We start from the raw sequence: 57,671 nt of genomic DNA, 5'->3' as shown, positions 1-57,671 counted from the left end.
GCGGCCGCCATCACGTCGATGTTGTCGAAGGTCGATTTGACTTCCAGTTCGACACCGCGCGAGCGCACTTCACCCGACTGCGCCTGGTATTGCGGGTACTCGGTGTCGCCGGTCAGCACGTTCTTCTGTTTGATCTGGAACACCGAAGCGGTGATCAGGGTCTGGTCGAACGGCTGGTATTTCACACCGATTTCGTATTGCTCGCCTTCGGTCGGTTCAAAACCTTTGCCACCGCGCTCAGGCGCTGCAGTGCCGAGGGTCGGCAGGAACGATTCCGAGTAGCTGACGTACGGCGCGAGGCCGAAGTCGGTGACGTAGGTCAGGCCCACGCGGCTGGTGAATTTGTGGTCACGCTTTTCTTCGACGGTGCGTGCCAGCAGATCCTTGTTTTCCACTTCGGCCCAGTCCTGGCGGCCACCGATGGTGAGGATCCACTTGTCCAGTTTGATCTGGTCTTGCAGGTACACACCGGTCTGGCGAATGGTGTTGTCCCACTTGGTGTCCAGTTGCGGCGTGACGCTGCTGGTGTCGTAGTTGTTGTTCGCGCCGTAAAGGTTGATCGGCAACACGTTGTAGGCGTTGTAGCCGTCGTACTTACGGTTGAAGTGGCGATAATCCACGCCCATCAGCGTGGTGTGTTCCAGCGCACCGGTGTTGAATTTGTATTCCAGGTTGTTATCGACGGTGTACGCGGTGTTGTGCTGTTTCCAGTTCAGCTTGACCCGGTTGGCCTGGGTGTAGTCGGTCACGCCGGCGTCATCGGTGACGAAGCTGCGCAGGTAGAAACCTTTGTAGTCATCGCGCACGTCGGTGTAACGCGCGGTGGAGCGGTATTTCAAATCTTCGGTGAGGTTGTGCGTGAAGTCGTAGCCGAAGACGTACTGATCGCGTTTGTAGTCGTTGTATTTCGAGTCGCCGGAGAAGAATTCGCGGTCGATGCGCTCGCCGTTCGGGCCGCGCTTGAGCGAGCCGATCATCGGCAGCGCCTGATAGTCTTCCAAGCCGTCGTCACGCTGGATCTGCGCGAGCAGGGTCAGCGAGGTGTCGTCGTTTGGCGTCCAGGTCAGGCTCGGCGCCAGCAACATACGCTCGCTGTGGGTGTGGTCGACCTGTTGGCCGCCTTTTTTGCCAACGCCAACGACGCGGTAGGTGAACTCTTTCTGATCGTCGATCGGGCCGCTGGTGTCGAATGCGCCGTTGACCCGATCGTAGCTGCCGGCACCCAGTTTGACCTGGCTGCGCTGCTCGGTGGTCGGACGCTTGGACACCATGTTGATGATGCCGCCCGGCTGGTTCTGGCCGTACAGCACCGAGGATGGGCCTTTGAGCACTTCGATGCGCTCAAGGGTGTACGGATCGATCTGCGGTGCGCCGCCGAGGCTGCCGGCATACGGCAGGTAGGCGCCGTCGAGGTACAGCGGCGTCGGTGCAAAACCACGGCTGGTGATTTCGTCGGCGATGGCGTTGCGGTCGGTGAAACCACCGACGTTAAGGCCCGGCGTGTAGCGCAGGGCCTGGGTCAGGTTGCGTGCGCCCTGGGTCTGCACTTGCTCGGCAGTGATGACGTTGATGGTCTGCGGGATTTCCAGGATCGGCGTGTCGGTCTTGGTACCGGTGGCGCTGCGAGTCGCGACATAGCCGTCGACCGGGCCATAGGCGGATTCAACCGCTCGGCCATTGATGTTGGTGGCGCCCAGCTCCAGCGAGTTACCGCTCGATCTGCCGCGCACGGTGACGGTGTTGTCCTGCACGGTGAACATGACGCCGGTCCCCACCAGCATCTTCGACAGCGCTTGCGACGGCGACAACCGGCCGCTGACCGGTTGGCTGCGCAGGCCCTGTACGTCATCAGCGCTGTACAGCACTTGCATGTTCGATTGCGTGCCCAATGCCTGCAGTGCGCTTGCCAGCGATTGCGCAGGGATATTGAAATTCACTTCTTCAGCCTGAACGTGGGCGCTGAACGGCAAGGCGAGGGCCATGCTGAAGGCGGTAGCGCTGAAGCCAGGTTGCAACATGCGACGCATGATCAGCGCCTTGGTAAAACGTGGAATCCCCGGAATTGCTGGCATTGTGTTTCACTCTTGCAGGTTTTAATTGGGTTGTAGTTGTTATCGATTCTTAATTAGACGCACGAGCCGCAGAAAACCAGAATGAGAATCGTGGCTATTTACGCCGTTTGCAGTTCCGTGATGACTTTTCCCGCTTCCATTCGCACCAATTGGTCGGCGATGTCGAAATAACGGTCATCGTGGGAAATGACGATGATGGTTTTGCCCAGACGCTTCAGGTCGGGCAGCAGCTCGGTGTAGAAAATGCGCCGGAAGGTCGGATCCTGATCCGCCGCCCACTCGTCGAACACCAGCACCGGACGCTCTTCCAGCCAGGCATTGACCAATGCCAGACGCTTGCGCTGGCCGGTCGACAGGTCGGTAGTGGTGAACGAGCCGTCACGCACGCTGACCTTGTGCGCGATCTCCAGGCGTTGCAGGTATTGGTTGGCGTCTTCGGGGATGTGCGTGTCGCCCTGCACCACGTCGTCGAACAGGTAGTAGTCGGCGAAAATCGTCGTGAACAGTTGGCGGTAGTCGTCGCGGGTGAGGGCGGTGACCACTTGCTCGTTGAGGCGGATTTCACCCTGCTGCGGCGCGTAAAGTCCCAGCAGCAACTTGATCAGGGTGGTCTTGCCGCAACCGTTTTCACCGACAATGAAAACGATGTCGCCCTGTTCGATCTTCAAGTTGACCGGGCCGAGTTTGAACGGCGTGGCGCCTTCGACCGCCGGGAAGCTGTAGGCGACGTCGGTGAGTTCGAGGCTGTGCACCGGGGTTTTGCGATTGCCCTGATCGCTGAGCAACAGGTGCGGCTCTGGCGAGGAGAACTGTTCCGACAACTCGGCGATGCGGCGGAAGGCGATCTGCGCGCGGCTGACAATCGGCAGCGTGCCAATCAAATGCTCCAGCGGCCCTTTCATGTACAGCAGCACCAGCACGAAGCCGCTCATCACCGCTTTGTCCGTGCTCGGCCAAAGTGATTGCAGGGCCAGCGCCAAACCGATCACGACAAAGAACAGCATCGAACCGAAGGTTTTTGCGACCACGAAAATATTTACCGAGCGAATCTGCGTGTCGCAGATTTTGTCGGCGGTGTGCTCGATACCCGAGACGAACATGCGATGACGACGTGGGCGATGAATGCGCAGTTCCTTGGCGCCTTCAGCGATGGCGTTGTAGTGCTTTTGCAATTCGTCTTCGGAATCGCGAGCCTCCATGAAGCCTTTGATGCCGTGGCCGCGAGCGATGTACTGAACGATGGTGCCGATGATGATCGCCACCACCATCATCAGAAACATCGGCCACGACAGCATCGCCAGGTAGCCCATGCAGCCGAGTGTCACGGTGAGGGAAATGGCCAGCGGCGCGAAGGCAAAGGCGAAATCGCTGATGGTATCGACGTCGTGGGTCAGCACCGGAATCAGCCGATGGCTGCGATAGCGCTCGATCTGTTCGATCGGTGCTGAGAGCACCTTTTCACCCAACTCTTTGCGCAGTTTGGCGATGATTTTCTGGCCGACGTAATTGGTGCCGATGTCGGAGAAAATCGAACTGACCAGTGCCAGCAGACACAACCCGGCGAACGCGGCGACCACGGTGTTGGTCAGGCCGCCCTTGGCATGCAGCACATTATTGATTGTCGCCAGCAGCACCGTGACGCTCAGGCCGCCGACCATGCCCAGCAGGATCGAGCCGGCAACAATCAGACGAAAGGGTTTGAGCAGGGTGAACAATTCATTGATCACCCCGCGTGTTGGTTTGCTCATGGAGGTTCCCTGCTTGAAAGAACGGCGAAGGCCGGCATCGGTCGCGGGCTTCGCCTGGGTGCGTAGAGGGCGGGGGCGCGTCGCAATGGATCGCGCCCACCTGTAAAACGACTGGAGGGGTGGTTAATTTAAGGGGCGCTGCGGTTACAGATCGCGAGCGACCCGGAAGCCGATCCAGTCGCCGCGATCACCCGGCACCAGCGCGTTGCGGTTGCCGGAGCGGGAGAACACCGGCGCCTCGCCCCAGTCGTTGCCGCGAATGCGCTTGAATTCGCACTTGCCGGTCTGCCAGGCACTGCCGTCGCTCGGTGCGCCGACGTAGTTTTCGTTGTAGCAATCGGCCGTCCATTCGTAGACGTTGCCGTGCATGTCGTACACACCAAACGCGTTCGGCGCGAAGCTGCCGGCCGGGGCGGTGAAGTTGTAGCCGTCGGCGGCGCCATAGGTGTTGGCGTGCTTGGCGATGCTGTATTCCTTGCCTTCATCGAACGGGAAGGGGAACGGCCCGCTGCTGCCGCCACGGGCGGCGTATTCGCGCAGGGATTCGCTGACCAACCGGTATTGTTTGCCGGTCTTTTTCGACAGCCACGCGACGTAGGCATTGGCCTCGGCGAAGTCCATGCACACCGCCGGGTGGCGGTCGGTGTATTGCTTGCGCGGGTCGCTGCCCTGATAGTCCGGAATCCCCGCTTTGCACGCGCGGCCCGGGCGATCGTCGCCGTCCGGCATCTGGTAACCGGTGTCTTTGAGGTAGGCGAACCATTCACCCTTGAGCACCTGAAAACGGCTGATGGCCAGGGGGTTGGCGAACGTCACCGGGTGCATCGGGCTTTCATCGGGCTCGCGGCCGACTTCGTCATCCGGGGTGCCCATGGTGAAGGTGCCGGTGGGCAGCACGACCATTTCCGGGCAGTCCTTGCAGTCCTTGAACACTTTGCCCGGCGCGGGTGGCGTGGCGGCCTGAGCGGCGCTCGGCATGAGGCCGGCGGCGAGGGCGGCGAGCACCAGAGCGGGCAGGGCTTTCAGGGAAAAACGAGGTAACTCAGTGTTCATTTCGCGTCTCGCTAAAAAGGAAAAAGAGGGCAGGCTCACAGGGCCTGGTCGAGGATGCTCAGCAAGCGGTCGATCTGCGCTTCGTTGTTGAGCAGCCCCGGTGCGGTGCGGATCACCGGGCCGACGTCACGCTCGACGGCATCGGCAACCACACGGTTGGCCATCAGGTGCGCGGCGATCTTGTCGCTGTCCTTGCCCTTGACCCGGAAGAAGGTGAAACCGGCAGAAAACTCCGGACTCAACGGCGTCACCAGTTCGATCTGTGGGCGTTGCAGCAGACGTTTTTTCAGGTAGCTGTTGAGCTCATGGATGCGCGCCTGCACCTCGGCTTTGCCCAATTGCAGATGCAACTTGAACGCCTCGGTCAGCGCCCAGCGGTGTTCGAAGGCGTGATAACCGCCCGGCGTCATCGTCGTGGAAAAGTGCTCGGCCTCGGAGAAGGTCGGGATGATCGGCGTGACGTATTTCACTTCCGGCGTGCGGCTGCAAACGATGCCGGTGCCGCGTGGGCCGAACATCCATTTGTGTGTGCCAGCGATGAAGAAGTCGCAATTCATCGCCGGGAAACTCAGGTCTTCAACGCCAAAACCGTGCACACCGTCGACCACGTAAATGATCCGGTCAGCATCGCTACGCCCTTGGTTGTGTTTCTCGACCAGCGCGCCGATCGCGCCGAGCGGCAGCTTCACGCCGCTGCCCGAATGCACCCAGCACATGCCCAGCACGCGGGTCTCGGGGCGGATGCTGCGGTCGATGTTGGCCAGCAGTTGTTTCTCGCTGATCGTTTGCGGATCGTCGAACAGACGAATCTTGCGCACCTTGGTGCCTTCACGTTCGCTGCGCAGTTCCAGAATCGTATGGGTGGCGTAGTGCTCGTGTTCGGTGGTGAGGATTTCCTGATCGGTGCGCACGTGCACGCCGCCATATATCATCGTCAGGCCTTCGGTGGTGCTGCCGGTCAGGGCGATCTGCTTGGCATCGGCTTGCAGGTATTGGCCGGCCCAGACGCGCACATCGTGTTCGCGTTTTTCGATCACGCCGACATCCCAGTCCATCGCCACGCCCGGGTTTTTGTCGAGCGCGGCGCGGTGCATTTCAATGGCGTCGCGCACCGGTTTCGGGTGGCTGGTGATGAGGAAATTGGAGAAGTGCAGGTACTCGGGATCTTGATTGAACAGCTGCTGCAACTGCGCCCATTTATCGCGCGGCAACGGTGCGATCGGCTTGGCGGCAGCAACGCTCGGCAGGCTTGCGCCGAGTGGCAGCGCCGCCGCGAGGATTCCGGCCTGCTTCAAAAAGTCACGACGATTGCTCATGGCTTGACGGTGTCCTGAGCAGCGGCCACTGCCGGTTTGGCGGATTTCTCGACCTGATCCCAGACGCGCAGGAAATTGCCGCCCCAGAGCTTGGCGATGTCGGCTTCGGAGTAGCCGCGCGAGAGTAATTCGGCGGTGACGTTGCGGATCTCGCCAACGTTCTCCCAGCCTTTGACGCCGCCGCCTTCGTTGAAGTCCGAGCTGATGCCGACGTGATCGATGCCGATCTTGCGCACGGTGTAATCGATGGCGTCGCCCAAGTCTTTGAGGCTGGCTTTCGGTTCCTCTTCGAGAATCGCGTAGAGCTGACCGGCGTACTCGCCAAACTTCTGCTCCGACCACGCGGCGATGATCGGATCGCCCGGCATCAGCGCCATGGCCAGGTTTGGCAGCGGCGGCAGATCGTAGCGTTTGCGCAGTTCGTTGAGCTTGTCCTGAGTGCTTTGGGTCAGCGGGCGCAGGTATTGCGAGAAGCCGACGATCTGCACCACGCCGCCACTGTTTTTGATCAGCTGCATTTCCTTGTCGCTGAGGTTGCGCGGAATATCCACCATCGCCCTTGGTGCGGAGTGCGACGCCACCAACGGTGTGCGGCTCAGTTGCGCGACTTGTTCAAGGGCCTTGGTCGACATCTGCGAGACGTCGATGATCACGCCCAGATCGTTGAGGCGTTTGACCGCTTGCTTGCCCAGATCCGAGAGGCCATCGAGGGCGTCCGGCGAATCGTTGAAGAACGGCAACGGCCGCGACGAATCAGCCCAGTCGTTGTTGCCGATGTAGCTGAAACCGAACATGCGCATGCCGCGCGCCGTCCATAGATCCAGCAGGTTGAGGTCGTGGCCGAGCGGGTAGGCGTTGAGCATGCTGATGAAAATCGCAAACTTGCCTTCGCCATGCAGGCGACGGAAATCGGCGGGGGTGTAGGCGATGCCGACCTGATTGGGGAAGTCGCGCACCATGCCGGAAATGATCTTGTAGCGGATCTCTTGTTGATTGCGCGCCTCGTCGACGAAACCGGCGGTGGGTTTGTGCGGGGCGTTGGCGCCGTTCCAGATTTCCGGCCAGCCGAAAATCGTCAGCGCCGCCCCGGACAGGCGACCACGGTTGGCTTTGACCAGGTCGAACTGACCGCTGCCGTCCTTGTCGACCTCGTTGCCGGTGGTGCCGAAATCCTGGGTGACGGTGATATGGCTGTCGAACGAGAGCATGTGTTCGTGCAGCGCTTCGGCCTGCTGCATGACTTTGTGCGGGTAGCCGGGATTGTCCTTGAACCAAATGTCCCACACCGCAAAAGCAGCGCCGGCGCTGACCGCCAGAGCCAGCGGCAGGCCGATGAAAAGAGCCTTTTTCGAACGTGGTTTTGTCATTGCCATCTCAGTCAGGTTCGCCGTCGAGGTGCAGGCGCAGAGGCCTTTGCTATCTGGGAAGAACGAGTGGATGGCGGGGAAATTTAGCGGGAGGCGGGCAATCAATAACTAAGTGTGAGGTTCATTGTGGCGAGGGGATTTATCCCCGTTGGGCTGCGCAGCAGCCCCAAAACCCACACATGCGGTATGTCAGGCATTCTGCGTTGTGAGGTTTTGCGAGCGCTTCGCACTCGAACGGGGATAAATCCCCTCGCCACAAGGGTGTCCATTCCGGGAAGTCGGTGCAGGGCTTAAATTTGCCGATCCAGCAAACGTTCTAGCTTGGATAAAGCCTGCTTCAGGGCTGACACAGGTAGGGCAATGAGGATTTCTCGACGATGGTTCATGGCAGGCCTGGCGTTGACCGGCGCTGCCGTACCGGCGGCTTATTTCGGGCACCGTGAATGGACGAAGCCGGATCCGACGATCACCCCCGGTGAGGCGTCGTTCGATGTCGCCGACGTGGCCGGGCAGCGCCTGTCCAATGCCTTGCGCGGCGTCTGGAAGATTCGTTTTACCGGCAACGATGCTGGCCTCGATGGCTTGCCGGCTGAAGGGCTGGAAGTGTTTCTCGACATCGGTCAGAAGGGCCGGGGCGTCAATGGCTTCCTCGACACTGCCGAGCGTTTGCGCAGTGACGAAACACCTCGTTACCGAATTCTTGGCGATCTGGCCGGGGCAGAGGCCTCGAAACTCAGTTGGCGGTTGCTCGGCACGGACGGTCGCGTCGACTACGAATTGAACATGATTCTCGATGAAGTCTGGGCTGACTTCGGCAATGCCGGCAGCGGCACCCTCAGTGGCACGGTGCAGCGCCTCGATCGCCCGTTGGCCTTACCCGCGCAGGACAATCGCTTCATCGCGGTCAAATGCCTGTTCCCCGAAGCCCGCCAACGCACGCCACTTAACGAGCCGTTACTGGCGTGGTTAGTTTCGCCGGAACATCGCCTGTTCCATCAAGTCTGGCACGCCACCCGCGACAAATGGCACACGCTGCCCGAGGACAAACGCAATGCCCTGCGCGGCCTCGGCTGGCAGCCCGGGCCGCGTGACCAGGAGCGGGATGCGCGTGGTACGCACAAGGATCGCAACGGCTCCGGCATCGATTTCTTTTTCATGCACCGGCACATGCTCGGCACGGCGCGCTCGATGATGGATTTGCCGTCGTGGCAGTTCTTCCCATTGCCGCAACCGGAGCTGATCCGTGATCGCCAGGGCTTCGCGCGCTACTTCGACAACCACGACGGCACGGCCCTACCGCCGACCTGGCTGGCGGCCGAAGATGACGAATACACCCAGTGGGTCAGCGATCTGAAAACCGCCGAGACCTATCAGAGCAATTTTGAAGTCTGGGAATCGCAGTACCGTGATCCGCAATATTTGTCGAAGCTCACTTTGGGCCAGTTTGGTTCAGAAGTAGAGCTGGGCCTGCACGACTGGCTGCACATGCGTTGGGCGTCGGTGCCGCGTGACCCTTCCAACGGTCAGCCGGTGCCGCTGGCGCGTGATCTGGATGACTTCGCCGCCCGCTGGTTCGCCGCGGAAAACGATTTTCTCGGCGACCCGTTTTCATCCCATGTGAACCCGGTGTTCTGGCATTTTCATGGCTGGATCGATGATCGCATCGAGGACTGGTATCGCGCGCACGAGCGCTTCCATCCGGGGCAGGTCACGCGCCTTGAGGTCAACGGCGTGAAGTGGTTTGCGCCAGGCCGCTGGGTGGAAATCGCTGATCCATGGCTGGGGCCGGACACTCACGGTTGCAGCACTACGCCGGGCTTGCAGATGGGCCGATCAGTGGAGATGGATCCGGAAACCATGAAACTGGCCCTGCGCATCACCTTCGGCGAAGACGAAAACAAACTCGCCAACCTGTTCCGCCGCGTGCCGCAACGGCCGTGGTATGCGCGCAATCTCAAGCCGAAACAAACTTCGGCTTGAGACCGCGTCATCGTTCTTCGCGAGCAGGCTCGCTCCCACATTGGATCTCATTCCTACTGAAGGAACTCGGTCAAATGTGGGAGCGAGCCTGCTCGCGAATGCGCTCTGCCAGTCAAAGCAATTACAACGCCTGCCACCCACCCCCAAGCGCCTTGTACAGCGCGATACTCGCCTGCACCCGCGACAGCCGCAGTTGCACGTTCAGATCTTGCGCTGCATACAGCGTGCGCTGAGTTTCCAGTACGGTCAGCAAGTCCTCGGCCCCGGCCTGATAACGGCTTTGGGCGATGTTGAAAGCGGTCTGCGCCTGACTCAGTTCTTCACTCTGCCACTGGCGTTGTTCGTCCAGCCCGCGAATGCTGTTGAGGGCTTTTTCGACGTCGGCGAAGCCGTTGATGATCGCGCCGCGGTAGGTTTGCAGCAGCTCATCCTGACGCGCCGTGGCCTTGTCGCGCTCAGCGCTGAGGCGGCCGTTATTGAAGATCGGCGCGACCAGCCCCGCAGTGAGGTTGTAGAAAGGACTGCGGATCAAGTCATCAAACTTGTCAGCGCCCGAGCCGAGCTGCGCCGTCAATGTGACAGTGGGCAACATCGCGGCGCGAGCGACTTTGACATCAGCCTCGGCGGCCGCCAATTGTGCTTCGGCGCGAGCAATGTCCGGACGATGGGTAAGCAAATCGCTCGGCACACCGCTGGCAATCCCCGGCCATTGCAGGCGATCGAATGATTCCTGATTGGCCGCGAGTTGCTGCACCGGTTGCCCGAGCAGGGCGGCGAGGCTGATCAACGCATCCTGCGCCTGTTGTTGCACCAGCGGCAGTTGCCGTTGCTGGGCGGCGACCAGGCTTTTCTGCTGCGCCAGTTCTAGCGCTGTCGCCGAGCCGGAATCAAACCTCGTCTGCACCAGTTTCAGCACGCTTTGCGCGTTGGCCAGATTCAGTTCGGCAATGCGACTCTGCTCACGCAACGACAGGGTTTGCGCATAAGTATTGGCAACGCCGCTGAGCAACGTCAGCTCAACGGTCGCGCGATCAAATTCGCTGGCCTGCAACGCAAATTGCGCACTGTCGCGAGACGCCTGTTTACCGCCCCAGAAATCGATCTCGTACGTCGCGCTCAAATTGGCATCGAAATAGTCCACGGCTTTATTGCTGCTGTCGGCATCCAACTGGCTGTAACCCTTGCCGCGCAACAGTTTCTGCCGATTGGCATTCAGCCCGGCCTTGACCTCCGGCAGCAACGAGCCGCCAGCAATCACTGTGCTGGCCTGCGCCTGCTGAACTCGCGCCACCGCAGCGGCAAGGTCAAAACTGCCGACGCGGGCCTGTTCGATCAGACGATCCAGCTCCGGGCTGCCAAACTGTGTCCACCACTGCGGGTTGTTGCGGGCGACGCTGGCGCTGTGCGGTGATTGCCACATAGCGGGGGCTTGCACGCCGCTGTCCGGGCGCTGAACGGGACTGCCGCAGGCGCTGAGGAGCAGGCACACGGTCAACAAACTGAGGCGCGGTTTCATAGATCGATCATTCACTGGTAAGGGCCGTGACCGGGTCGAGCCGGGCAGCTTTGCGGGCCGGCATGAAGCCGAAGACAACACCGGTCACAAGGGCGCAACCGAAGGCGCCGAGCACCGCGAGCAACGAGAACGCCACGGCGATATCGCTGAGGATCAACACGCCGCCAACGATCAGCGCGAGGGCGATCCCGGCGATGCCGCCGACCACCGAAAGCATCACCGCTTCGGTGAGGAACTGGCGGAGGATGTCGCGTTGGCGCGCGCCGGTGGCCATGCGAATACCAATCTCGCGGGTACGTTCGCGGACGGTCATCAGCATGATGTTCATCACACCGATACCGCCGACCAGCAGCGAGATCGCGGCAATCGAGCCAAGCATCAGCGACAGGGTGTTTTGCGTGCGCGCCTCGGCCTGAATCATTGCGGCGTTGTTGGTCAGTTCGAAATCCTTTTTGCCGTTGTGCAGACGCAGCATCAGCTGTTCGATGGCGTGTTCGGCCTCTTTGACCTTGCGCGCATCGGTGGCGGCGATGGCCACGTATTCCGGATCGTGGGTGCCGAACAGGCGCACGCTGGCCGCCGAATAGGGTACGGCGATGCGGTCGTCACTGTCGGAATCACCGGAGCTGGCGCCTTTTTCCGCGAGCACGCCGACCACCTGAAACGGCACGTTTTCGATAAGGATGTATTGGCCGATCGGGTTGGCCACGTCCTTGAGTAATTTGTTGCGCACCTTATGGCCGATCACCGCGACGGCCGAGGCGTTTCGCTCGTCCTGCTCGGTGAAGTAACTGCCTTCCACCACCGGCCAATTGAAGATCGCCGGGAAGTTGGTGTCGTTGCCGCCGACGTAACTCAAGTGGTCAGCATTGCCGTAACGCACGCCAGCCTCGGTGCCGATCACCGGCATGATGCGTTGCACTTGCGGCAGGCTCGCCAGCGCGCGGACATCGTCGAGAGTGATGATTCCCGGTGGCGTGCGCGGGTTCGGTGCCGAGCCGCTCAGGTACAGAATGTTCGAACCGAACGCGCCCATTTGCGCCATGACCTGACGCTTGCTGCCTTCACCGACGGCGAGCATCACCACTACTGAAGCCACGCCGATGATGATGCCGAGCAACGTCAGCGCGGTGCGGAAGCGGTTGATCCACATCACTCGCCACGCCGCGTGCAGGGCGTCGACCAGTTCGCCTTTCCAGGCGCCAGTGGCTTCGGCACCTTCGCTCAGACGCTTGCGCAAGTCGACCGCTTGCAAGGCGCCGGGGTTGGCGCTGGTCTGGGCATCGGGGTTGTCTTTGGCGCTGTCGCTGATGATCAGGCCGTCGCTGATTTCGATGATGCGTTTGGCCCGCGCCGCCACTTCGCGATCGTGGGTGATGAGGATCACCACGTGGCCCTGACTGGCCAGCTCGTCGAGCAGCGCCATGACTTCTTTGCCGCTGTGGCTGTCGAGGGCGCCGGTCGGTTCGTCGGCGAGAATGATGTGGCCGCCGTTCATCAAGGCGCGGGCAATCGACACCCGTTGCTGCTGACCGCCGGACAACTGATGCGGACGGTTGCCGGTGCGTTCGGCGAGGCCGAGACGGTCGAGCAGGGCGGCGGCGCGGGCATGCCGTTCGGCGGCCGGAGTGCCGGCATAGATCGCCGGCATCTCGACGTTTTCCTGGGCCGAGCCGGACGGAATCAGGTGATAACCCTGAAACACGAAACCGAAGGCTTCACGGCGCAGCCAGGCCAATTCATCGCTGTCGAGCCCGGCGACGTTTTCCCCGGCGAAACGGTATTCGCCACAGGTCGGTCGATCGAGGCAGCCAAGGATGTTCATCAGCGTCGATTTGCCGGAGCCGGAGGCGCCGACAATCGCGACGAATTCGCCAGCGTGGATCGACAGGTCGATGCCGCGTAACACATGTACTTCAGGCGCGTCGCCGCCACCGTAGGATTTGCGAATGTCCTGCAGGTCGATCAGGGGCGTTTGCATTCAACCCCCGCTGCCAGTGGCCGGGCCAATCAGCAAGTGATCGCCTTCATTGAGGCCATCGAGGATCTGCACCTTGAGCCGATCACTGATGCCGGTGCGCACTTCGCGCGATTCGATGTTGCCGTTGGCAGCGACCACTTGTGCGGTCTGCCGGTCAGCTTTGACGCCGCCTTGCAGGGCGGCGACTGGCGCGGTGAGCACGTCTTTGGCCTGATTGGCGACGAAGAACACCTGCGTGGTCATTTCCGCCATCAGCGCGTTGTCGGCGTTATCGACATCAAGCAGAACGGTATAAAGCACCACGCGCGCGCTGCCGCTTTTGCTGGTGCTGGTCGGGCTGCCGCCGCCCTGACTGGTTTGATCGAGGGGTTTGGGCGGCACCGGCAGGATCTGCCGCACGGTGCTGCTCCAGCGCCGATTACCGCCGCTGAGCGTGGTGAAGTAAGCGCTCATGCCCGGTTTGACGTGACCGATATCTGCCTCGGAAACCTCGGCCCACACGGTCATCGGCGACAGTTTGGCGATGCGCAAAATCAGTGGCGTCTGTTGCTGAGCGTTGAGGGTCTGGCCTTCGCGTGCATCGAGAGCGACCACGGTGCCGGCCATTGGCGCGTAAATGCGCGTGTAGCCGAGCTCGGCCTGATCGCTGCGCAGGCTGGCTTCGGCCTGGCGGATCTGCGCCTGGAACATGTCGATGCGCGCCTGCGTGGCTTTCAGTTCGGCGCGGGCGGTTTGCACGTCTTCTTCGCGGGTTGCGCCGCCGGCAGCGAGGTTTTGCTGACGCTGATATTTCTGCTGTGCAAGCTCATGTTGCGCGCGCTGTTCCTGCAATTGCGCCTTGAGGTTTTCGATCGAGAAACGCCCGGCGTCGAGTTTGGCTTTTTGCGTCGACGGGTCGATTTCCACTAGCAACTGGCCCTCTTTGACCACATCACCGACTTCGACGTGAATCTTTTGAATCTGCCCGGAAGCCTGCGCACCGACATCCACATAGCGTCGCGGTTGCAGGGTGCCGAGGGCGGTGACGCTGCTTTCTATATCGCCGCGCGACACTTGCACGGTGGCGAATTTATCCCGGCCCGGCGGCAACATTTGCCACGCGGCATAGCCGACGACGGGGATCAGACAAAGGACTACGAGCAGGGCGCGTCGGGCGGGGCGGGGACGTTTCATGCAGGGTTCCGGCCAGTGGAATTCGGCCCGTCGTCCGGCCGCCGCGCACAGAGGGGGCAGCGCTGAACGCTGTCGCGGGGCGCGACAGACACGGGGAGCTGTCCTGTAAACGAGGAAAGAGCGGCGGAATTTAAGCGCTGACACACGAAGTAACAGCTATAGCGCAGCACTATTTATCGGGCAACGGCAAACACCACTTTAAATCTATATGAGAATTACTATAAATTACGCACCTCAAGTTGCCACTATCTTGCTACTGCGTTTCACGCCGTCGTCAATCGGTGTGCTCAAGGACAGAAACCGCACGTTTGCGGCCGGGAGTCATGTTGGAAAACTACTATCGCGAGCTGGTGTGTTTCCTCAACGCCAAGCTCGGCAATCGTCAGATTGCCGAAGATGTGGTGCATGACGCCTATCTGCGGGTGCTGGAACGTTCCAGCGATACCCCGATCGAGCAACCGCGTGCATTTCTTTATCGCACGGCGCTGAATCTGGTCATCGACGACCATCGGCGCAACGCCTTGCGCCAAGTCGAGTCACTCGATGTGCTCGACAACGAAGAGCGCTATTTCACCCCGTCGCCCCACAGCACTCTCGATCACGGCCAGCGTCTGGAAATGCTCCAGCGCGCGTTGGCAGAACTGCCGCCGCTGTGTCGCGACAGTTTTCTGCTGCGCAAGATCGAAGGCCTGTCGCACCCGGAAATCGCCGAACAGCTGGGCATTTCCAAGGCGCTGGTGGAAAAACACATCGTCAATGCGATGAAACATTGCCGCGTGCGGATCAAGCAATGGGATGCCCATTGAGCCGACTTCGTTAAATTTTATTTCACTGTCCTCGTTCCTACTCAACAGACGACCTGCTGTCCTGCTCAAGGCCGGTCAGGTCACTTAGGCTCTCCATGCCCCTTGTTGAGGGGTTCCTCCAGAGGACACTGGAAATGACTCAGGCAATTGCATCGCCCATCGTTCACGACCTGATCGGCGTCGGTTTCGGCCCTTCGAACCTCGCGCTGGCCATCGCTCTGCAAGAGCGCGGCCCGATCCATGGCGAGCTGGATGTGCTGTTCCTCGACAAGCAGGCCAATTACAGCTGGCACGGCAACACCCTGTCGACGCAGAGCGAGTTGCAGATTTCCTTCCTCAAGGATCTGGTGACCCTGCGCAATCCGACCAGCCCGTACTCGTTCGTCAACTACTTGAAGGATCACGGCCGTCTGGTCGACTTCATCAACCTCGGCACTTTTTACCCTTGCCGCATGGAGTACAACGACTACCTGCGCTGGGTCGCCGGCAAGTTCACCGAGCAGAGCCGTTACGGCGAAGAAGTGCTGACCATCGAGCCGGTGCTGCACAACCATCAGGTTGAAGCGCTGCGCGTGATTTCCCGTGGCAGCGACGGCCAGCAACATGTGCGCACCACCCGTTCGGTGGTGGTCAGCGCCGGTGGCACGCCGCGTATTCCAGAAGCGTTCAAAGCGCTGAAGGGTGACAGCCGTGTGTTCCACCACTCGCAATATTTGTCGCAAATGGCCAAGCAGCCGTGCGTGAACAATCAGCCTATGAGCATCGCAATCATTGGTGGCGGGCAGAGCGCGGCGGAAGCGTTTATCGATCTGAACGACTCGTTCCCGTCGGTGCAGGTCGACATGATCCTGCGCGGCTCGGCCCTCAAGCCTGCGGACGACAGCCCGTTCGTTAACGAGGTGTTTTCGCCGGAGTTCACCGACCTGGTGTTCCAGCAGAACAGCGCCGAGCGTGAGCGTCTGGTCAACGAGTACCACAACACCAACTACTCGGTGGTCGACATCGACCTGATCGAGCGCATCTACGGCATCTTCTACCGCCAGAAGGTTTCCGGGATTGCCCGTCACGCGTTCCGTACGCTGACCACAGTCGAGAGCGCTACTGCGACTGAAAACGGTATCGAACTGGCGGTGCGCAACAACGCCACCGGCGAAGTCACCGTGCGCCATTACGACGCCGTTGTGTTGGCCACCGGTTACGAGCGGCAGATGCACCGCAAACTGCTGGCACCGCTGGAAGAGTACCTCGGTGATTTCGAGGTCGACCGTAATTACAAACTCATCACCGACGAGCGCTGCAAGGCCGGCATCTACATGCAGGGCTTCTGCCAGGCGAGCCATGGTTTGAGCGACACCTTGCTGTCAGTGCTGCCGATTCGTGCGGACGAGATCGCCGGCTCGCTGTATGAGCATGGCAAGAATCGTGGGCATCGGTCTGTGGCGGATCTGTTGTTGGCAACTGCCAGCTGATTTTTTAGCGCCTCACATACCGCCTTCGCGAGCAAGCCCGCTCCCACAGGGGATTTTCAGTGAACACAGATTTTGTGTCAGATGAAGATCCAATGTGGGAGTGGGCTTGCTCGCGAAGAGGCCAGCGAAAGCACCGAAAATTCAAGATCGTTCCCACGCTCTGCGTGGGAATGCCTCAACGGACGCTCCGCGTTCGGCCTTCGACAGGGACGCGGAGCGTCCCGGGCTGCATTCCCACGCAGAGCGTGGGAACGATCATCCTGAACCCTTCCTGAACATCCCCCACATTCCCCAACGCACTGCCTTTTGCGGGTTTACTCTCCAATCATCGGGGCGTAAGCTTCGCGCGTTTTCATCAATAGCGGAGACCCACAGTGGGTACTTGTTCGAGTGACAGTTGTCGGCCGGTCTCGGTAACCGGCAGATTCTCGGCAAGATAACGCGCAGACTTTCTCTGTCGTTGTCTCGCCGTAAAAGCGAGCAGCGGCATCCCGTGCATGTCCCGTCCTGGGCCATGGCTAGACGTCCTTCTCATCGACGCTGAACAGAGCGTGGTTTCGACTTTATTGTCGTGATCGCAGCCCTATCGACACGCCTGTCTTTTCTGACCGGCGCGCCAAGCCTTGCCGTGCCGGTTTTTCCGGCGGACGAGGCGCGGCCGTACCTGCTTGACGGTTTCCCGGCTGACCACAGGGGCAACAGCCATGAAACTTACGCTCAAGGAATTTTTCGCAGGCTTCCTGCGCACTCGCCACATCGCCCGGCACTTTCGTCGCCTGGCGTTGCTGGAATCGATCAACGACACCACGGTCAGCCGTGAAGTCCCACCCACTCTGGCCAACACTCTGGTCGATGCCGCGCATTGCGACAGCGGTGTGCTGCTGTCGTCATTGGGCACGCATTCCGATGGCCTCACCGATTTCGAAGTCGATGCGCTGCGTGCGCAATATGGCCTCAACGAAGTCGAACACGAGCAGCCGCTGCCATGGTGGATTCACCTGTGGCACTGCTACAAAAACCCGTTCAACCTGCTGCTGACCCTGTTGGCGGTGATCTCGTGGCTGACCGAAGACCTCAAGGCAGCCGTGGTGATTTTCTCCATGGTGGTGCTGTCGACGCTGCTGCGCTTCTGGCAGGAAAGCAAATCCAACCAGGCCGCCGACGCACTCAAAGCCATGGTCAGCAACACCGCCACCGTGATGCGCCGTGACGCGCCACGCAGCGAATTGCCGATCAAACAACTGGTGCCGGGCGATCTGATCGTGCTTTCGGCCGGTGACATGATTCCTGCCGATTGCCGCGTGCTCAGCGCCAAGGATCTGTTCGTCAGCCAAGCTGCAATGACCGGCGAATCGATGCCGGTGGAGAAGTTTCCGCGTCAGGCTGATCGCGACACGCGCAATCCGCTGGAGCTGGACAACATCCTGTTCATGGGCACCAACGTGGTGTCCGGCACTGCGGTGGCGGTGATTCTCACCACCGGCAACAGCACCTATTTCGGTGCGCTGGCCCAACGTGTTGGCGCAACCGATCGCGCGGTCACTTCGTTCCAGCAAGGCGTCAACAAAGTCAGCTGGCTGTTGATCCGTTTCATGTTCGTCATGGCGCCGCTGGTGCTGTTCATCAACGGTTTCACCAAGGGTGACTGGACGGAAGCACTGCTGTTCGCGCTGTCGATTGCTGTCGGCCTGACCCCGGAAATGCTGCCGATGATCGTTACCTCGACGCTGGCCAAAGGCGCGGTGTTTCTGTCACGGAAAAAAGTCATCGTCAAACGCCTCGATGCGATCCAGAACTTCGGCGCGATGGACGTGCTGTGCACCGACAAGACCGGCACGCTGACGCAGGACAAGATCTTCCTCGCGCGTAATGTCGACGTCTGGGGCGCCGATTCCGATGACGTGCTGGAAATGGCCTACCTCAACAGCTACTACCAGACCGGCCTGAAAAACCTGCTGGATGTCGCGGTGCTGGAACACGTGGAAATCCACCGCGAACTGAAAGTCGGCACAGCGTTTCGCAAGGTCGATGAGATCCCGTTCGACTTCAATCGTCGGCGCATGTCGGTGGTGGTCGAAGGGCGCGGCCAGCCGCATCAGCTGATCTGCAAAGGCGCGGTGGAAGAAGTGCTGGCGGTGTGCAGCCGCGTGCGTCACGGCGAGGTCGATGAAGCCTTGAGCGATGAATTGCTGACCAAGATTCGTCAGGTCACCGCAGCATTCAACGCTGAAGGCTTGCGCGTGGTGGCCGTGGCCGCTCGCTCGATGCCCGAAGGTCGCGAAATTTACAGCCTGGCCGATGAGCAAGAACTGACGCTGATTGGTTACGTGGCGTTCCTCGATCCACCGAAGGAAAGCACTGCACCAGCGCTGAAAGCCTTGGCCGAACATGGCGTGGCAGTGAAAGTGCTGACCGGCGACAACGAACTGGTGACTGCGAAGATCTGCCGTGAAGTCGGCCTCGCGCAACAAGGCTTGCTGCTGGGCAACGACGTTGAACGCATGAGCGATGCCGAACTGGCGGTGGCCGTAGAGACCACCAATGTCTTTGCCAAACTGACGCCGTCGCACAAGGAGCGCATCGTGCGCATCCTTAAAGGCAACGGCCACGTGGTCGGTTTCATGGGCGACGGCATCAACGACGCGCCAGCCCTGCGCACCGCCGACATCGGTATTTCCGTGGACAGCGCGGTGGACATCGCCAAAGAAGCGGCCGACATCATCTTGCTGGAAAAGAGCCTGATGGTGCTGGAGGAGGGCGTGCTCGAAGGGCGGCGCACCTTCGCCAACATGCTCAAGTACATCAAGATGACCGCCAGCTCCAACTTCGGCAACGTGTTCTCGGTGCTGGTCGCCAGTGCGTTTATTCCGTTCCTGCCAATGCTGCCGATGCACCTGTTGGTGCAGAACCTGCTCTACGACATTTCGCAGATCGCCATTCCGTTCGATAACGTCGACGAGGAAATGCTCAAAAAACCACAACGCTGGCAGCCGGGCGACGTCGGGCGCTTCATGCTGTTTTTCGGCCCGATCAGCTCGATCTTTGACATCACCACGTTCGCCTTGATGTGGTACGTCTTCGATGCCAACACCCCGGATCACCAGACGCTGTTCCAGTCCGGCTGGTTCGTGGTCGGGTTGCTGACCCAGACGCTGATCGTGCACATGATCCGCACGCCAAAGATTCCGTTCCTGCAAAGCCGTGCCGCCACGCCGCTGCTGGTGATGACCGGAATCATCATGGCGGTCGGCATCTTCCTGCCGATGGGGCCGCTGGCGCACTACTTCAAATTGCAGGCGCTGCCGTCGCTGTACTTCGTGTTCCTGCCGGTGATCCTGCTGGCGTACATGGCGCTGACCCAAGCGGTGAAAGGCTTCTACATCCGCCGCTTCGGCTGGCAATAACAGCAACACCAACACCGTTCCCCTGTGGGAGCGAGCCTGCTCGCGAAGGCGTCATGTCAGTGCCATGCATGTTGGCTGACACACCGCTTTCGCGAGCAGGCTCGCTCCCACAGGGGGGATTTGTGTGTATTCAGGGAGATGACGATGCAAGCCATCAACAACCTCAACCTCGATTCACTGCTAGACACCCTCGTCAGCCTCAGCGCCGCGTTCATCCTCGGTGGCCTGATCGGCTTCGAACGCCAGTACCGGCAACGCACCGCCGGCCTGCGCACCAACGTGCTGGTCGCCGTCGGCGCAGCGATTTTCGTCGACATGGCCAACCGTCTCGCCGGCGCTGAAGGCGCGGTGCGTGTGGTCGCTTACGTGGTCTCCGGCATCGGTTTTCTCGGCGCCGGGGTGATCATGCGTGAAGAGGGCAACGTGCGCGGCCTCAACACCGCCGCCACCCTGTGGACGTCTGCGGCAGTGGGCGCCTGCGCCGGCGCCGACCTGCTCGCCGAAGCCGTGCTCGGCACGCTGTTTATCCTCGCTGCGAATACCTTGCTGCGGCCGATCGTCAACAACATCAACCGCCAGCCGCTGGACGTGGTGTCGGCGGAAGTCACCAACATCGTCTACGTTATCGCCCGGCGTTCGCAGCAAACGGCGGTGTTCGCTTTACTCGAAGCTGAACTGGAACGCAGTAATTACCCGGCCAGTGATGTCGACGTGCATGCCTTCGGTGCGGACGAAATCGAGATCGAAGCGACATTGGCGACAACGTCGGTGGACGGCGATGAGCTGGATGCACTGGTCGCGCGGATCTCGACGTCAGCGTTGGTGGTGCAGGCGTTCTGGAGTCCGAGTACCACCGAATAGCGGCACTTTGTTGGCGCCGGCCTGGCGTGGCCGAGCGCGTGAATCAAGGAATTACCGCCAGTCTTTTTAGGACCCGTCCTACAGAATCTTCCGTTTGGCCTCCGTAGGCTTGCATTCATTTGAAGCCGTTTAACCCGTGAGGTTTACGATGAACAACAAAGCCCTGCGCATTCTGATCGCCGATCCGCAACATTTTCACCGCATGAAAATCGAGCGTGCATTCAATGGCCTCGGCTACTACCGCGTGGCTCCGGTGCAGAGCCTGGTCGACCTGCTGACCCTGGTCGATTACGGCTGCGAACCCTTTGATGTCGTGGTGATCAACGCTGAAATGGCCGCTGGCTCACTGGATCTGCTGGGGTTTTTCCTCGATAACCCGCATGTTCGCCACGCCTTGATCTACAACGAACCTACTGTGCCATCAGGGGCGATTCCGGGTTTTGCGCAGGATAATGTGCAGATCAGCCATTGCGTGCTGCCGAATGCGCGAATGATCGAGCAGTTGGCGGCGCTGGCCGATGCGCCAAAACCTGGAGCCTGCGCTGACTTGATGCGTGTTCCAGCGTTGAAGCGTCAGGCTTAGACACAAATATTCAATGGCCGCAACTGTCAGACCTGACAGGTAGATTCGCCGTCGTTCCCGTGCAACAGTCTTTGCGCAGCCACCCTGTCCGCTCAACACGACAGCGGGGCGCCATTGTCATGTCTGGCTATCGGGAGTGTTCATGAAGTCGGAATCAGCGCTGATCGTCGACGATCATCCGGTGGTGTGCGCGGCCATCAAAATTGTGCTGAAAAGTGAAGGTTTCAATGAAGTACAGGAAACCTCAAGCGGTCTTGAGGTGCTGGCGATGATTCGCCAGCACCAGCCGGATCTGGTGATACTCGACCTTAATTTGCCCGGCCTGGATGGACTTGAAGTACTGGCAAGGATCAAGGCTAACAATCTCGACTGCCGGGTGCTGGTCTTCACATCGCGAGATGCGCGTTTTTATCAGGATCGGTGCCTGCGCGCCGGCGCCATGGCGTTTGTACCCAAGACCAATCAGCTGGAACAGTTGCATAAAGCGATTCAGGCGTTGCGGGCCGGATACACCTATTTCAAGGCACTTCCCGATCAATTCAGGCCCTCAAACAACCTGCAACTTACCGAGAAACAGCAGATTGACCAGCTCTCGGACCGCGAACTGAGCATCTGCGTAAAACTCGCACAGGGCCAAACCAACAAAGCCATCGCCGAAGACATGCACCTGAGCCACAAGACTGTCAGCACCTACAAAACCCGCTTGATGACAAAACTCGACGTCGGCTCTGCCGTTCGCTTACGTGACTTCGCCAAGCGTAATCACCTGATCTGAGAGGCCGCAGATGCGCATAGGCCGCTGGGTTCTAATCCTGTTGTCGGCGTGGGGGCTAATGGCATCGGCCGAGACCGCGCCCACGACGCTGGAGATCCTCACGCGAACCCGGCTGGAGAATGTTCAAGTACGGCTCGACGGCACCGACCGGCAATGGCTGCGCCAGCACCCTGTATTGCGCATGGGCATTTCCGGGCCGGACTACCCGCCGTTCGAATTGACCCGCAACCACCATCAACTGGAAGGGCTCAGCGCCGATTACGCTGATCTGCTCGCGCAACTGCTGAATATGCGTGTCGAAGTGCTGCGTTACGCCAATCGGGAAGCGGCCATTACCGCGCTCAAACGGGGCGAGCTGGATGTACTCGGCACCTCGAACAATTTTGAACTGGCTGACCCTGAACTGGTGCTGTCTCGCGCATACGCCGAAGATCAGCCGATGCTGGTGACCCGGCTCGGAGAAGCGCCGCTGGCCGATCTTGTCGGCAAACGCCTGGCCATGGCCGAAGATTATTTGCCACTGGCGACCGTGCAGGGCTTTTATCCACAGACGCATATTCAGCTTTACCACTCGGCCATGGACGCGCTCGGCGCCGTGGCGTTCGGCAGGGACGATTCGTACCTCGGCGACGTCATCAGCGCCAACTACCTGATCAACACCAATTACCGCAACGACGTGCAACTGGCCGGGCCGTCCGGGCTGGATGCCAACCCGTTCGGCTTCGCGCTGCGCCGCACGGATGCGCGATTGAAGCGAATCATCGACAAGGCACTGGCCGCGATTCCCCTGCATCAACGGCAGATCATCGAGCAACGCTGGAGCGCCGGGCGCGCGGAAATGGCCGAGCAGTCGCAAGTACGCCTTAGTGCTAAAGAACAGCGCTGGCTCGACCAGCATCCGCTTGTGCGGGTCGGCGTTATCGATGATTTTGCGCCGCTGTCGTTTTTTGATTCCAAGGGTCGCCTCAGCGGGCTCGCGGCGCCGTTGTTGAATCTGATCAGTCAGCGCAGCGGCCTGACGTTCGAGGTGGTGCGCGGACGATCGCTGGATAAACAGATCGAGCAACTCAAGGCTGGCGAACTCGATGTGCTGCCAGTGGTGACGCCGAGCAGCGAGCGTGAAGCCGAATTGCGCTTTACCCGAGCGTATCTGAGCAATCCGTTCGTGCTGGTCACGGCAGCAGGTGTGGACAGCCCGCGCAGCCTCGATGATCTGGCCGGCAAACGCCTGGCGATTTATCGCGGGCATCCGTTGCGTGGGTATTTGCTCGAGCATGCACCGCAAGTGAAGTTGGTCGAGGTGCCCAGCCCGGCGGCGGGCATGGACATGATCGGTAAAGGCCAGGCAGACGCGACCCTGAGTTCGTTGCTGGTGGCGCGTTATCTGATCGCCCGTCATTACCGTGAGCGCGTGCGCATTGTCACCACAGTCGGTGATCAACCCGCCAGAATCGCCTTGGCTACGGTGCCGCAGGCGGCTGAGCTTCAGTCGATTCTGAACAAGGCATTGCTGAGCATCGCACCGCAGGAAATCGATGAACTGGTCGGCCGCTGGAGCCATGACATGGTGGTCGATGACAGCTATTGGCTGCGTCATCGCGGGGAAATTCTGCGCGGCTTTATCGGTGCGGCGGTGTTGCTGTTATTGGCGCTGGCGTGGATCGGTTTTCAGCGCCGGCAGATCCGTCAACGTCAGCAATGGTTGCAGCAATTGCAGGAGGCCAAGGACGTGGCCGACGATGCCAATCGCGCGAAAACCACGTTTCTGGCGACCATGAGTCATGAAATCCGCACGCCGATGAACGCCTTGATCGGCATGCTTGAACTGGCGCTGAAACGTGCGGAGGAGGGCGTGACTGATCGCTTGGCGATTCAGGTCGCATCCAGTGCCGGGCAGCAATTGCTGGCGCTGATTGGCGACATTCTTGATATTGCGCGGATTGAATCGGGGCATTTGTCGCTGGCGCCCGAACGCGCGAACCTGCGTGAGCTGGTGGGGTCGGTGTGCCGAGTGTTTGAAGGGTTGGCGCGACAGAAACGCTTGCTCTGGCACCTTGATCTAGAGGCTGGCAGCGACGTTGATGTGCTGATTGATCCGACGCGGTTCAAGCAGGTGCTGTCCAATCTGCTAAGCAATGCGATCAAGTTCACCGAGACCGGCGAAGTGAGTTTGCAACTGCGCGTGAATGCTTTGGAGGCCGGACAACTGGCGGTCTGCGTGATTATCGAAGACAGCGGCATTGGCATCAGCCCTGAAGACAGGCAGCGTTTGTTCAGTCCATTTGTGCAGGCCGGCAATGACCCGCATGCGGCGCGCAGTGGTTCGGGGTTGGGCTTGGTCATCAGTCGCAGCCTGTGCGAAATGATGGGCGGCGAGTTGCAACTCGAGAGCAAACCCGGCGTCGGCACGCGAGTCACCGTTCGCCTTGAGGTGGCGTTGCTGGAAGCGCTCGAACAAAACCATGCGCCCACGCCAATCGCCTCCGAACCCGTGCAATCGCTGAGCATTCTGGTGGTGGACGATCACCCGGTGAACCGCTTGTTGCTGTGTTGGCAACTCAGTGAGTTGGGGCACCGGACGGTCGACACTGAAGACGGCGAGCAGGGCTTGAAACTGTGGCGCGAGCAACCTTTTGACGTGCTCATCACCGACTGCAACATGCCCCGGCGCAGCGGTTATGAACTGGCGCGCGCGATTCGTCAGGACGAAGCGCTCGCAGGTGTCGGTCGACGTTTGATTATTGGTTTTACGGCCAATGCGCTGGTCGAGGAAAGAGCCCGTTGCCTCGCAGCGGGCATGGACGATTGCCTGTTCAAACCGATTCGTTTGCACGATCTGAGTGTGGCGTTGAGCGGTGCCAGCCACATTGAGCCAGGTATCGAGCGATCAGAGAATCCGCCGCTGGCTGAGTTCGACCTCAGCGCACTGGAGCAGTTGGCGGGGAATAACCGCGCCCTCATCGCACACCTGCGTATAGAAGTACTGAACAGCCTGCACGCCGATTTGCTGCGCCTCGACGATCTGTTGCAAACACCTGACCGTGGCGGGTTGCGCGATCTGGCCCATCACATCAAGGGCGGTGCACAAATGGTCGGCGCCGCGCGCGTGGTGTCGGCGTGTACCGACCTCGAACACGCCTGCCGCGATGCTGAAAGCGCAACGCTAGGCGTGAGCGCCAGTGCATTGCGCGAGGCCATGCAAGGTCTCGCGCAACGGCTTCAGGCCTGAGCGATCAGTCCCAGATTGGCGCAATGCCTTTCGGACTGGTTAGACGGTGGCCACGATCCAGCGTGGCGATTTGCGCCATGTCGGCATCGTTCAGCTTGAGGGCGGTGGCGCCGAGGTTGCTTTGCAGGTTGGCGCGCTTGGTCGACGACGGAATCACCGCGTAACCCGATTGCATGGCCCAGGCCAGCGTGACTTGTGCCGGAGTGGCTTGCAGGCGTGCAGCGATCTGCTCGATCACCGGATCCTTCAAGACTTCGCCGTAAGCGAGGGTCATGTACGAGGTGATGTGAATGCCCTGGCGTTTGGCGAACTCAGCCACCGCGCGGTTTTGCAGGTACGGGTGCAGTTCGATCTGGTTGGTGGCGATATTGTCGGCGCCGACGGCTTTGATGGCTTGCTTCATCAGGTCGATGGTGAAGTTGGACACGCCGATCTGCCGGGTCAGGCCCAGACGTTTGGCTTCCAGCAGAGCGCCCATGAATTCTTCGACGGGCACTTGGTCTTCCGGCGATGGCCAGTGGATCAGCGTCAGGTCGAGGTAGTCAGTTTGCAGTTTTTGCAGGCTCTCTTTGAGGCTGTCGATCAGGCGATCTTTGGCGAAGTTGGCGATCCAAATTTTGCTGGTGATGAACAGGTCTTCGCGGGGGATGCCGCTGGCGGCGATGGCTTGGCCGACGTCGGCTTCGTTTTCATAAATTTGCGCGGTGTCGATGACGCGGTAACCGAGTTCGAGGGCGGTGCTCACCGAGTCAATGACCACCTGGCCTTGCAGGCGAAAGGTACCGAGGCCGAAAGCGGGAACAGACATGAAGGACTCCAAGGGATGCAGTGGGGATGGGGTCGAGTATCCGCGTGTGCATCCTTGAGAAAAACCGCTGCCGGGGCAAAGCAGTGTTGAGCAGAAGTCATGAATCACATTTGAGTTTTGTGTTGTCTGGACTGGCCTCTTCGCGAGCAAGCTCGCTCCCACAGGATTTGGGGGTGTACACAACATTCATTACCAACATAAATCCCTGTGGGAGCGAGCTTGCTCGCGAAGCGCGCTCCGCCGATTCACGCAATGTCGCTACGCGCAAATTCCTCGCCGAGAAAATCAATCAACGTCCGCACCGACGGCAACAACCCCCGCCGCGACGGAAAGATCGCATGCACCACCCCACACTTCGGTGCCCACCCCGGAATCAACTCCACCACGCGCCCGGCGGCAATGTCCTCGCGCACCACCACACTCGGCAAATGCGCCACGCCGACCCCGGCAATCACTGCCTGACGTAACGCAATCAAATCATCAGTAACCATGCGCGGCGTGTGCCGGATCAGCGCCGTGTTGCCATTCGGCCCGAGCAATTCCCACTGATACTCACGCTGCGCCGCGCCCCAATGCAGGCTCGGCAAACCGTTGAGGTCAGCGGGCGAGGGCGGTGACGACAGGCGTTCAACAAACTGCGGACTGCCCACCACCGATTGCATGCTGTTGCCCAGCACCTTCATCACCATGTCGGTGTTTTCCAGTGGCGGAAAGCGCACGCGCAGAGCGATATCGAAACCTTCGTGAATCAGGTCGACGCGACGATTGGTGCTCTCGATGAACAACTCAACCAGCGGATACTTGAGCATGTAGCGCGTGAGCATCGGCCCGACCCACGAGTTGAGCAGCGCCGTCGGGCAACTCAGGCGCACCAGCCCTTGCGGCTCGGAGCGGTTGCGTTCGATCAGTTCGGCGGCGCTTTCGGCTTCGATGCGCATGGCCAGACAACGCTGGTAATAAGCCTGGCCGATTTCAGTCAGCGAACAATGGCGGCTGGTGCGGTGCAGCAGGCGTACGCCGAGGCGTTCTTCCAGCTCGGCAATGCGCCGGCTGAGCTTCGATTTGGGCATGTCCAGCGCACGCCCGGCGGCGGCGAATCCATGGTGTTCGACTACTTGGGTGAAGTAGTAAAGGGTGTTGAGGTCTTCCACCATCGTTCTCCAGATAGAACGCTAAGGCTGATTTTTGCAGTCTAGTGCATTAATGGTCATGGATTTAAGCTTAATCCATCGCATCACTCACCCCAATTGGAGACAACCATGAAAAACATCATCGGTATCTACACCAGCCCACGCGGCCATTGGGTCGGCGATGGTTTCCCGGTTCGCACGCTGTTTTCCTACGACAACCTGGGCAAACACATCAGCCCGTTCCTGCTGCTCGATCACGCCGGCCCTGCCGATTTCACGCCGACGACCGAACGTCGTGGCGTTGGTCAGCATCCGCACCGTGGTTTCGAAACGGTGACTATCGTTTATGACGGTGAAGTGCAGCACCGCGATTCGACCGGTAGTGGCGGCGTCATCGGCCCGGGCGATGTGCAATGGATGACGGCGGCGTCCGGGATCCTCCACGAGGAGTTTCACTCGGATGACTTCGCCAAAACCGGCGGCAAACTGGAAATGGTGCAGCTGTGGGTCAACCTGCCGGCCAAGGACAAAATGGCCGCGCCGGGCTACCAGACTATTCTCGACAGCGACATCCCGAGCATCGCGCTCAAGGACAACGCCGGCAGCCTGCGCCTGATCGCCGGTGAGTTCGATGGCCACACCGGCCCGTCGCGCACGTTCACGCCAATCGACGTGTGGGATCTGCGTCTGAACGCCGGCAAGTTGCTGACGCTGGATCTGCACGAAGGCCGCAACACCGCGCTGGTGGTATTGAAAGGCTCGGTGCAGGTCAACGGTGTGGAATCGGTGCGCGAAGGGCAGTTGGCGCTGTTCGAACGTGATGGCAAGCAGCTGACCCTCGAAGCCAGCCAAGACGCGGTGGTGTTGTTGCTCAGCGGCGAACCGATCGACGAACCGATCGTCGGCCACGGCCCGTTCGTGATGAACACCGAGCAGGAAATCCACCAGGCCTTCGCCGACTTCCAGTCCGGCCGCTTCGGCCAGATGCACGCTTAACGCACAACCACTCCGCTCTACACAGGACGCGTAGGCCGGTTCGAAGGCCAGGGATGGCTGTTGCCTAAAGAAAAGAGGACACGCACATGAACACTGTCAATGCCGCGAACTTCGACGGCCAGAAACCGACCATCGATGCCAGCGACGCAGCCATGCTGCTGATCGACCACCAGAGCGGTCTGTTCCAGATCGTCAAGGACATGGACGTGCCGCAACTGCGCGCCAACGCCGTAGCGCTGGCGAAAGCGGCGACCCTGCTGAAGATGCCGGTGATCACCACCGCCTCCGTGCCGCAAGGGCCGAACGGGCCGTTGATTCCGGAAATTCACGAAGCCGCGCCGCATGCGCAATACGTGGCGCGCAAGGGCGAAATCAACGCGTGGGATAACCCGGAGTTTCACGCGGCAGTCAAAGCCACTGGCAAGAAAACGTTGGTGATCGCCGGCACGCTAACCAGCGTCTGCCTGGCGTTCCCGTCCATCGCTGCCGTGCACGAAGGCTACAAGGTCTTTGCCGTGGTCGATGCGTCCGGTAATCACTCCAAACTGGCCACTGATCTGACAGTTGCCCGTTTGGCCCAGGCCGGGGTGGTGCCGATCGACATCATGGCTACGCTTTCCGAGCTGCAAGGCTCGTGGAACCGTCCCGATGCCGAGCAGTGGGCGGCCGTCTACGCCCAGGCCATGCCGCATTATCAATTGCTGATCGAGAGCTACCTCAAGGCTCAGCAAGTCGCGAACGAACACGAAGTGCTGGATTCCCAGCGCTGATCGAGTCTCCTGAGGCCGGCCCCCGTCGGCCTCTACACCCCGCGAGGATTACTGCAATGACCACTCAATACAAACGTCTGGACAAGAACAACGCTGCGGTGCTGCTGGTCGATCACCAGGCCGGGCTGCTGTCGCTGGTGCGCGATATCGATCCGGACAAATTCAAGAACAACGTGCTGGCGCTGGCCGATCTGGCCAAGTACTTCAAACTGCCGACAATCCTCACCACCAGTTTCGAAACCGGCCCCAACGGCCCGCTGGTGCCTGAGTTGAAAGCGCTGTTTCCGGATGCGCCGTACATCGCTCGTCCAGGCCAGATCAACGCTTGGGATAACGAAGATTTCGTCAAGGCGATCAAGGCGACGGGCAAGAAGCAACTGATCATTGCTGGCGTGGTGACCGAGGTCTGCGTGGCGTTCCCGGCGCTGTCGGCGATAGAGGAAGGTTTTGATGTGTTCGTGGTCACCGATGCCTCGGGCACGTTCAACGAATTGACCCGCGAATCGGCGTGGAATCGTATGTCCAGCGCGGGTGCGCAGTTGATGACCTGGTTCGGTCTGGCCTGCGAGCTGCACCGCGACTGGCGCAACGACGTTGAAGGGCTGGGCACGCTGTTCTCCAACCACATCCCGGACTACCGCAACCTGTTCACCAGCTATAACAGCCTGACCAACGATAAATAACCCGCGCCACCCGCAAACCTTGTAGGAGCCGAGCTTGCTCGCGAAAGCGGTAGACCAGTCAAAGCTGGATTGGCTGACCCACCGCCTTCGCGAGCAAGCTCGGCTCCTACAGGGTTTTGTGGGTTTTTTGCGGGTGTGTTCATGCTGTGAAATCAATTGCTCCTACACTCTCCCCAATCTGTGCGATCTTCTCGCGATTGGCCCCCGTCGGAGTTGTTTGATGCTGTCTCTGCTGACCGAACATCCGTTGTTTTGCGCGTTGGTCCTGATCCTCCTTGATCTCGGTCTGTGGCGCCTGATCAGTTCCCGTGGCAGCGAGTGGAAACTGCTGGTGCGCGTGCTGATTTTTACCCTGTTCAGCATCTTGCTGTTCAACGAAGGCCTCAACCCGATGGAGCCCGCGCCGTGGGTCGACAACGTGCCGCTGCACCTGGCGGCGACCGGGTTGCAGATTGGCTGGTGGCTGTTTGGCGCGCGCACCCTGACGGTGTTGATCGGCGCGGTGATGATGCAACGGGTCGGCCACACCGGGCGGTTGTTGCAGGATTTGCTCGGCGCCGTAATTTTCCTTATCGCGATTATCGCGGCGCTGGCCTACGTGCTGGATCTGCCGGTCAAAGGCGTGCTGGCGACGTCCGGCGCCTTGGCGATCATCGTCGGCCTGGCCCTGCAGAGCACGCTCAGCGATGTGTTCTCCGGGATCGTCCTCAACACCACCAAGCCTTATCAACTGGATGACTGGATTTCCATCGACGGCACCGAAGGTCGGGTCACCGATATCGATTGGCGTGCCACGCGCCTGCAAACCAGTCAGGGCAGCATGGCGGTGATACCCAACTCGCTGGCAGCCAAGGCGAAGATCATCAACTTCAGTCGGCCGAGCAATATGTTCGGCGTCGCGGTCAGCGTGCAGGTCAGCCCGCATGCGCGGCCCAGTTCAGTGATCGAATCGCTGGAGCGGGCGATGCAGGGCTGTCGGCAATTGCTCGACAACCCGGCGCCGAGTGTCGCGCTGAAAAGCTCCGGCAGCAGTGGCGCGGATTACGAGATCAGCGGTTTCGTCGCGTCGATGGGCGAGAAACGCGTGGTGCGCAATCAGCTGTTTGATCTGGCGTACCGGCACTTGCAGGCGTCCGGGGTGAGTTTGCTGTCGAGCAATGAAACCGGTGCGCCGGCCAACCTGTCGCGGCCACGGGCATTGCTCGACAGTTCGCCGATCTTCTCGACGCTGCGTCAGGAAGAGAAAGAAACCTTCAGCCAGAACATGACCCTGCAAAATTTCCGCACTGGCGAGACGATCCTGGAGGCGGGGGAGGTCAGCGATCACTTGTTCATCATCGAGTCGGGCGTGGTCACAGTGACGCTGACCCGCCACGGCACGCCGTTCGAGTCAGGGCGCATGGGCCCGGGCGAAGTGATCGGCGAGGCGGGCATCCTTTCCGATTCCTCGGTGCCGGCCAAGTTTGCCGCGAAAACCTTCTGCGCCCTTTATCGCATCGAAAAGACTTACCTGAAGCCGTGTCTCGACGCTCGCCACGATATCAGCGATGCGATGAAAACCTTGCTCGATTATCGCCTGCACAAGGCGCAATCGCTGACCGAGGAAGCGCCGGTGGTGGTGGCGAAAAAAGGCTTCCTGCAATGGCTGCGCAGTCGCGCCTGAATGTTTTACGCGTAGGCGGCGAGTTTCTGTTCCAGGTGCGCGCGCACTTGCGGCCATTCGTCGTCGATGATGCTGAAACGCACCGAGTTGCGTTTGCGCCCGTCCGGCATGATCCGTTCATGACGGACGATACCTTCCTGCTGCGCGCCGAGACGCAGGATCGCCTGGCGTGATTTCTGATTGTTCTCGTCGGTGGTGAACTGCACACGCACGCAATCCAGCACTTCGAAGGCGTGGCCCAGCATCAGGTATTTGGCTTCGGTGTTGACGAAGGATTTCTGCCAGCTCGCCGAGATCCAGCTGCTGCCGATTTCCAGCTTGCGATTGATCGGATCGATCTTCCAGAAACGTGTTGAGCCGATCACCTCGCCGGTGTCCTTCAACACAATGACAAACGGCATCACCGTGCCGGCCTCGCGGCCGTCGAGGGCCTTTTTCAGATAGCTGTCGACGGTGCTGGCCGACGGCACAACGGTCACGGTGAGGTTCCACAATTCGCCGTCGGCAGCCGCATGGAGCAGGGCGGCGGCATCGGAGTACTCAAGCGGGCGCAGAAGGATGCGCTGGCCTTGCAGCGTGGTTGGCATGGGATTCAGGTCTCGGCAGAGCGGGCGAAGGGCGAGCGCCTATTACGCCGCAGCGGACGGATCCGATGCAACCGCTGCGATGTTCACGCGGTCACAATTTTCACAGCCCACGGGCAGGAGCCTCAGCCGATGAAAAACCTGCGGATCGCCACCTACAACGTCAACGGTTTACGCGCGCGTTTGCCGAATCTGCTGGACTGGCTCAAACGCGAGCAACCCGACATCGCCTGCTTGCAAGAACTCAAATCGGTCGATTCGGCATTCCCCGCCGCCGAGCTGGAAGCCGCCGGTTACGGGGCGATCTGGCAAGGTCAGGCGGCGTGGAATGGTGTGGCGATTCTTGCCCGAGATGCGCAGCCGCTGGAGAGCCGTCGCGGTTTACCGGGCGATCCCGACGACAAGCACAGCCGTTATCTGGAAGCGGCGGTGCACGGCGTGCTGGTCGGTTGCCTGTACCTGCCTAACGGCAATCCGCAGCCGGGGCCGAAATTCGATTACAAACTGGCGTGGTTCGAACGGTTGATCAGCTATGCGAAAGACCTGCAAAGCAGCGATCACCCGGTGGTGCTGGCCGGTGATTACAACGTCGTGCCCTCCGACATGGACATCTACAACACCCGCTCATGGCTCAAGGACGCGCTGCTGCAACCCGAGAGCCGCGAGTGTTATCAGCGTTTGCTCGATCAAGGCTGGACGGATTCGCTGCGGCATCTGTATCCCGAGGATCGCCTCTACACTTTCTGGGATTACTTCCGCCAACACTGGCAAACCAATTCCGGTTTGCGCATCGATCATCTGCTGCTCAACCCGGCATTAAATCCGTATCTGCACGAGGCCGGCGTAGACGCGTGGGTGCGCAATGAACCGCACGCCAGTGACCATGCGCCAACGTGGATTCGCATCGGCTCACGCAAAAAGCGCTAGCAGGCGATTGGCGAAATCAATTGTCGAACTCAGTGGCTGATCCCGTATACATGGCGACCATCAACGCAGTGAACTGCGGCCCCATGCAAAAGGATTGAGCAATGAGCGAGCCACGCCTGACGAACCTGAAGCTGTACCTGCAACGCCTGGGTTTTGATGCACCGCCAGCGCCGACGCTGGAAAACTTGCGGCTGCTGCAATGGCGCCACACCGGGGTCTTTCCTTTCGAGAATCTGGCGACGATTACTGGCGCACCGGTGCTGATCGATTTGCCGTCCATTGAAGAAAAAATCCTGCTCGGCGGTCGCGGTGGCTACTGCTATGAGCTGAATAATCTGTTCTTCACCCTGCTGCTTGAGCTGGGCTTCGACGCTCGCGCCATCAGCGGCCGTGTGGTGATGAATCAGCCGGAAGGCAGCTGGACGGCGCGCACGCACCGCTTGAGTCTGGTCACGCTGGACGGTGTGCGCTACATCACCGACGTCGGTTTCGGCGGCATGGTGCCGACCGCGCCGCTGCTTCTCGATACCGAGGCAGAACAAATCACCCCGCACGAACCCTATCGCATCGACAAACAAGCCGATGGCTACATGCTGCAAGCCAACGTCGCCGGCGAGTGGCGGCCGATGTATCTGTTTGATCTACAGCGCCAGGAAGACATCGATTTCACCATCGGCAACTGGTATGTCTCGGCCCACCCCGACTCACCGTTTACTCAGCGCCTGATGGCGGCGCGTACCGGTGATGGCTGGCGCAAAACATTGAACAACGGCAGTTTCGCCCTTCATCGCATGGGCGCGAGCAGCGAGCGGCGCGAAATCACCGAGGTGGCGGCATTGATCGAACTGCTGGAGCAGGAATTCGGCATTCACCTGCCGGACGTGCCGCATACACGGCATTCCCTCGAACGAATGATCGTACCGGCCAAAGCCTAAGGCTTGGCATCCGGTTCCAGCACCCGGCGAATTTCCCCGGCCGCTGCCGACAATTTTTTCTCAAGACTCTTGAGGTCGGCGGCGGTAATGCCTTTGCTGAATTGCAGCGGATCGTCCTGGTCGTGCTTTTCGGCATCGAGCAAGGCATGGCGCAGCGTGTTGTTGATCACCGTCTGATAACCAAACCCCTCGTTCTCCGCCACCGTGCGTGCGGCGTCGATGACGGCATCGTCGAGCATGATGGTGATCCGGGTTTTGCCCTTGGTCGACGCCACAGCGCCGCGTTTGCCTTGGGAGAAGTCATATTCGTCTTTCATTGGTTAAATCTCTTTAACAAAATACTCAAAATCATTATGCATATTTAATATGCATAAAAAAGACCGCGACCGCACCGTCGGTCGCCATGAACACTTCAGCCTAGTGGGCGTTGGCGCAGATGCAGGCAGGGATGTGTTGCCGGATTTGTAGGTGTTGCGAGGCGCGGACTAGAAGCTTGGATGGCTACCTATCCATTTTGTGACTGACAAGTTGTATACAACTCTATGGACATTTGTCCTGAGTATTGAATACAGTGTGCGCATAACAAAAACCAGGGAACCCCCCACCATGAAAACGCCCCATGTTTCACACCAACGGCCCGAGGACGAAAATCTCGGGGTCGGCGCGAATATGGCTTACGGCCTGCAACATGTTCTGACCATGTACGGCGGTATCGTTGCGGTGCCACTGATCATCGGCCAGGCGGCCGGCCTGTCGCCGGCAGACATTGGTTTGTTGATTGCTGCTTCATTGTTTGCGGGGGGGCTGGCGACGCTGCTGCAAACCCTGGGTCTACCGTTTTTTGGCTGTCAGTTGCCGCTGGTACAGGGCGTGTCGTTCTCCGGCGTGGCGACCATGGTCGCAATCGTCAGCAGTGGCGGGGAGGGCGGCTTCCAGTCGGTGCTTGGCGCCGTCATTGCGGCATCGCTGATCGGCTTGCTGATCACGCCGGTGTTCTCGCGCATCACCAAGTTCTTCCCGCCATTGGTCACCGGTATCGTGATCACCACCATCGGCTTGACGCTGATGCCGGTGGCCGCACGCTGGGCGATGGGCGGCAACAGCCACGCGCCGGACTTCGGCAGCATGCAAAACATCGGTCTGGCGGCAGTGACGCTGGTGCTGGTGTTGCTGCTGAGCAAAGTCGGCAGCTCTACCATCTCGCGTCTGTCGATCCTGTTGGCCATGGTGATCGGTACGATATTGGCGGTGTTCCTCGGTATGGCGGATTTCTCCAACGTCACCACCGGGCCGATGTTCGGCTTCCCGACGCCGTTCCACTTCGGCATGCCGACCTTCCACTTCGCTGCGATCCTGTCGATGTGCATCGTGGTCATGGTGACGCTGGTGGAAACCTCGGCGGACATTCTGGCGGTCGGTGAAATCATCGGCACCAAGGTCGACTCCAAGCGTCTGGGCAACGGTCTGCGTGCGGACATGCTGTCGAGTATGTTTGCGCCGATCTTCGGTTCGTTCACCCAGAGCGCTTTCGCCCAGAACGTTGGTCTGGTGGCGGTCACCGGGATCAAGAGCCGTTATGTAGTGGCCACCGGCGGCGTGTTCCTGGTGATCCTTGGCTTGCTGCCGTTCATGGGTCGGGTTATCGCAGCGGTACCGACTTCGGTACTCGGCGGCGCCGGTATCGTGCTGTTCGGCACTGTGGCAGCGAGTGGTATTCGTACGCTGTCGAAGGTTGATTATCGCAACAACGTCAACCTGATCATCGTCGCCACCTCGATCGGTTTCGGCATGATCCCGATCGCCGCGCCGAACTTCTACGATCACTTCCCAAGCTGGTTTGCGACCATTTTCCACTCGGGCATCAGCTCGTCGGCGATCATGGCGATCCTGCTGAACCTGGCGTTCAACCATTTCACCACCGGCAACTCCGATCAACAGTCGGTGTTTGCGGCGGCGGAAGAGCGGACTCTGCGTTATCGCGATCTGGATGCGCTGCGCGAAGGCGATTACTTCAGCGACGGCAAACTGCATGATTGCGACGGCAATGAAGTGCCGGTGATCGAGCCGGATGATCACGACCACGGCCATGGCGCGCCGAAAGTGCAGGTGAAAAGCAGCGAGCATGTCTGACCGCTGTAGCTGAATGGAAAAGGGCCGATCTGTTAATCAGATCGGCCCTTTTTGTTTGAAGATCAAAAGATCGCAGCCTTCGGCAGCTCCTACATGAAAACACCTATCCCCTGTAGGAGCTGCCGAAGGCTGCGATCTTTTGATCTTTTGATCTTTTCGAACGCCCACAAAAAAGCCCCTGAATCTTTCGATTCAGGGGCTTTGCTATTTGGCTCCACAACCTGGACTCGAACCAGGGACCCAATGATTAACAGTCATTTGCTCTACCAACTGAGCTATTGCGGAATTGGTGCGTATGTTACTGATTCAAAAAGAGAAGTCAAGCGCCGATTGTGAAATTGAACGATTTGCCGGGATGAATGGTGGTTTGTCAGCGATTGGCGGTTACCAGATTCTCGCCAGAGGTCTACCATGGCCGCCCGGAAGTGGTAACACGCGCTACCGGCCATCCGCCGAAAAGGTACGCGCCATGCATCACATGATCTGTCAGTCCCGCAACAGCGAGGTGTTCGCATGAGCATCGCGCAAATCAGCCTGCCGAAAGGCGTCGGCCCTCACGCCGAAAAACTCCTCGATGCGATCACTCAGGCCGGCACCGCTGAAGAACTGAATCGCGCTGGCGGCAAAGCCGAAGGTTTTGTCCTCGGTCTGGAAAGCGCCAAGGCGATCAAGAGCCAGATCGCCGAATCGCTGTACGTCGCGTATGACGATGCCGCCAGTCAGCGCGCCACCGAATTGGCTTAACTGCCGAAGGTAATGGTGCCGAGCATCAGTTTGGCGTAAGCCGCCGTGGCTGCCAGTTGCACCAGCCACAGCACCAGACCGCCAAGAAACACCCCGGCCGCCACTTGCAGCACCAGGCTTTTTTCGCGTTTGGCCGAGGCGCGGGGGATGAAATCATCCAGATCGTCACGGTCGGCGCGCAGGTTGTCGTTTTTCATTTGGTTTCTCGCAGAATTCGCAGGTTGACTCATAACCTGTAGGAGCAGAGCTTGCTCGCGAAGGCGTCTGGTCAGTCGCCATCATCACTGGCTGAACCACCGCTATCGCGAGCAAGCTTTGCTCCTACAATTTGGATTTGTGTGCAGTTTAGAGGGAATGTTGCATTCCTTCGGACAAATAAAAAACGGGAAGCCCCAAGGCTTCCCGTTTTTCATCACGCAGCGTTATCAGATGACCTGAACGATCGCGTCCGTTACAGCCTTGATGTTGCTCTGGTTCAGCGCGGCCACACAGATACGGCCGGTATCCAGTGCGTAAATGCCGAACTCGTTTCGCAGGCGATGCACTTGTTCAGTGGTCAGGCCCGAGTAGGAGAACATGCCGCGCTGACGACCCACAAAGCTGAAGTCGCGGCCCGGGGCTTTCTCGGCCAGCAGGGCAACCATCTGCTCACGCATGCCGCGAATGCGCTGACGCATTTCCGCCAGTTCCGCTTCCCACTGTGCACGCAGTTCCGGGCTGTTCAACACCGCAGCGACGATGCTTGCACCGTGGGTCGGCGGGTTGGAGTAGTTGGTGCGGATCACGCGTTTGACTTGCGACAGCACGCGCGCGCTTTCTTCTTTCGATTCGCTGATGATCGACAGTGCGCCAACGCGCTCGCCGTACAGCGAGAACGACTTGGAGAACGAGCTCGAGACGAAGAAAGTCAGGCCGGATTCAGCGAACAGGCGCACAGCGGCGGCGTCTTCGTCGATACCGTCGCCAAAACCCTGGTACGCCATGTCGAGGAACGGCACGTGACCTTTGGCTTTAACCACTTCCAGCACGTTGCTCCAGTCCGCCGGGGTCAGGTCGACGCCGGTCGGGTTGTGGCAGCAAGCGTGGAGGATAACGATCGAGCCGTTCGGCAGGGCGTTGAGGTCTTCGAGCATGCCGGCACGGTTAACGTCGTGGGTGGCAGCGTCGTAGTAACGGTAGTTCTGCACCGGGAAACCGGCGGTTTCGAACAGCGCGCGGTGGTTTTCCCAGCTCGGGTCGCTGATCGCCACGACGGCGTTCGGCAGCAGTTGCTTGAGGAAGTCAGCACCGATTTTCAGGGCGCCAGTACCGCCGACGGCCTGAGTGGTGATGACGCGACCGGCGCTGATCAGCGGCGAGTCATTGCCGAACAGCAGTTTCTGCACGGCCTGGTCGTAGGCAGCGATGCCATCGATCGGCAGGTAACCGCGCGAAGCGTGTTGAGCGACGCGAATCGTCTCGGCTTCAATAACGGCGCGCAGAAGTGGAATTCGCCCCTCTTCGTTGCAGTAAACGCCAACGCCCAGGTTGACCTTGGTGGTCCGGGTATCGGCGTTGAATGCTTCGTTGAGGCCCAGGATTGGATCGCGGGGTGCCATTTCGACAGCGGAGAACAGGCTCATTATTACGGCGGCTCTGAATGGATAGTGGAGGGACGTGTGGCGCTCCAGCCGAATGCACTAGAGCGGTGCACAAACGGGGAGCTAGTATAGAGGCCATTTGCGAGCAATGGCGACAGGCGATTCGGCTTTTCAGGTAAGTTTTTGCGATTATTTCTTGACCGTTAGTCGATTGGCCGTGTCAGAGACTTTACCGGATGTAGGACGTTTGCCTTGAAAGCAGAGGCAATCGCCACCACATTGAGCACAATCCAGGTTTTTTCTTGCGCGACACCGGTCGTTTGCGGTTGTCCCCGTGGTGCTCCGCTTTGCGCGGAACGCCGCGATCCCAGAGGTGTATATGTCCGAATTCCAGCTCGTCACTCGCTTTGAGCCCGCCGGCGACCAGCCGGAAGCCATCCGCCAATTGGTCGAGGGTATCGAAGCCGGGCTGGCGCACCAGACGCTGCTCGGTGTGACCGGCTCGGGCAAGACCTTCAGCATCGCCAATGTCATCTCGCAGATTCAGCGTCCGACGCTGGTGCTGGCGCCGAACAAAACCCTCGCCGCGCAGTTATACGGCGAGTTCAAGGCGTTCTTCCCGAACAACGCCGTTGAATACTTCGTTTCCTACTATGACTACTACCAGCCCGAAGCCTATGTGCCGTCGTCCGACACCTTCATCGAGAAGGATGCGTCGATCAACGACCACATCGAGCAGATGCGCCTGTCCGCGACCAAAGCGTTGCTGGAGCGAAAAGACGCGATCATCGTCACCACGGTATCGTGCATCTACGGTCTCGGTAGCCCGGAAACCTATTTGAAAATGGTCTTGCACGTCGATCGCGGTGACAAACTCGATCAGCGCGCACTGCTGCGCCGTTTGGCCGATCTGCAATACACCCGCAACGATATGGATTTCGCCCGCGCGACCTTCCGTGTGCGCGGCGACGTGATCGACATTTACCCGGCGGAATCCGATCTGGAAGCGATCCGCATCGAGTTGTTCGATGACGAGGTCGAAAGCATTTCCGCGTTCGATCCGCTGACCGGCGAAGTCATCCGCAAAATGCCGCGCTTCACCTTCTATCCGAAGAGCCACTACGTGACGCCTCGGGAAACCCTGCTCGACGCCATCGAACACATCAAAGTTGAATTGCAGGAACGCCTCGAATACCTGCGCAGCAACAACAAACTGGTCGAGGCTCAGCGCCTTGAACAGCGCACCCGTTTCGACCTGGAGATGATCCTCGAACTGGGTTACTGCAACGGTATCGAAAACTACTCGCGCTATCTGTCCGGACGTCCGGCCGGTGCCGCGCCGCCAACCCTTTATGATTATCTGCCGGCGGATGCCTTGCTGGTGATCGACGAATCCCACGTCAGCGTGCCGCAGGTTGGCGCGATGTATAAGGGCGACCGTTCGCGTAAGGAAACCCTCGTCGAATATGGTTTCCGCCTACCGTCCGCACTGGATAACCGGCCGATGCGTTTCGATGAGTGGGAAGGGGTGAGCCCGCAGACCATTTTCGTTTCGGCGACGCCGGGCAACTACGAAGCCGAGCACGCCGGGCGCGTGGTCGAGCAACTGGTGCGTCCGACCGGGCTGGTCGATCCGCAGATTGAAGTGCGTCCGGCGCTGACGCAGGTCGACGATCTGCTGTCGGAAATCTCCAAGCGCGTAGCGATCGAAGAGCGCGTGCTGGTCACTACGCTGACCAAGCGCATGGCCGAAGACCTCACCGATTACCTTGCCGATCACGGCGTGCGCGTGCGTTATTTGCACTCGGACATCGACACGGTGGAGCGCGTCGAAATCATCCGCGATCTGCGCCTTGGTACGTTCGATGTGCTGGTCGGCATCAACCTTCTGCGTGAAGGTCTGGACATGCCGGAAGTGTCGCTGGTAGCGATTCTCGATGCGGACAAGGAAGGTTTCCTGCGTTCCGAGCGTTCACTGATCCAGACCATTGGCCGCGCGGCGCGGAACCTCAATGGTCGGGCGATTCTCTACGCCGACCGCATGACCGGTTCGATGGAGCGGGCGATTGGTGAAACCGAACGTCGTCGCGACAAGCAGATCGCGTTCAACCTGGAAAACGGCATCACCCCTAAAGGTGTGTTCAAGGATGTTGCCGACATCATGGAAGGCGCCACCGTGCCGGGCTCGCGCAGCAAGAAGCGCAAAGGCATGGCCAAGGCTGCCGAAGAAAACGCCAAGTACGAAGCCGAATTGCGTTCGCCGAGCGAGATCACCAAACGCATTCGCGCGCTGGAAGAGAAGATGTATCAGCTGGCGCGGGATCTGGAGTTTGAAGCGGCGGCGCAGATGCGCGATGAGATTGCCAAACTGCGCGAGCGGCTTTTGGCTGTTTGATCTTCATTGCCTGGCCGGGCCTCTTCGCGAGCAGGCTCGCTCCCACCTTGGATCTGTGTCGTTCACAAATTCCCTGTGGGAGCGAGCCTGCTCGCGAATGGCGGCAACTCGGTATTAGTGGGATTCCCCGGCCTTTAGCCCCGCCGGGAGCTTTTTGGTCAGTAGAATCGCCAACATGCTGACCCCCAGCGCAATCCCGACAAAGTGAAACGCATCGTTGTAAGCCATGATCGCCGCCTGCTGATGGACGATCTCACTCAACTTGCCCAACGCCGCCGTGTCACTGCCAAACCGATCCGTCATCGACGCCAACCGCTCGGCCACCTGCGGATTGGTCGGCACCACCGCCTCGCGCAAATAATCGAAGTAGGTCTTGGTGCGCGCATCCAGCAGTGTCGCCAGCAAGGCAATGCCAATCGCACCGCCAAGGTTGCGCAGAATGTTGAACAGACTCGACGCCGACCCCGCGTCCTGCGGCAGGATGTACGCCGTGGCGATCAGGGAAATGGTCACCATGATCAACGGCTGCCCCAGCGCCCGGACAATCTGAATCTGATTGAACTGCGGCCCGGCAAAATCCGGGTTGAGCACTCCCGATGAAAAACTCGCCAGACCAAACAAGCCGAACCCCAGCGTGCACAGCCATTTCGGCGAAATGATCTTCATCAGCTTCGGTACCAGCGGAATCAGAAACAGCTGCGGCACGCCCATCCACATGATCACTTCGCCGATCTGCAGGGCGTTGTAGTTCTGGATCTGCGCCAGGTACAACGGCAACAAATAGATCGAGCCGTACAACCCGACACCCATGCCCAGACTGGAAATACTCGATAAACCGAAATTGCGATTACGCAGAATGCCAAGGTTGATCAGCGGATTGGGTTTGGAAATCTGCACGATGACAAAGGTGATCAAACTCACCAACGCAATGCTGCCCAGCGTCACGATCAAGCTCGATTCCAGCCAGTCCTTGCGATGGCCTTCCTCGAGAAAAACCTGCAAGCAACCGAGGCCGATGCCCAGCGTGAGGATGCCGGTGTAGTCGGTGCTTTTGAGCAATTCCCAGTGTGCTTCTTTCTTCTCCAGACCGTACATCAACCCGGCGATCATGATCAGGCCCGGCGGGATGTTGATATAGAAGATGTATTCCCAGCCCCAGTTTTCCGTGAGCCAGCCGCCCAGCGTCGGGCCGATCGACGGCGCAAACGTCGCGGTCATGGCGAACATCGCCATGCCTTTGGCGCGGTGGTGTTCGGGGAGTTTGATCAGGGTCAGGGTGAACGCCAGCGGGATCAGTGCGCCGCCGGTGAAGCCTTGCATGGCGCGAAAGACGATCATGCTCTCCAGGCTCCAGGCCATCGAGCACAGCAGCGATGAAACCAGAAAGCCCAGTGACACCCAAACTGCTAATCGCCGCGCCGAGAGCAACTGCACCAGCCACGCGGTCAGCGGGATCATGATGATTTCCGCGACCAGATAGGAGGTGGAAATCCACGAACCTTCTTCCAGCGTCGCCGACAGCGCGCCCTGAATATCCTTGAGCGAAGAGTTGGTGATCTGGATGTCGAGCACCGCCATAAAGGCGCCGAGCATCACGCTCATCACCGCAATCCAATCGCGCCGGGTCGGTTCGCCGACCGGGCGGATCAGCGAATCACCGGCCATCTTCAGGGGCGTCTTTGATGTTCACAGTGACGGTGACCGACATGCCCGGACGGATTTTGCCGTGCAGCGGGTTATCGGCTTTGAAGGTCAGTTTCACCGGAATCCGTTGCACGACTTTGGTGAAGTTGCCGGTGGCGTTGTCCGGTGGCAGCAGGCTGAACTGCGCGCCAGATGCGGCGAACAGGCTCTCGACCCGCGCTTCGATCGGCGTGTCGCCATAGGCATCGAAGGTCAGCTCGGCTTGTTGTCCCGGCTGCATATGGCCGATCTGAGTTTCCTTGAAGTTGGCCTGCACCCAGATGTCTTCGTCCGGAACGATCGACAACAGATAGGCGCCGGCCTGCACCACTTGGCCGTTGCGCGCGGCACGCTGGCCAACGAGGCCGCTGATCGGCGCGTGGATTTCGCTGCGGGTCAGGTTGAGTTCGGCCTGAGCGATATCGGCGTGAGCGTTGGCGATCTGTGCGTCGAGGCGTTTGATTTCAGCGTTCAGGGCGTTGACCTGCTGACGCTGACCTTGCGCGTCAGCCTGTGCTTTAGCCACTTGCGAGCGAGCAATGTGGGCGTCGGCGGAGAGGGTGGTCACGCGCTCTTCGGACACGTAGCCGGGTTTGCGCAGGGTTTCAGCGCGCGACAAATCCATCTGCGAGCGGCCAAGCGTGGCTTGTGTAGTCGCTACTTGCGCATCGCTGGCGGCGATCAGGCTCGATTGCTGGGTCAGTTTGCTTTGCGCTTGCAGGCGTTCGGCTTCGCGGGTGGCGAGGGCGGCATTCGCGCGGTCTACCGCCAGACGGAAATCATTCGGTTCGAGGCGTACCAGCAACTGGCCTTTTTCCACGTGCTGATTGTCCTGCACCAGCACTTCATCGATGCGCGCGCCCAATTGGCTCGACACACGAGTGATCTCACCCTGGACATAGGCGTTGTCGGTGCTTTCATAAAAGCGTCCCTTGAAAAACCAGTGGGCGAAGAAGCCCCCGGCAATCAGCAGGACGAGCAGCAGGAAAATAAACAGGCGACGCTTGAGTTGGGCAGGCATGGGGCAAACTGTAGTCGAGGAATTGTAAGGAAAGTTATCAGCAGGCAAATTTGGCATACAGCCGATAAACGGTAAATGCCATCTGCTGATATTCCGCTATTCATCACGGCTTACGGGCCTTACAGACGCAAACTTGGCTTAAATGCCCTGCCCGCTGGAGCGGGGCGGGTGTCGCCTGTTACCATTCGCCGCTTGATTGTTTTGCTTTTCATTATTTTCGAGACATGCCATGACCACCGTCCGCACTCGCATCGCGCCATCGCCTACCGGGGATCCCCACGTAGGTACCGCTTACATCGCATTGTTCAACTACTGCTTTGCCAAGCAGCACGGCGGTGAGTTCATCCTGCGGATCGAAGACACCGACCAGTTGCGTTCGACCCGCGAGTCCGAACAGCAGATCTTCGACGCCCTGCGCTGGTTGGGCATCGACTGGAGCGAAGGCCCGGACGTTGGCGGCCCGCACGGCCCGTATCGCCAGAGCGAGCGCGGCGACATCTACCAGAAGTACTGCCAGCAACTGGTCGACATGGGTCATGCGTTCCCATGCTTCTGCACCGCTGAAGAACTCGATCAGATGCGCGCCGAGCAAATGGCTCGCGGTGAAACGCCACGCTACGACGGCCGCGCGCTGCTGCTGTCGAAAGAAGAAGTCGCGGCCCGTCTGGCCGCTGGCGAACCCCACGTGATCCGCATGAAAGTGCCGAGCGAAGGCGTTTGCGTGGTGCCGGACATGCTCCGTGGCGACGTCGAGATCCCGTGGGATCGCATGGACATGCAAGTGCTGATGAAGACCGACGGCTTGCCGACGTACTTCCTCGCCAACGTGGTCGACGATCACCTGATGGGCATCACCCACGTGCTGCGCGGCGAAGAGTGGCTGCCATCGGCACCAAAACTGATTCTGCTTTATGAGTACTTCGGCTGGGAACAACCAGAGCTGTGCTACATGCCGCTGCTGCGTAACCCGGACAAGAGCAAGTTGTCCAAGCGCAAGAACCCGACTTCGGTGACGTTCTACGAGCGCATGGGCTTCATGCCGGAAGCGATGCTCAACTACCTCGGCCGCATGGGCTGGTCGATGCCGGACGAGCGCGAGAAGTTCTCGCTGCAGGAAATGGTCGACAACTTCGACCTCAAGCGTGTCTCGCTCGGCGGGCCGATCTTCGACATCGAGAAGCTGTCGTGGCTCAACGGCCAGTGGCTGCGTGATCTGCCGGTGGAAGAGTTCGCCAGCCGCATGCAGACCTGGGCGTTGAACCCGGAATACATGATGAAGATCGCGCCGCTGGTGCAGGGCCGCGTTGAAACCTTCAGCCAGGTTGCACCGCTGGGCGGATTCTTCTTCGCTGGTGGCGTCAATCCGGATGCCAAACTGTTCGAATCGAAAAAGCTCTCGGGCGATCAGGTTCGTCAGTTGATGCAGTTGATCCTGTGGAAACTGGAAAGCCTGCGTCAGTGGGAGAAGGACAACATCACCGCGACGATTCAGGCAGTGGTTGAATCGCTGGAATTGAAACTGCGTGACGCGATGCCGCTGATGTTTGCGGCAATCACTGGTCAGGCAAGCTCGGTGTCGGTGCTCGATGCGATGGAAATCATTGGCCCGGATCTGACCCGCTTCCGTCTGCGTCAGGCGATTGACCTGCTGGGCGGTGTGTCGAAGAAAGAAAACAAAGAGTGGGAAAAGCTCCTGGCCGCTATCGCCTAAACGCTTTGCCTTCCCTGTAGGGGCTGCCGAAGGCTGCGATCTCTTGATCTTGTTTTCAAAAGATAAAGTCAAAAGATCGCAGCCTGCGGCAGCTCCTACAGGTCTGTGTGACATCCCGAGTCCCGAATTTACGGGGGGAGGGCGGTAAGTGATTGTTATGCCGACGAAAAACTTTGAAATTTTTCAAAAATAAGTTTGACAGGCTTTCGATACGCCCTTAAGATTCGCCCCGTCCTCAGCGATGACATCAACGATGAGGGGCTATAGCTCAGCTGGGAGAGCGCCTGCATGGCATGCAGGAGGTCAACGGTTCGATCCCGTTTAGCTCCACCAATTTTACACTTCGAGGTCTGGCCACACCGGCCTTGAAGCGATCAGCACTCAGTGTTGGTCTGTTGTATAGAAGGGTTTGCGTCCCCTTCGTCTAGTGGCCTAGGACACCGCCCTTTCACGGCGGTAACAGGGGTTCGAGTCCCCTAGGGGACGCCAGTTTTACAGAAGTGATGTTGCAAGATGTCACTCCGCCGCGAGGCGATAAATCGGGGCTTTAGCTCAGCTGGGAGAGCGCCTGCATGGCATGCAGGAGGTCAGCGGTTCGATCCCGCTAAGCTCCACCAATTTTACAGTTCAAGGTCTGGCCACACCGGCCTTGAATCGATCAGCACTCAGCACTGATCAGTTGTATAGAAGGTTTGTGTCCCCTTCGTCTAGTGGCCTAGGACACCGCCCTTTCACGGCGGTAACAGGGGTTCGAGTCCCCTAGGGGACGCCACGATTACCCGCTCTGCGGGATTTTATAAGGGTCATTCAATTATTGAATGGCCCTTTTGTTTGTCTGGCGTTTGGCCAATTCTCCTATTTCCTAAACTGTGCTTCAGACCAGCGGTCATATCCTTGACTTGCAGAATATTATTATGCGAATAATATTCTAGTCGTAATATTCGGAGGCAACGATGAACGATAAAAAAGCTCAAACCCGCGAACGCATCCTCAAGGCTGCCAGCGCTGCACTGATCCAGCGCGGCCCGGCAGACCCTAGCGTGGGCGAAGTGATGGGCGCAGCCGGCCTGACGGTTGGCGGCTTCTACGCGCACTTCGAAAGCAAGGACGCGATGATGCTTGAAGCGTTCAAACAGCTGCTTGGCCGCCGCCGCGACCTGATTGCCGACATGGATGCCGAACTGACCGGTGAAGAACGCCGCGCGCTGGTTGCTGCGTTCTACCTGTCGCGCAAGCACCGTGACTCCAGCGAAGCGGCCTGCCCGATTCCGGCGTCGATCGGTGAGCTGGGGCGTCTGCCGGAATCGTTCCGCATCGCGCTGAACGAACACCTGGAATTGATGATTGCGCAGTTGGCGTCCAGCCCTGAGGACACCGACAAAGCCCTGGCTGACGTGGCCTTGATGGTGGGTGGTCTGGCACTCGCAAGAGCGCTCGGCCCTGGAGATTTATCCGATCGATTGCTGCGCGCTGCCAAGTCGGCGGTGCGTTGACCTGAAGGCAACACGCCTGAGGAGAGAGCGATGAGCACGTTGAAATGGGTTCGTGGCGTTAATGGCACCTTAGGCTGGTTTGCACCGAAATTAGTGGCGAGCAAAATGCGCCTGGCGTTCATGACGCCGCGCGCGTTGCCACTGCGTGATTGGGAATTGCCGATGTTGGCCAGTGCCGAGCGCATCACCTTGCGTTTTGGCCTCTCGGCATTGCGCTGGGGCCAAGGCCCTGCGGTGCTGTTGATGCACGGTTGGGAAGGGCGGCCCACCCAGTTCGCCGCGCTGATCACGGCGCTCGTCGATGCCGGTTACACCGTCGTTGCGCTCGATGGGCCGGCACACGGCCGCTCACCGGGGCGTGAAGCCAACGTCGTCCTGTTCGCCCGCGCCATGCTCGAAGCTGCCGCCGAATTGCCGCCGCTGCAAGCGGTCATCGGTCACTCCATGGGCGGCGCCAGCGCCATGCTCGCCGTGCAATTGGGCTTGCGCACCGAAACCCTCGTCAGCATCGCCGCGCCGGCACGCATTCTTGGTGTGTTGCGCGGATTCGCTCGCTACATGGGCATGCCACCGCGAGCACGTTCGGCTTTCATCCGTCAGGTCGAGCAGGACGTCGGCATGCGCGCCGCGACCCTTGACGTTGCCCACTATCAACTGGATATGCCCGGCCTGATCGTGCACGCCGAGGACGATAACTTCGTCTCGGTCAAAGAGTCGCAGTTGATCCACGAATCCTGGTTCGACAGCCGTCTGCTGCGCCTTGAGGGCGGTGGTCATCAGCGCGTGCTCGCCGACCCGCGCGTGATTGATGGGGTGTTATCACTGCTCGCCGGCCGTAGCCTTCAGGCGCGCCAATCGGCGTGAGCTCCGTTACACTGCCCCGGTTGAATAACTGACCGGGAGTGGGGCATGGGCTGGGATCGGGCAACGCCGTTTACCATTGATCTGCAAGTAGGCGCCGAAGACATCGACGGGCTGGGCCACGCGAACAACGCGGTCTACGTAACGTGGCTCGAACGCTGCGCCTGGCGCCACTCGCAGCGTCTGGGGCTGGATCTGGTTGAATATCGGCGACTGGATCGGGCGATGGCCGTGGTGCGCCACGAGATCGATTATCTGGCAGCGGCTTATGAAGGCGACGAGTTGCAGCTGGCAACGTGGATTGTCGATTGGGATCAGCGCTTGAAGATGACCCGGCACTTTCAGTTGATCCGCCCGAGCGACAACACCACGCTGCTGCGCGCGCAAACCACGTTTGTCTGCATCGAACTGTCGACCGGCAAACCCAAACGCATGCCGGCCGAGTTTATCGAAGGCTATGGCCCTGCGATCCAGTCTCCCGAGTCAGCAAATATCTAAATGTGGGAGCGGGCTTGCTCGCGAAGGCGTCGTGTCAGTCAACATTCATTTAACTGATCCACCGCTTTCGCGAGCAAGCCCGCTCCCACAGGGATCTGCGGATTTGTGCGATATCCAGTAAACTGCCGCACGTTTTTTCCTTAAGTAGTGTTTTCCCCATGCAAATTGCTCTGGCGCCCATGGAGGGGTTGGTCGACGACATCCTCCGCGACGTGCTGACCCGCGTTGGCGGCATCGACTGGTGCGTGACCGAATTCATTCGGGTCAACGACCAGTTGCTCACCCCGGCGTACTTCCACAAGTTCGGCCCCGAGCTGCTCAACGGCGCCCGCACCGCTTCCGGCGTGCCCCTGCGCGTGCAATTGCTCGGTTCCGACCCGGTGTGCCTGGCGGAAAACGCTGCGCTGGCCTGCGAACTCGGCTCCGAAGTGATCGACCTCAACTTCGGCTGCCCGGCCAAGACCGTGAACAAATCCCGTGGCGGCGCCGTGCTGCTGAAGGAGCCCGAGCTGCTCAACCAGATCGTCGAACACGTGCGCCGTGCTGTACCTGCACACATTCCGGTGACCGCAAAAATGCGCCTCGGCTTCGACAGCCCGGACGGTTCGCTGGTTTGCGCCACGGCATTGGCCGAAGGCGGCGCCGAACACATCGTGGTTCACGCGCGAACCAAAATGGACGGCTACAAACCGCCGGCGCACTGGGAGTGGATCCCGCGCGTGCAGGACGTGGTCAAGGTGCCGGTGTTCGCCAATGGCGATATCTGGAGCGTCGAAGACTGGCGCCGCTGCCGCGAAATCAGCGGCGTCGAAGACATCATGCTCGGTCGCGGTCTGGTGTCGCGCCCCGATCTGGCCAAACAAATCGCCGCTGCCCGTGCCGGTGAAGAAGTCGTCGAGATGACTTGGGCGGAACTGATGCCGCTGATTCAGGACTTCTGGTTGCAAGCCAAAGCACAGATGACCGCTCGCCAATCGCCGGGCCGTTTGAAGCAATGGCTGGCGATGCTGACGCGCAATTATCCTGAGGCGACCGAACTGTTTACCGTGCTGCGTCGTGAGACCGAGCCGGATCATGTTTCGCGTTTGCTGGGTTTGCCGGTTGCCGAAGCCGCCTGAAAAAACTGCAAACGGGCTTATAAAAAAAGGGCGCCAACGGCGCCCTTTTTTGTGTCCGCTATTCCAGCAACACCTTCAAATCATCCAGCGCCACCGGCCGGCTGTGCAGATAACCCTGATACAAATGGCAACCTAATCCCTGCAAAAACGCCAACTGCTCCGGCGTCTCCACCCCTTCGGCGATCACCTCCAGCTCCAGGCTGCGCGCCATCGCCACGATTGCGCGGATGATTTCGGCATCGTTCGGATCCGTTGTCGCATCACGGATAAACGACTGATCGATTTTCAGCGTGTCGACCGGCAAGCGCTTGAGGTACGTCAGCGACGAATAACCGGTTCCGAAATCGTCCATGGCGAAGCTTACGCCGAGTTTTTTCAGGCGGCGCATTTTGCTGATGGTGTCTTCCAGGTTCTGGATGACGATGCCTTCGGTGATTTCCAGTTTCAGCAGCGAGCAGGGCAAGCCGTGGCTGATCATGCTGTGTTCGATGCGTTCGACGAAGTCGTTCTGGCGGAACTGGCGCGGGCTGATGTTCACGCACAGGCTGAAGTTGAGCGGGTCGACCAGTTTCAGTCCGATCAGCTGTTTGAAGGCGTCGCAGGCTTCGTCGAGGATCCACGTGCCGACTTCGAGAATCAGGCCGCTGTCTTCCAGAACCTTGATGAATTCGGTGGGCGATTGCGCGCCGAGTTCCGGGTGGTTCCAGCGCACCAGCGCTTCGGCGCCGATGATCTGGTTGTTGCGGGCATCGATCTGCGGCTGGAAGTGCACGTTGAATTCACCGCGCGACAGCGCCAGACGCAAATCGGTCTCCATGCGCAGCCGCTCGCTGGCCGCTTTCTGCATGGTGTTGTGGTACATCTGCGTGGTGTTGCGCCCGGAATCCTTGGCCCGATACAGCGCGATGTCGGCGCGTTTGAGCAGATCGGTCGGGGTCGAGCCGTGATCGGGAATCAGCGCCACACCGATGCTCGGCGTCACCTGCAGGCGCTGGCCATCGAGGAACATCGGTTCCGAAAGCAATTCGCGGATGGTGTCGGCCAGTTCGCGCACTTGCGCACTGACTTCGTTGCGCGAACCTTCCAGACCGCTGAGCAGCACCACGAACTCATCACCGCCGAGGCGCGCGACGGTGTCTTCCATGCGCACGCTGGCTTCGAGGCGCGCGGTGATGATCTTCAACACCGTGTCGCCGACCGGATGGCCGAGGGAATCGTTGATGTGTTTAAAGTGGTCGAGGTCGAGAAACAGCAGCGCACCGCGCAGGTTATGGCGCTTGAGCAGGGCGATCTGCTGGCTCAGGCGATCCATCAGCAAGGCGCGGTTGGGCAGGTTGGTCAGTGGGTCGTGGTAAGCCAAGTGGCGAATTTGTGCTTCGGCATTTTTCAGCAGACTGACGTCGCGGGCGGTCAGCAGTAGGCACGCGGTTTCATTGAGGGTGATCGGCTCGACCGAGACTTCGACCGTGAGCATTTCCCCGCGCTTGTTGCGCCCAAGCATTTCCTGATGGTGCACGCGGCCCTTGATTTGTAACTCGGCGAGTAGCGCCGAGCGCTGTTTCTCCTCAGCCCAGATGCCGACCTGATACACGGTTTTACCGACGACCTCTTCAGCGCGATAACCGGTAAGCCGGCAGAAGCCGTCGTTAACTTCCAGATAGCGCCCGGAATCACGTTCGGTGATGGTGATCGCGTCGGGGCTTGAGTGAAACGCCTTGGCGAATTTCTCTTCGCTGGCCTTCAGTGCGGCTTCCGAGCGTTGCTGCTGAGTAATGTCGCGCAGGGTGGTGACGATGCACGGTTGATCGCCGACGCTGATCTGCCGGCTGGAAATCACACAGGTCAGCGACTGGCCGTCCTTGTGCTGAACGATGATCGCGACGTTGCTCAGGCCCTGTTCGCGAATTACCCGTTCGATGCGTTGCAGACTTTTTGCCGAAGCGTCCCACAGGCCGATTTCTTCGGCAGTGTGGCCAATCACGTCGCCGGCACTCCAGCCGAAAGTCTGGGTAAAGCTGTTATTGATCTCGATGAACTCGCCGCTGTCCTGGCGCGTGACGCAGATCGGGTCGGGGCTGACCTGAAACAGCGTGGCGAATTTTTCTTCTGAGGCGACCAGGCGCTGCTCTCGCTCAACCTGATCGGTGATGTCGAGCAACGTGCCGGCCATGCGCAGCGGCGCGCCGTTGTCGTCGCGGTAGAGGCGAGCGCGGCTTTCCAGATAGCGCGAGCTGCCGTCCGGCAGTTGCACGCGATAGGTCAGTTGATAATTGCCTGCCGGGCCTTCGCGCAGGCTGCGGTAGGCGTCGCGCATGCTGTCGCGTTCTTCGCCGGGCACGCCTTCGAAAAACTCGTCAAACGATTCATGGAACGGTTTCGCTTCAAGCCCGTGTAACTGCGCGGCGCGCGCCGAGCCGTAAAGCATGCCGCTGGGGATGTGCCAATCCCAGGTGCCGAGTTGCGCCGAGTCCAACGCCAGATCGAGACGTTCCTGGCTGTCCTTCAGCGCGTGTTCGGCGGCTTTGCGTTCGGTGGTGTCGAGGAAGGTACTGAGCAGATACGGCTGGCCTTCGAGTTCGACCTTCTGCGCGCTGAGAATGCCGTCGTGGATCTGGCCGTTGCTCGCACGGAACTGCACTTCCATGGCGATCAGTTCGCCTTTGGTGTTGGTCTTTTTGACCAGTTCGGCGCGTTGTTCGGGATGCACCCACAAACCGAGTTCCAGCGTGGTGCGGCCGATGGCGCTCTGTACCGGCCAGCCGAACAGGCTTTCAAAATACTGATTGGCCTCGCTGATCAAGCCATCTTCCTGGCGGGTGAGCAAAACCATGTTGGGGCATAGGTGAAATAGTGTCGCGAAACGTTTCTCCGAGCTGCTCAGCGCTTGCTCGCGTTGGCGCTGGTGGGTGATTTCGCGAATCACCCCGATCATTCGGGGGCGGCCGTTTTTGTCCGGCAGCAGACTGCCGCTGATCTCCAGCCAGTGCAGGCTGCCGTCGGGCCATTGGATGCGGTGGTGCATCGCTTGCTCCAGCGGCGCACCGGCAATCACCGCGTGGAAGGCGCGCACGGTTTTCGCGCGGTCTTCCGGAGGCAATAAATCGAGGTATTCAAGGTCGGCCGGCAGCGGCTGGCGTGGATCGAAGCCGAACAATGCCTGCGTGCCCCGCGACCAACTGATCTGCCCGCGCTCGATGTCCCAATACCAGGCGCCGAGCCGGGCGCCGTTGAGCGCCGCGAGCAATTGCGGCGCACTTTCCCAGCTCTGCTCGGAATGCCGTGGATCAATTGCCTGAATGCGCGGCATCGGCGGGATACGGTCAACAGATTTCGGCATTGGTTACGGGCCTTGAGCTGGTTTATGCGTTAGGCACAGGGAAACGCGGCTCTATAGGAGTAGCACAAGTCAGCCGAGAGTCCCTGGCAGATCGATTTGTGCGTCCAGCAAGGCCATAAAGGCGCGAGCCGCGTTCGATAGCGTCCGTTCAGTGTGCAAGATATAGCCTAGCTGGCGCCGCAGCTGTATGCCCGGCAAAGCGATGCTTGCCACCTGATCATCGAGCATCGTGCGCGGCAGCACGCTCCAGGCCAGGCCGATCGAGACCATCATCTTGATGGTTTCCAGATAGTTGGTGCTCATGGCGATGTTCGGCGTCAGGCCCTGAGCCTCGAACAGTCGTTGGACAATATGGTGAGTAAATGTGTTGCCACCGGGGAAAACCGCCGGATGGCCGGCAATGTCCGCCAGGCTGACGGCGCCGTTGCTGATCAGCGAATGCTCCGGGGCGACCACGAAATCCAGCGGGTCGTCCCACACCGGCGTGGCTTTGACCAGCGCGTGCGGCTCCGGCGCCAGGGTGATCACCGCCAACTCGGCGCGGCCATGGAGAATTTCTTCGTAGGCCACTTCCGAATCGAGGAACTGAATATCCAGCGCGACCTGTGGGTAACGGCGGGTGAACTCCCTTAATAACGGCGGCAAACGGTGCAAGCCGATGTGGTGACTGGTCGCCAGGGTCAGCCGGCCGCTGACTTCACCGGTCAGGTTGGTCAGCGCGCGGCGGGTGTCATCGAGCACGTTGAGAATCTGGTAGGCCCGTGGCAGCAGGGCGCGGCCGGCTTCGGTCAGGCCGACTTCCCGGCCGAGGCGATCAAACAGACGCACCTTCAGTTGCTGCTCCAGACCGGCGATACGTTTGCTGATGGCCGGCTGCGTCAGGTGCAACCGTTCGCCGGCGCCGGAGAAGCTGCCGGTCTCGGCGATGGCAATAAAAGCGTTGAGGTTGGCCAGATCCATGGTGGTATTCCAGTTGGTTATCCAAAGCATAAAAAATATGAATTTGAGTTATTTAATGTAACCCCATAGGATCGACCTCACAAGCCAAAGGGTTATTGAAACGTTCAAGGCCCGGGGCATAGAAACAAGCTGATGAGGAACCGTCTGATGGCCGGCAAAACGCTCTACGACAAGCTCTGGGATTCGCATTTGGTCAAGCAGCGCGACGATGGCTCGGCGCTGATCTACATCGATCGTCACATCATTCACGAAGTGACTTCGCCGCAAGCCTTTGAAGGTCTGCGTCTGGCCGGGCGCAAGCCTTGGCGCATCGATGCCAACATCGCGACCCCGGATCACAACGTACCGACCACCCCAGAGCGCAAGGGCGGCATTGAAGCCATTGCCGATCAGGTCTCGCGTTTGCAGGTTCAGACCCTCGACGACAACTGCGATGAATACGGCATTGTCGAGTTCAAGATGAACGACGTCCGCCAAGGCATCGTCCACGTGATCAGCCCGGAGCAGGGCGCGACCTTGCCGGGCATGACCGTGGTCTGCGGCGACTCGCACACCTCGACCCACGGCGCATTCGGCGCTTTGGCGCACGGTATCGGCACCTCCGAGGTTGAGCACGTGCTCGCCACACAGTGCCTGGTCGCCAAGAAAATGAAAAACATGCTGGTGCGCGTTGAAGGGCAATTGCCGTTCGGCGTGACCGCCAAGGACATCGTCCTCGCGGTGATCGGCAAAATCGGCACCGCCGGCGGTAACGGCCACGCCATCGAATTCGCTGGCAGCGCGATCCGCGATTTGTCCGTTGAAGGCCGCATGACCATCTGCAACATGTCCATCGAAGCCGGCGCCCGCGTAGGTTTGGTGGCAGCGGATCAGAAGACTGTCGACTACGTGAAGGGCCGTCCATTCGCTCCGAAAGGCGCGGAATGGGACATGGCCGTCGAGTCCTGGAAAGATCTGGTGTCCGACGCCGACGCCAGGTTCGACACCGTGGTTGAGCTCGACGCTACGCAGATCAAGCCGCAAGTCAGCTGGGGCACTTCGCCTGAGATGGTTTTGGCCGTTGATCAGAACGTGCCGGATCCAGCCAAAGAGATGGATCTGGTCAAACGCGACTCGATCGTCCGTGCCTTGAAATATATGGGTTTGACCGCCAATCAGGCGATCACCGACATTCAGCTGGATCGCGTGTTTATCGGCTCCTGCACCAACTCGCGCATTGAAGACTTGCGTGCTGCGGCGGTGATCGCCAAGGGTCGTAAAGTTGCCTCAACCATCAAGCAAGCGATCGTGGTGCCGGGTTCGGGTCTGGTTAAGGCGCAGGCAGAGGCCGAAGGTCTCGACAAGATTTTCCTTGAAGCCGGTTTCGAATGGCGTGAGCCGGGTTGCTCGATGTGCCTGGCGATGAACCCGGATCGTTTGGAGTCCGGCGAGCATTGCGCCTCGACCTCCAACCGTAACTTCGAAGGCCGTCAGGGCGCCGGTGGCCGTACCCACCTCGTCAGCCCGGCCATGGCGGCGGCGGCAGCGGTGAACGGTCGTTTCATCGACGTTCGCGAATTGATTTAAGGAGCGCAGCATGAAAGCTTTTACTCAGCACACTGGTCTTGTCGCGCCTTTGGATCGTGCCAACGTCGACACTGACCAAATCATTCCGAAACAGTTTTTGAAGTCGATCAAGCGCACCGGTTTCGGCCCGAACCTGTTCGACGAATGGCGTTACCTTGATGTCGGGCAACCGTATCAGGACAACTCCAAGCGTCCGCTGAACAAGGATTTCGTCCTCAACGCCGAGCGTTATCAAGGCGCCAGCGTCTTGTTGGCCCGTGAGAACTTCGGTTGCGGTTCCAGCCGTGAACACGCGCCGTGGGCGCTGGAAGAATACGGGTTCCGCAGCATCATCGCGCCGAGCTATGCCGACATTTTCTTCAACAACAGCTTCAAGAACGGCTTGTTGCCGATCATCTTGAGCGACGCTGAGGTTGATGAGTTGTTCAAGCAGGTTGAGGCTGAGCCGGGTTATCAATTGCAGGTCGATCTGCAAGCGCAGACCGTGACCAGCCCGAATGGCAAGGTGTACAGCTTTGAGATTGATGCGTTTCGCAAGCATTGCCTGTTGAACGGTCTGGACGATATCGGGCTGACCTTGCAGGACGGTGATGCGATTGCGACGTTTGAAGCGAAGCACCGCGTAAGCCAGCCGTGGTTGTTCCGCGACGCGTGATTGATTTGAGATTGATGTAGTCAGGGCTGGCCTCTTCGCGAGCAAGCTCGCTCCCACAGGGGAATGCATTTCAAATGTGGGAGCGAGCCTGCTCGCGAAGGGGCCAGCCCAAACAACGCAAATACAGGATGTGACCATGACCAGCACCGCCCAACACACCCAGGTCGTACAAAAGCAATTCGGTGAGCAGGCCGCCGCCTACCTGAGCAGCGCCGTTCACGCTCAAGGCACCGAATTCGCGCTGCTACAGGCTCAACTGGCCGGGCAGGGCGAGGCTCGTGTGCTGGACTTGGGTTGCGGCGCCGGTCACGTCAGTTTTCACGTGGCATCGCTGGTCAAGGAAGTGGTCGCCTACGACCTGTCGCAGCAAATGCTCGACGTGGTCGCCGCCGCTGCGATTGATCGCGGTATCGGCAACATTGCCACGGTCAACGGTGCCGCCGAGCGTCTGCCGTTTGCCGATGGCGAGTTCGACTTCGTGTTCAGCCGTTATTCGGCGCATCACTGGAGCGATCTCGGTGTAGCCCTGCGCGAAGTGCGTCGGGTGCTGAAGCCGGGCGGTGTGGCGGCGTTCGTTGACGTGTTGTCACCGGGCAGTCCGTTGTTCGACACTTACCTGCAAAGCGTCGAAGTGCTGCGCGACACCAGCCATGTGCGCGATTATTCTGCCGCTGAATGGCTGCGCCAGGTCAGCGAGGCCGGGTTGCATGTGCGTAGCACTACGCGTCAGCGCCTGCGTCTGGAGTACACCACCTGGGTTGAGCGCATGCGCACCCCCGAAGTGATGCGCGCCGCGATCCGCCAGTTGCAGCAGTCGATGGGCAACGAAGTGCGCGAATATTTTGAGATTGATGCCGACGGCTCGTTCAGTACAGATGTAATCGTATTGATGGCTGAGCGCTAAGAATTTTTCCGGGCGCGCCTCAGATGGCGCACCGACTGAAGACACGAGGAAAGCATGAGCAAGCAGATTCTGATTCTCCCAGGTGACGGTATTGGTCCGGAAATCATGGCCGAAGCGGTCAAGGTGCTGGAACTGGCCAACGACAAATACAGCCTGGGCTTCGAGCTGAGCCATGACCTGATCGGTGGCGCGGCCATCGACAAGCACGGCGTGCCATTGGCCGACGAAACCCTCGACCGTGCCCGCGCTGCCGATGCCGTACTGCTGGGCGCCGTCGGTGGCCCGAAATGGGACACCATCGAACGTGATATCCGCCCTGAGCGCGGCCTGCTGAAAATCCGTGCGCAACTGGGCCTGTTCGGCAACCTGCGTCCGGCGATTCTGTACCCGCAACTGGCTGAGGCTTCGAGCCTGAAGCCGGAAATCGTTGCCGGTCTGGACATCCTCATCGTTCGCGAGTTGACCGGTGGCATCTACTTCGGCGCGCCACGCGGCACCCGTACACTGGAAAACGGCGAGCGTCAGTCCTACGACACGCTGCCGTACAGCGAAAGCGAAATCCGCCGCATCGCCCGCGTCGGTTTCGACATGGCCATGGTGCGTGGCAAAAAGCTCTGCTCGGTGGACAAGGCCAACGTGCTGGCGTCCAGCCAACTGTGGCGTGAAATCGTTGAAGAAGTGGCCAAGGATTACCCGCAGGTCGAACTGAGCCACATGTACGTCGACAACGCCGCGATGCAACTGGTGCGCGCGCCGAAGCAGTTCGACGTGATCGTCACCGACAACATGTTCGGCGACATCCTGTCCGATCAGGCGTCGATGCTCACCGGTTCCATCGGCATGCTGCCGTCGGCGTCGCTGGACACCAACAACAAAGGCATGTACGAGCCTTGCCACGGTTCCGCTCCGGACATCGCTGGCAAAGGCATTGCCAATCCGTTGGCGACCATTCTGTCGGTGTCGATGATGCTGCGTTACAGCTTCAATCTGCAGGATGCGGCTGATGCCATCGAAAAAGCCGTCAGCGTCGTGCTCGACCAGGGTCTGCGCACGGGCGACATCTATTCGGCCGGTTGCACCAAAGTCGGTACGCAGGAAATGGGCGACGCAGTAGTCGCCGCGCTGCGGAATCTGTAATCTCTCGGGCCCGCTGCGAAATTCAATACAAAGCAGCGGCCCACTTTTC

General features: G+C 59.8%; 45 protein-coding genes and 5 tRNA genes (1 of these 50 running past the window's edge). 31 read left to right on the top strand and 19 right to left on the bottom strand.

Annotated elements, in window-relative coordinates; all coding sequences use genetic code 11:
* The 5 genes from ACIP1X_RS06745 to pvdM form a co-directional block, all read right to left on the bottom strand.
* Positions 1-2,072, bottom strand: the 5' portion of a protein-coding gene (locus ACIP1X_RS06745; protein WP_082341413.1) for a TonB-dependent siderophore receptor. The gene continues 391 nt to the left of window position 1, outside the view; the window shows 2,072 of its 2,463 coding nt (coding positions 1-2,072); it begins with the start codon at positions 2,070-2,072; its stop codon lies beyond the left edge, outside the window.
* Positions 2,073-2,170: 98 nt separating this feature from the next.
* Positions 2,171-3,820: a cyclic peptide export ABC transporter gene (locus ACIP1X_RS06740; RefSeq protein ID WP_400750511.1), complete on the bottom strand. Its 1,650-nt coding sequence runs from the start codon at positions 3,818-3,820 to the stop codon at positions 2,171-2,173.
* Between the two features lie 144 nt (positions 3,821-3,964).
* Positions 3,965-4,873, bottom strand: coding sequence for a formylglycine-generating enzyme family protein (locus ACIP1X_RS06735; RefSeq protein WP_400750509.1), 909 nt, complete (start codon positions 4,871-4,873; stop codon positions 3,965-3,967).
* Between the two features lie 35 nt (positions 4,874-4,908).
* Positions 4,909-6,189 (bottom strand): aminotransferase class V-fold PLP-dependent enzyme, encoded by a 1,281-nt coding sequence (locus ACIP1X_RS06730; RefSeq protein WP_400750507.1) that lies wholly within the window; start codon positions 6,187-6,189, stop codon positions 4,909-4,911.
* Positions 6,186-7,556, bottom strand: coding sequence for a pyoverdine-tailoring dipeptidase-like protein PvdM (gene pvdM, locus ACIP1X_RS06725; RefSeq protein WP_400750504.1), 1,371 nt, complete (start codon positions 7,554-7,556; stop codon positions 6,186-6,188). Before pvdM ends, ACIP1X_RS06730 begins: the two co-directional genes overlap by 4 nt.
* A 360-nt stretch (positions 7,557-7,916) precedes the next feature.
* Here pvdM and ACIP1X_RS06720 point away from each other — a divergent pair, with 360 nt between their 5' ends.
* The gene (locus tag ACIP1X_RS06720) at positions 7,917-9,536 is read left to right on the top strand and encodes a PvdJ/PvdD/PvdP-like protein (protein WP_400750501.1); all 1,620 of its coding nucleotides are present in this window, start codon (positions 7,917-7,919) and stop codon (positions 9,534-9,536) included.
* Between the two features lie 121 nt (positions 9,537-9,657).
* Here ACIP1X_RS06720 and ACIP1X_RS06715 read toward each other — a convergent pair whose 3' ends face one another.
* Genes ACIP1X_RS06715 through ACIP1X_RS06705 form a run of 3 tightly spaced genes read right to left on the bottom strand, consistent with a single transcriptional unit; the run spans position 9,658 to position 14,206 of the window.
* Positions 9,658-11,052: an efflux transporter outer membrane subunit gene (locus ACIP1X_RS06715; protein ID WP_400750499.1), complete on the bottom strand. Its 1,395-nt coding sequence runs from the start codon at positions 11,050-11,052 to the stop codon at positions 9,658-9,660.
* A gap of 7 nt (positions 11,053-11,059) precedes the next feature.
* On the bottom strand, positions 11,060-13,033 hold the full coding sequence (locus ACIP1X_RS06710) for a MacB family efflux pump subunit (protein WP_400750496.1): 1,974 nt from the start codon (positions 13,031-13,033) through the stop codon (positions 11,060-11,062).
* The gene (locus ACIP1X_RS06705) at positions 13,034-14,206 is read right to left on the bottom strand and encodes an efflux RND transporter periplasmic adaptor subunit (RefSeq protein WP_159812919.1); all 1,173 of its coding nucleotides are present in this window, start codon (positions 14,204-14,206) and stop codon (positions 13,034-13,036) included.
* A 323-nt stretch (positions 14,207-14,529) separates the two neighbouring features.
* Here ACIP1X_RS06705 and ACIP1X_RS06700 point away from each other — a divergent pair, with 323 nt between their 5' ends.
* The 7 genes from ACIP1X_RS06700 (at position 14,530) to ACIP1X_RS06670 (ending at position 25,333) form a co-directional block, all read left to right on the top strand.
* Entirely contained in the window at positions 14,530-15,012 is a 483-nt protein-coding gene (locus ACIP1X_RS06700) for a sigma-70 family RNA polymerase sigma factor (RefSeq protein WP_053118866.1), read from the top strand.
* A 134-nt stretch (positions 15,013-15,146) separates the two neighbouring features.
* Entirely contained in the window at positions 15,147-16,481 is a 1,335-nt protein-coding gene (locus ACIP1X_RS06695) for a lysine N(6)-hydroxylase/L-ornithine N(5)-oxygenase family protein (RefSeq protein ID WP_400750493.1), read from the top strand.
* Positions 16,482-17,185: 704 nt separating this feature from the next.
* Entirely contained in the window at positions 17,186-19,885 is a 2,700-nt protein-coding gene (gene mgtA, locus ACIP1X_RS06690) for a magnesium-translocating P-type ATPase (protein WP_400750490.1), read from the top strand.
* Between the two features lie 144 nt (positions 19,886-20,029).
* Positions 20,030-20,746: an MgtC/SapB family protein gene (locus ACIP1X_RS06685; protein WP_007913384.1), complete on the top strand. Its 717-nt coding sequence runs from the start codon at positions 20,030-20,032 to the stop codon at positions 20,744-20,746.
* Positions 20,747-20,894: 148 nt separating this feature from the next.
* A complete protein-coding gene (locus tag ACIP1X_RS06680; RefSeq protein ID WP_400750487.1) occupies positions 20,895-21,329 on the top strand; it encodes a chemotaxis protein CheY in 435 nt (144 codons plus the stop codon).
* A 142-nt stretch (positions 21,330-21,471) separates the two neighbouring features.
* Positions 21,472-22,104 carry a response regulator gene (locus ACIP1X_RS06675; RefSeq protein WP_400750484.1) on the top strand — a complete coding sequence of 211 codons (633 nt, stop codon included), beginning with the start codon at positions 21,472-21,474 and terminating at the stop codon, positions 22,102-22,104.
* 58 nt (positions 22,105-22,162) lie between these two features.
* Positions 22,163-25,333: a transporter substrate-binding domain-containing protein gene (locus ACIP1X_RS06670; RefSeq protein WP_400750481.1), complete on the top strand. Its 3,171-nt coding sequence runs from the start codon at positions 22,163-22,165 to the stop codon at positions 25,331-25,333.
* A 4-nt stretch (positions 25,334-25,337) separates the two neighbouring features.
* On the opposite strand, the gene dkgB is transcribed toward ACIP1X_RS06670, so the two are convergent.
* Together dkgB and ACIP1X_RS06660 are read right to left on the bottom strand one after the other, a co-directional pair.
* Positions 25,338-26,141, bottom strand: a complete 804-nt coding sequence (dkgB, locus tag ACIP1X_RS06665) for a 2,5-didehydrogluconate reductase DkgB (RefSeq protein ID WP_400750480.1) — start codon at positions 26,139-26,141, stop codon at positions 25,338-25,340.
* A gap of 245 nt (positions 26,142-26,386) precedes the next feature.
* The gene (locus tag ACIP1X_RS06660; protein WP_400750479.1) at positions 26,387-27,295 is read right to left on the bottom strand and encodes a LysR substrate-binding domain-containing protein; all 909 of its coding nucleotides are present in this window, start codon (positions 27,293-27,295) and stop codon (positions 26,387-26,389) included.
* Between the two features lie 105 nt (positions 27,296-27,400).
* Here ACIP1X_RS06660 and ACIP1X_RS06655 point away from each other — a divergent pair, with 105 nt between their 5' ends.
* The 4 genes from ACIP1X_RS06655 (at position 27,401) to ACIP1X_RS06640 (ending at position 31,383) form a co-directional block, all read left to right on the top strand.
* Positions 27,401-28,267, top strand: a complete 867-nt coding sequence (locus ACIP1X_RS06655; RefSeq protein WP_400750477.1) for a pirin family protein — start codon at positions 27,401-27,403, stop codon at positions 28,265-28,267.
* 86 nt (positions 28,268-28,353) lie between these two features.
* Positions 28,354-29,037 carry an isochorismatase family protein gene (locus ACIP1X_RS06650; protein WP_008084027.1) on the top strand — a complete coding sequence of 228 codons (684 nt, stop codon included), beginning with the start codon at positions 28,354-28,356 and terminating at the stop codon, positions 29,035-29,037.
* Positions 29,038-29,093: 56 nt separating this feature from the next.
* Positions 29,094-29,720 (top strand): isochorismate family cysteine hydrolase YcaC, encoded by a 627-nt coding sequence (gene ycaC, locus ACIP1X_RS06645; RefSeq protein WP_400750475.1) that lies wholly within the window; start codon positions 29,094-29,096, stop codon positions 29,718-29,720.
* A 220-nt stretch (positions 29,721-29,940) separates the two neighbouring features.
* Positions 29,941-31,383, top strand: a complete 1,443-nt coding sequence (locus tag ACIP1X_RS06640) for a mechanosensitive ion channel domain-containing protein (protein ID WP_400750472.1) — start codon at positions 29,941-29,943, stop codon at positions 31,381-31,383.
* Between the two features lie 5 nt (positions 31,384-31,388).
* Here ACIP1X_RS06640 and ACIP1X_RS06635 read toward each other — a convergent pair whose 3' ends face one another.
* Positions 31,389-31,970 (bottom strand): GNAT family N-acetyltransferase, encoded by a 582-nt coding sequence (locus ACIP1X_RS06635; RefSeq protein WP_400750470.1) that lies wholly within the window; start codon positions 31,968-31,970, stop codon positions 31,389-31,391.
* 129 nt (positions 31,971-32,099) lie between these two features.
* Between ACIP1X_RS06635 and xth the strand changes: the two genes are divergently transcribed.
* Entirely contained in the window at positions 32,100-32,894 is a 795-nt protein-coding gene (gene xth / locus ACIP1X_RS06630) for an exodeoxyribonuclease III (RefSeq protein ID WP_400750468.1), read from the top strand.
* A gap of 101 nt (positions 32,895-32,995) precedes the next feature.
* Positions 32,996-33,829 carry an arylamine N-acetyltransferase gene (locus ACIP1X_RS06625; protein WP_282356662.1) on the top strand — a complete coding sequence of 278 codons (834 nt, stop codon included), beginning with the start codon at positions 32,996-32,998 and terminating at the stop codon, positions 33,827-33,829.
* On the opposite strand, the gene ACIP1X_RS06620 is transcribed toward ACIP1X_RS06625, so the two are convergent.
* Entirely contained in the window at positions 33,826-34,146 is a 321-nt protein-coding gene (locus tag ACIP1X_RS06620; protein WP_212550448.1) for a BrnA antitoxin family protein, read from the bottom strand. The two genes, ACIP1X_RS06625 and ACIP1X_RS06620, sit on opposite strands and share 4 nt — an antisense overlap.
* Before the next feature lie 289 nt (positions 34,147-34,435).
* On the opposite strand from ACIP1X_RS06620, the gene ACIP1X_RS06615 reads away from it, so the two are divergent.
* Positions 34,436-35,959, top strand: coding sequence for a nucleobase:cation symporter-2 family protein (locus tag ACIP1X_RS06615; RefSeq protein ID WP_158834750.1), 1,524 nt, complete (start codon positions 34,436-34,438; stop codon positions 35,957-35,959).
* A gap of 209 nt (positions 35,960-36,168) precedes the next feature.
* Here the strand turns inward: ACIP1X_RS06615 and ACIP1X_RS06610 are convergent.
* Positions 36,169-36,244: transfer RNA gene (locus ACIP1X_RS06610), tRNA-Asn, on the bottom strand.
* A 10-nt stretch (positions 36,245-36,254) separates the two neighbouring features.
* Between ACIP1X_RS06610 and ACIP1X_RS06605 the strand changes: the two genes are divergently transcribed.
* Entirely contained in the window at positions 36,255-36,476 is a 222-nt protein-coding gene (locus ACIP1X_RS06605; protein ID WP_212544444.1) for a hypothetical protein, read from the top strand.
* On the top strand, positions 36,473-36,703 hold the full coding sequence (locus ACIP1X_RS06600) for a hypothetical protein (RefSeq protein WP_028624759.1): 231 nt from the start codon (positions 36,473-36,475) through the stop codon (positions 36,701-36,703). The genes ACIP1X_RS06605 and ACIP1X_RS06600 overlap by 4 nt, the downstream gene beginning before the upstream one ends.
* On the opposite strand, the gene ACIP1X_RS06595 is transcribed toward ACIP1X_RS06600, so the two are convergent.
* The gene (locus ACIP1X_RS06595) at positions 36,700-36,900 is read right to left on the bottom strand and encodes a hypothetical protein (protein ID WP_053118898.1); all 201 of its coding nucleotides are present in this window, start codon (positions 36,898-36,900) and stop codon (positions 36,700-36,702) included. The genes ACIP1X_RS06600 and ACIP1X_RS06595 overlap by 4 nt on opposite strands.
* 228 nt (positions 36,901-37,128) lie before the next feature.
* Positions 37,129-38,325, bottom strand: coding sequence for an amino acid aminotransferase (locus ACIP1X_RS06590; RefSeq protein WP_400750463.1), 1,197 nt, complete (start codon positions 38,323-38,325; stop codon positions 37,129-37,131).
* A gap of 337 nt (positions 38,326-38,662) precedes the next feature.
* On the opposite strand from ACIP1X_RS06590, the gene uvrB reads away from it, so the two are divergent.
* The gene (gene uvrB, locus ACIP1X_RS06585; RefSeq protein WP_008083013.1) at positions 38,663-40,678 is read left to right on the top strand and encodes an excinuclease ABC subunit UvrB; all 2,016 of its coding nucleotides are present in this window, start codon (positions 38,663-38,665) and stop codon (positions 40,676-40,678) included.
* Positions 40,679-40,792: 114 nt separating this feature from the next.
* Here uvrB and ACIP1X_RS06580 read toward each other — a convergent pair whose 3' ends face one another.
* Together ACIP1X_RS06580 and ACIP1X_RS06575 are read right to left on the bottom strand one after the other, a co-directional pair.
* The gene (locus ACIP1X_RS06580) at positions 40,793-42,283 is read right to left on the bottom strand and encodes an MDR family MFS transporter (RefSeq protein WP_212550523.1); all 1,491 of its coding nucleotides are present in this window, start codon (positions 42,281-42,283) and stop codon (positions 40,793-40,795) included.
* 49 nt (positions 42,284-42,332) lie between these two features.
* On the bottom strand, positions 42,333-43,382 hold the full coding sequence (locus ACIP1X_RS06575) for an HlyD family secretion protein (RefSeq protein ID WP_400750460.1): 1,050 nt from the start codon (positions 43,380-43,382) through the stop codon (positions 42,333-42,335).
* A gap of 229 nt (positions 43,383-43,611) precedes the next feature.
* Between ACIP1X_RS06575 and gltX the strand changes: the two genes are divergently transcribed.
* The 9 genes from gltX (at position 43,612) to ACIP1X_RS06530 (ending at position 49,063) form a co-directional block, all read left to right on the top strand.
* Positions 43,612-45,093 (top strand): glutamate--tRNA ligase, encoded by a 1,482-nt coding sequence (gltX, locus tag ACIP1X_RS06570; protein WP_400750457.1) that lies wholly within the window; start codon positions 43,612-43,614, stop codon positions 45,091-45,093.
* A gap of 257 nt (positions 45,094-45,350) precedes the next feature.
* Positions 45,351-45,426, top strand: a tRNA-Ala gene (locus tag ACIP1X_RS06565).
* A gap of 80 nt (positions 45,427-45,506) precedes the next feature.
* A tRNA-Glu gene (locus ACIP1X_RS06560) sits at positions 45,507-45,582 on the top strand.
* Positions 45,583-45,634: 52 nt separating this feature from the next.
* Positions 45,635-45,710 (top strand) — tRNA-Ala (locus ACIP1X_RS06555).
* A gap of 79 nt (positions 45,711-45,789) precedes the next feature.
* Positions 45,790-45,865, top strand: a tRNA-Glu gene (locus ACIP1X_RS06550).
* Between the two features lie 181 nt (positions 45,866-46,046).
* Complete coding sequence (locus ACIP1X_RS06545; protein WP_053118906.1) at positions 46,047-46,586, top strand: TetR/AcrR family transcriptional regulator; 540 nt, start codon at positions 46,047-46,049, stop codon at positions 46,584-46,586.
* A 30-nt stretch (positions 46,587-46,616) separates the two neighbouring features.
* A complete protein-coding gene (locus tag ACIP1X_RS06540; RefSeq protein ID WP_212544403.1) occupies positions 46,617-47,450 on the top strand; it encodes an alpha/beta fold hydrolase in 834 nt (277 codons plus the stop codon).
* Between the two features lie 45 nt (positions 47,451-47,495).
* Positions 47,496-47,945, top strand: a complete 450-nt coding sequence (locus ACIP1X_RS06535) for an acyl-CoA thioesterase (RefSeq protein ID WP_400750454.1) — start codon at positions 47,496-47,498, stop codon at positions 47,943-47,945.
* A gap of 158 nt (positions 47,946-48,103) precedes the next feature.
* Positions 48,104-49,063 carry a tRNA-dihydrouridine synthase gene (locus ACIP1X_RS06530; protein WP_116031011.1) on the top strand — a complete coding sequence of 320 codons (960 nt, stop codon included), beginning with the start codon at positions 48,104-48,106 and terminating at the stop codon, positions 49,061-49,063.
* A gap of 58 nt (positions 49,064-49,121) precedes the next feature.
* Here the strand turns inward: ACIP1X_RS06530 and ACIP1X_RS06525 are convergent, their stop codons facing one another.
* Together ACIP1X_RS06525 and ACIP1X_RS06520 are read right to left on the bottom strand one after the other, a co-directional pair.
* On the bottom strand, positions 49,122-52,400 hold the full coding sequence (locus tag ACIP1X_RS06525; protein WP_053118921.1) for a PAS domain S-box protein: 3,279 nt from the start codon (positions 52,398-52,400) through the stop codon (positions 49,122-49,124).
* Positions 52,401-52,469: 69 nt separating this feature from the next.
* Positions 52,470-53,360, bottom strand: a complete 891-nt coding sequence (locus tag ACIP1X_RS06520; RefSeq protein WP_053118923.1) for a LysR family transcriptional regulator — start codon at positions 53,358-53,360, stop codon at positions 52,470-52,472.
* A 147-nt stretch (positions 53,361-53,507) separates the two neighbouring features.
* Between ACIP1X_RS06520 and leuC the strand changes: the two genes are divergently transcribed.
* The 4 genes from leuC (at position 53,508) to leuB (ending at position 57,622) form a co-directional block, all read left to right on the top strand.
* Positions 53,508-54,926: a 3-isopropylmalate dehydratase large subunit gene (leuC, locus tag ACIP1X_RS06515; RefSeq protein WP_053118926.1), complete on the top strand. Its 1,419-nt coding sequence runs from the start codon at positions 53,508-53,510 to the stop codon at positions 54,924-54,926.
* Positions 54,927-54,936: 10 nt separating this feature from the next.
* On the top strand, positions 54,937-55,581 hold the full coding sequence (leuD, locus tag ACIP1X_RS06510; protein WP_236428489.1) for a 3-isopropylmalate dehydratase small subunit: 645 nt from the start codon (positions 54,937-54,939) through the stop codon (positions 55,579-55,581).
* Positions 55,582-55,717: 136 nt separating this feature from the next.
* Positions 55,718-56,485 carry a class I SAM-dependent methyltransferase gene (locus ACIP1X_RS06505; protein ID WP_400750451.1) on the top strand — a complete coding sequence of 256 codons (768 nt, stop codon included), beginning with the start codon at positions 55,718-55,720 and terminating at the stop codon, positions 56,483-56,485.
* A 54-nt stretch (positions 56,486-56,539) separates the two neighbouring features.
* A complete protein-coding gene (leuB, locus tag ACIP1X_RS06500; RefSeq protein ID WP_129394715.1) occupies positions 56,540-57,622 on the top strand; it encodes a 3-isopropylmalate dehydrogenase in 1,083 nt (360 codons plus the stop codon).
* The last annotated feature ends 49 nt before the right edge of the window (positions 57,623-57,671 follow it).

The sequence above is a fragment of the Pseudomonas sp. NPDC088885 genome (assembly GCF_044750025.1).
Taxonomy (GTDB): domain Bacteria; phylum Pseudomonadota; class Gammaproteobacteria; order Pseudomonadales; family Pseudomonadaceae; genus Aquipseudomonas; species Aquipseudomonas rustica.
Note: the sequence above shows the minus strand (reverse complement) of the source record. Positions and strands in the feature narration are given on the sequence as shown.

What these genes read in the sequence shown, in the direction of transcription:
- ACIP1X_RS06740 (WP_400750511.1), bottom strand. Translation starts at nt 3,820, where the DNA reads ATGAGCAAACCAACACGCGGGGTGATCAATGAATTGTTCACCCTGCTC.
- ACIP1X_RS06735 (WP_400750509.1), bottom strand. Translation starts at nt 4,873, where the DNA reads ATGAACACTGAGTTACCTCGTTTTTCCCTGAAAGCCCTGCCCGCTCTG.
- ACIP1X_RS06730 (WP_400750507.1), bottom strand. Translation starts at nt 6,189, where the DNA reads ATGAGCAATCGTCGTGACTTTTTGAAGCAGGCCGGAATCCTCGCGGCG.
- pvdM (WP_400750504.1), bottom strand. Translation starts at nt 7,556, where the DNA reads ATGACAAAACCACGTTCGAAAAAGGCTCTTTTCATCGGCCTGCCGCTG.
- ACIP1X_RS06720 (WP_400750501.1), top strand. Translation starts at nt 7,917, where the DNA reads ATGAGGATTTCTCGACGATGGTTCATGGCAGGCCTGGCGTTGACCGGC.
- ACIP1X_RS06715 (WP_400750499.1), bottom strand. Translation starts at nt 11,052, where the DNA reads ATGAAACCGCGCCTCAGTTTGTTGACCGTGTGCCTGCTCCTCAGCGCC.
- ACIP1X_RS06710 (WP_400750496.1), bottom strand. Translation starts at nt 13,033, where the DNA reads ATGCAAACGCCCCTGATCGACCTGCAGGACATTCGCAAATCCTACGGT.
- ACIP1X_RS06705 (WP_159812919.1), bottom strand. Translation starts at nt 14,206, where the DNA reads ATGAAACGTCCCCGCCCCGCCCGACGCGCCCTGCTCGTAGTCCTTTGT.
- ACIP1X_RS06700 (WP_053118866.1), top strand. Translation starts at nt 14,530, where the DNA reads ATGTTGGAAAACTACTATCGCGAGCTGGTGTGTTTCCTCAACGCCAAG.
- ACIP1X_RS06695 (WP_400750493.1), top strand. Translation starts at nt 15,147, where the DNA reads ATGACTCAGGCAATTGCATCGCCCATCGTTCACGACCTGATCGGCGTC.
- mgtA (WP_400750490.1), top strand. Translation starts at nt 17,186, where the DNA reads ATGAAACTTACGCTCAAGGAATTTTTCGCAGGCTTCCTGCGCACTCGC.
- ACIP1X_RS06685 (WP_007913384.1), top strand. Translation starts at nt 20,030, where the DNA reads ATGCAAGCCATCAACAACCTCAACCTCGATTCACTGCTAGACACCCTC.
- ACIP1X_RS06680 (WP_400750487.1), top strand. Translation starts at nt 20,895, where the DNA reads ATGAACAACAAAGCCCTGCGCATTCTGATCGCCGATCCGCAACATTTT.
- ACIP1X_RS06675 (WP_400750484.1), top strand. Translation starts at nt 21,472, where the DNA reads ATGAAGTCGGAATCAGCGCTGATCGTCGACGATCATCCGGTGGTGTGC.
- ACIP1X_RS06670 (WP_400750481.1), top strand. Translation starts at nt 22,163, where the DNA reads ATGGCATCGGCCGAGACCGCGCCCACGACGCTGGAGATCCTCACGCGA.
- dkgB (WP_400750480.1), bottom strand. Translation starts at nt 26,141, where the DNA reads ATGTCTGTTCCCGCTTTCGGCCTCGGTACCTTTCGCCTGCAAGGCCAG.
- ACIP1X_RS06660 (WP_400750479.1), bottom strand. Translation starts at nt 27,295, where the DNA reads ATGGTGGAAGACCTCAACACCCTTTACTACTTCACCCAAGTAGTCGAA.
- ACIP1X_RS06655 (WP_400750477.1), top strand. Translation starts at nt 27,401, where the DNA reads ATGAAAAACATCATCGGTATCTACACCAGCCCACGCGGCCATTGGGTC.
- ACIP1X_RS06650 (WP_008084027.1), top strand. Translation starts at nt 28,354, where the DNA reads ATGAACACTGTCAATGCCGCGAACTTCGACGGCCAGAAACCGACCATC.
- ycaC (WP_400750475.1), top strand. Translation starts at nt 29,094, where the DNA reads ATGACCACTCAATACAAACGTCTGGACAAGAACAACGCTGCGGTGCTG.
- ACIP1X_RS06640 (WP_400750472.1), top strand. Translation starts at nt 29,941, where the DNA reads ATGCTGTCTCTGCTGACCGAACATCCGTTGTTTTGCGCGTTGGTCCTG.
- ACIP1X_RS06635 (WP_400750470.1), bottom strand. Translation starts at nt 31,970, where the DNA reads ATGCCAACCACGCTGCAAGGCCAGCGCATCCTTCTGCGCCCGCTTGAG.
- xth (WP_400750468.1), top strand. Translation starts at nt 32,100, where the DNA reads ATGAAAAACCTGCGGATCGCCACCTACAACGTCAACGGTTTACGCGCG.
- ACIP1X_RS06625 (WP_282356662.1), top strand. Translation starts at nt 32,996, where the DNA reads ATGAGCGAGCCACGCCTGACGAACCTGAAGCTGTACCTGCAACGCCTG.
- ACIP1X_RS06620 (WP_212550448.1), bottom strand. Translation starts at nt 34,146, where the DNA reads ATGAAAGACGAATATGACTTCTCCCAAGGCAAACGCGGCGCTGTGGCG.
- ACIP1X_RS06615 (WP_158834750.1), top strand. Translation starts at nt 34,436, where the DNA reads ATGAAAACGCCCCATGTTTCACACCAACGGCCCGAGGACGAAAATCTC.
- ACIP1X_RS06605 (WP_212544444.1), top strand. Translation starts at nt 36,255, where the DNA reads ATGTTACTGATTCAAAAAGAGAAGTCAAGCGCCGATTGTGAAATTGAA.
- ACIP1X_RS06600 (WP_028624759.1), top strand. Translation starts at nt 36,473, where the DNA reads ATGAGCATCGCGCAAATCAGCCTGCCGAAAGGCGTCGGCCCTCACGCC.
- ACIP1X_RS06595 (WP_053118898.1), bottom strand. Translation starts at nt 36,900, where the DNA reads ATGAAAAACGACAACCTGCGCGCCGACCGTGACGATCTGGATGATTTC.
- ACIP1X_RS06590 (WP_400750463.1), bottom strand. Translation starts at nt 38,325, where the DNA reads ATGAGCCTGTTCTCCGCTGTCGAAATGGCACCCCGCGATCCAATCCTG.
- uvrB (WP_008083013.1), top strand. Translation starts at nt 38,663, where the DNA reads ATGTCCGAATTCCAGCTCGTCACTCGCTTTGAGCCCGCCGGCGACCAG.
- ACIP1X_RS06575 (WP_400750460.1), bottom strand. Translation starts at nt 43,382, where the DNA reads ATGCCTGCCCAACTCAAGCGTCGCCTGTTTATTTTCCTGCTGCTCGTC.
- gltX (WP_400750457.1), top strand. Translation starts at nt 43,612, where the DNA reads ATGACCACCGTCCGCACTCGCATCGCGCCATCGCCTACCGGGGATCCC.
- ACIP1X_RS06545 (WP_053118906.1), top strand. Translation starts at nt 46,047, where the DNA reads ATGAACGATAAAAAAGCTCAAACCCGCGAACGCATCCTCAAGGCTGCC.
- ACIP1X_RS06540 (WP_212544403.1), top strand. Translation starts at nt 46,617, where the DNA reads ATGAGCACGTTGAAATGGGTTCGTGGCGTTAATGGCACCTTAGGCTGG.
- ACIP1X_RS06535 (WP_400750454.1), top strand. Translation starts at nt 47,496, where the DNA reads ATGGGCTGGGATCGGGCAACGCCGTTTACCATTGATCTGCAAGTAGGC.
- ACIP1X_RS06530 (WP_116031011.1), top strand. Translation starts at nt 48,104, where the DNA reads ATGCAAATTGCTCTGGCGCCCATGGAGGGGTTGGTCGACGACATCCTC.
- ACIP1X_RS06525 (WP_053118921.1), bottom strand. Translation starts at nt 52,400, where the DNA reads ATGCCGAAATCTGTTGACCGTATCCCGCCGATGCCGCGCATTCAGGCA.
- ACIP1X_RS06520 (WP_053118923.1), bottom strand. Translation starts at nt 53,360, where the DNA reads ATGGATCTGGCCAACCTCAACGCTTTTATTGCCATCGCCGAGACCGGC.
- leuC (WP_053118926.1), top strand. Translation starts at nt 53,508, where the DNA reads ATGGCCGGCAAAACGCTCTACGACAAGCTCTGGGATTCGCATTTGGTC.
- leuD (WP_236428489.1), top strand. Translation starts at nt 54,937, where the DNA reads ATGAAAGCTTTTACTCAGCACACTGGTCTTGTCGCGCCTTTGGATCGT.
- ACIP1X_RS06505 (WP_400750451.1), top strand. Translation starts at nt 55,718, where the DNA reads ATGACCAGCACCGCCCAACACACCCAGGTCGTACAAAAGCAATTCGGT.
- leuB (WP_129394715.1), top strand. Translation starts at nt 56,540, where the DNA reads ATGAGCAAGCAGATTCTGATTCTCCCAGGTGACGGTATTGGTCCGGAA.